Origin of the sequence: Paenibacillus sp. FSL K6-1566, from assembly GCF_038050475.1 — a bacterium.
Classification (GTDB): domain Bacteria; phylum Bacillota; class Bacilli; order Paenibacillales; family Paenibacillaceae; genus Paenibacillus_AQ; species Paenibacillus_AQ lactis.
In genome coordinates this window covers 4,257,201-4,314,871 of record NZ_JBBOSR010000001.1, presented here as the reverse complement: position 1 = coordinate 4,314,871, position 57,671 = coordinate 4,257,201, and the positions used below count along the sequence as shown (strand labels likewise).

The following is a 57,671-nucleotide window of genomic DNA, read 5'->3' as shown; positions in this document are numbered from 1 at the left end:
GTATGGAAGTATCGGGCGCCTCGGTGTTACTATCCGCTTTCCTGTGCATGCTGATGTTCGGCGGTTACATGAGAGACCATACGGTCCGGCTGTTTACGGACGTATACCTTAACCGGCTCTCCATGGACGTAACGAATGAGAATGTCATGCAGCTCTTGGGCGAGTATGCCATTCAAATATTGCTGCTGCTCGCACCGCTGTTTGTTGCTGTGTTTGTGATCTCACTGGTCGTAAATTATATTCAGGTCGGTTTTCTCCTGACAGGAGAGCCCTTGAAAATGAAGCTCAGCAAGATCGATCCGATCAAAGGATTTAAAAATATTTTTTCCATGAGGTCCTTGATCGAATTTTTTAAATCCATATTTAAATTAACGATCATTGGCTACCTCGTATACACCACTCTTTGGGGAGCCAGAGGGGAATTCTCCTCCTTGTCGACGAAGAGTCCGGATACTATTTTTCAATTTGTAGCGAATGTTACGATGTCGCTTGGCTTTAAGATCGGGGCTGGCCTGCTGATCCTGTCCGTCCTGGACTATTTGTACCAGAAGTACGAATACGAAAAAAACATCCGCATGTCAAAGCAGGACATTAAGGATGAGTTTAAGAAAATGGAAGGCGATCCGCTGATCAAAGGAAAAATCAGGGAACGCCAGCGCCGGATGGCGCTGCAACGAATGATGCAGGAAGTACCGAACGCAGACGTCATTATTACGAACCCGACCCACTTTGCGGTTGCGCTCAAATATGACGGTTCTACTATGGAAGCTCCGCAGATCATCGCGAAAGGCCAGGACTATATGGCCCTGCGCATCAAGGAAATTGCCAAGGAACACGGCATTATAACGATGGAAAACAAGCCGCTGGCACGAGCGTTGTACCAACGGTCCGAGATCGGGGATTCCATTCCCGGAGACCTGTTCCAGGCCGTAGCGGAAGTGCTGGCCTATGTATATAAACTTAAAGGTAAAGCGAAATAATTAGGGACCGGAGGCCTAAGTGCAGTGAAAATAAAAGATCTATCTGTCCTTGCGGGTGTCATTGGCATCGTACTTATGATGATTCTTCCGATCCCGATCTGGCTGCTGGATTTACTGCTTATCATCAATATATCGGTGGCACTGATCATCCTGCTGGTGGCCATGAACACGAAAGAAGCGCTGGACTTTTCGATATTTCCTTCCCTGCTTCTCATCACGACCTTGTTTCGGGTTGCGCTGAACATATCGACAACCAAGCTGATTTTGTCCGAAGCCAATGCGGGTGAGGTTGTCGCTACCTTCGGCAGCTGGATTGCCAATGGCGAAATCGCGGTCGGGTTCATCGTCTTTTTAATTTTGATCGTGGTTCAGTTTATCGTCATAACGAAAGGCTCCGAGCGCGTGGCTGAGGTTGCCGCACGATTTACGCTGGACGCCATGCCCGGTAAGCAGATGAGCATTGATGCCGATTTGAATGCAGGCCTAATCAACGAACAGCAAGCTCGGGAGCGCAGACGGAAAATCGAGCGGGAGGCCGACTTTTACGGTGCGATGGACGGTGCCAGCAAGTTCGTAAAAGGGGATGCCATCGCTTCGATCATCATCCTGCTGATCAACCTGATCGGCGGATTTATTATCGGGATCTCGATTCATGGCATGTCGTTTCCCGAAGCGATGAGCACGTACTCGATCCTGACGATCGGGGATGGACTGGTCAGCCAGATTCCGGCGCTTCTCATATCGACATCGGCAGGTCTTATCGTCACCAGAGCTTCCTCCGAAGGAAATCTGGCCGAGGATCTGACAGGTCAGCTGTTTTCCTATCCACGCTTGCTGTATATCGTATCAGGCACCGTATTGCTGCTGGGATTGTTTACTCCGATTCATTTTATAACGACAGCGCCCATCGCGCTTGTTCTGTTTATAGCAGCAAGGAGAATGCAGAACAATCTGGACCGCAAGCAGGTCGAGGTGGAGCAGATGGAGGAGGAGCAGCAGATCGAAGAGGTTCGCAGTCCGGAAAGTGTCATCAACCTGCTGCAGGTGGATCCGATCGAATTCGAGTTTGGATACGGCTTGATCCCGCTTGCGGATACCCAGCAGGGCGGAGACTTGCTGGATCGGATTATTATGATCCGGAGACAATGCGCGCTTGAACTTGGACTGGTCGTGCCGGTGATCCGAATCCGCGACAATATTCAACTTAAACCGAATGAATATGTCATAAAAATAAAAGGGAATGCTGTCGGCGGCGGGGAATTACTACTAAATCATTACCTCGCCATGAGTCCCGGCTACGAGGACGATTCCGTTACGGGAATCGAAACGACGGAGCCCGCATTCGGGCTGCCGGCCCTCTGGATTGACGAGGCGACGAAAGAACGGGCCGATCTGGCGGGATATACCGTCGTGGATCCGCCTTCCGTCGTAGCTACGCATTTGACAGAGCTGATCAAGCGGCACGCGCATGAGCTGCTGGGGCGCCAGGAGACAAAAGCGCTGGTCGACAACATCAAGGAAAGCTATCCGGTGCTTGTCGACGAGCTGATCCCTTCCGTGCTGACGATCGGGGAGGTACAGAAGGTGCTCGCCAAGCTGCTTCGGGAGAAAATCTCCATTCGCGATATGGTTACGATTCTGGAGACCCTTGCGGATTACGGGCATTATTCGAAGGACCCGGATGTGCTGACAGAGTATGTAAGACAAGCGCTCTCCAGGCAAATCACACAGCAGTTTGCTCAAGACGGAGAGGCCATGAAGGTGATCACCGTCGGACCGCAGCTTGAGAAGAAAATCGCGGAGAGCGTGCAGCAGAGCGAACAGGGGACTTACTTGGCGATGGACCCGGTGTCTACGCAGAATGTATTCCAGAAGCTGAGCGAGCAAGTGAATCGGATTATCCAGATGGGACAACAGCCGGTGCTGCTTACCTCTCCGGCCATCCGCATGTATTTGCGGCAGGTGATTGAACGCGGGATGCAGGATATTCCGGTTCTATCCTACAGCGAGCTTGAGCCGAACGTCGAAATTCAAAGTGTCGGAGTGGTGAACTTATGAGAGTAAAAAGGTATATCGTCGACACGATGCCGGAAGCGATGGCGCAGATCCGATCGGATTTGGGTACGGATGCGGTCATATTGAGCACGAAGGATATTAAGGTAGGCGGCTTTCTAGGGATGTTCTCCCGAAAGAAGATCGAGGTTATCGCCGCGGTTGAGCAGGAGGAGAAATCGAAATCCTCCGTCAAAGCCAAGCCGAAGCCGCCTGCGGCAGTGCCGAAGGCAGCCGTACCGAAGGCATACCAGCGAGCAGCGGAAATCGCGAATCCGACGGCAGCCGATTTGTCAAAGGCTCCTGTCCCTGAAGCGGTGAAGCCGAAGGATGGTGCACAAGAAGCGGATTATGTCCGCTTTGCCGAGATTATGAGCCAAGCCGCAGCAGCCGGGGAGGCGCAGGAGGTCCGGGAGGACAGCCCGCCACCGATACAGACGGGAACGGCTTCGGCCGAAGCCGCTTACCCGAGCCCGAAGGCAGCCGCTGCAGCGCAAGGCAAATTGCACGATCCTCCGGTTGAGCCCTTGAGCTCCCGGCTGGGCATCAGTGAATCAGAGCAGCGAGTGCTCGAGGAACTGAAGGAAATGAAGGAATGGATCGCCAAGCTGTCCAGGCACAATCTTGAAGCCAGACAGCTGCCGGAGCCGCTGGAATCGATAAGGGATCGCCTGCTTAGACAGGACGTTTCCGCGAGGCTCAGTGAGCAGTGGCTTGAGGTTGCTGAAGAAGCGCTGCGGGAGAGCGGGATGCAGCTTGGAAGCGAGCAGCTGCAGGCGATTATGCGCGAGCAGGCGAAGGCTTTTATTGATGAGCGCATCGGCGGGGGCATTCAACCTGACACGCGGATCGTATACATCGCCGGGCCGACGGGTGTCGGCAAGACGACAACGATCGCCAAAATCGCTGCAGAGCAGCTGTTCAGATATCACCGCAAGGTGGGCTTTATAACCTCGGATACGTACCGGATATCGGCGGTAGAGCAGCTTCGGACTTATGCCTCGATTTTGAATGTCCCTATGGAGGTGGTCCAGTCGCCAGGGGATATGCAGCGGGCGCTTCAAACGCTTCAAGACTGTGATCTGATCTTAATGGATACAGCCGGCCGGAATTATCGGAACGAGCTGCTCGTCTCCGAATTGCAGAGCCTCTTTTCCCATTCGGAGCACAGCGAAACCTACCTTGTTCTCAGCCTTACGTCCAAGAGCGGGGATATGATTGAAATCGCGGATCATTTCAGCAAATATGCACTCGATAAAGTCATATTCACCAAGATGGATGAGACCGGAAGCTTCGGTCCGATCTTCAATCTGCTCCATGCGCACAACCTGCGCTTGTCTTACATGACCAATGGTCAAAATGTACCGGACGACCTGCTTTTGGCCAATAGCGAGCAGCTGTGCGATTTGCTGCTGGGAGATACGCGGTCATGACGGATCAAGCCCATTCACTCAGACAGCTCGTATCTGCGCAGCGGAGCGAGAACGTGGGAATGTCTCCTAAGACCTCAGCCGGAAGCGCCAAGATCATAACGGTCACGAGCGGCAAGGGCGGTGTCGGGAAATCCAATTTCTCGCTGAACTTTGCGCTTGCGCTGCAATCGATGGGCAAAAAAGTGCTGGTGTTTGACGCCGATATCGGAATGGCCAATATCGATGTGCTAATGGGCGTGTCGTCCCGTTACAGCCTTTATCATTTGCTGCGGCGGGAGAAGAGCATGGAGGACGTGATCCAGTATGGGCCCGAGCAGCTTGCCTTTATTGCGGGGGGATCCGGACTTGCCGACCTGTTTTCTCTCTCCGATTCGGACATGAATTATTTTCTCGATCAGCTTGAGCGCATATCGTCCGACATGGATTACATCATTTTTGATACAGGCGCAGGCTTGTCAAAAGAAAACATGCGGTTCATTACCTCGGCCGATCATTGTTACGTCGTAACGACGCCCGAGCCGACTTCCATCACGGATGCGTACGCTCTCATCAAAGTCGTGCATGGGACCGGGTCTAGAGTCCCGCTCAGCCTGATCGTCAATCGGGCCGGTGATGAACGGGAGGCTCGTGAAGCAGCGGATAAAATCATGTTAACGGCCCGCCGCTTTCTGGATTTGGACATGCAGCTGCTGGGCTCGATCGCGGATGATCCGCATGTCGGGCAGGCGGTCAAGCGGCAGGTTCCATTCACGGTAGCGTTCCCGAAGTGCGATGCTGCAAGCGACGTCAGACGGATCGCTCTTCGCAGCATGGCATCTCCTGTCCCTGCAGAGCCGGATGCCCCGAAAGGAATCAAGGGATTTATGCATCGCTTGCTCAAACGGACAAAGTGATTCTTACTTCAGGATTTTGCAAAATTTGATTCAAGCCGCTCTCGAGTACAATATAAAGACGAATTCAACCATTTCGCTCTATATATTGCTGACTGATAGTCGCTCTTTGGATTTTTGCATCATCCTTACTTGGATAATTGGAACCGAGGTGGACTGATAGTGGAGCCCTTTCGTGTGCTTGTTGTGGACGATTCCGCATTTATGAGGAAAATATTCTCGGATTTCATCGAGCGAGACGCACTTTTTCAAGTGGTCGGAACGGCTGAGAACGGGCAAGAGGCCATCCGGAAAGTGAAGGAATTGAACCCGGATGCGGTTACCCTGGACGTGGAAATGCCGGAGATGAACGGATTGGACGCTCTGAAATTTATTATGGAGTTAGGGCCTCGTCCGGTGATCATGCTGTCCGGCTTGAATGAAGAGGGGATGAAGGAAACGATTCTGGCCCTAGAGGCCGGCGCATTTGATTTTATACGAAAGCCTTCCATTACGAATGCGCTCGGGATCGAGCAGGTCGGGCAAGAGCTGATGAAGCAGCTGCATGCGGCGATGCAGGCCAAGCAGCGCAGAGCCTTGTGGGAGGAGGAAGAGAGGGCGCGGCAAGCTGCACAGCGTCAAACCTCCTCTTCCCGAGCTTCCAAGCCTCTCGGCAAGCTGGCGGATAAGAAGCCGAGTGCGAAGGAACTGCCTCAGGCCGGTCATATTCGGGCAAATGCTGCTGAGGTCCTTGCACGTCAGGAACCGCCTTCGGTCGGCGAGGAGAAACGGAGGATTCGGGAAGTGCTTCCGGGCACAGATCCTTTACGCCGGAAGCCCGCCGCTCCGGAGAAAAGAAGGAAGCCGGAGTCCCCAAAGCCGTCTTCAGCCGGAGCTGACAGCCGGCCTGCAGACAACGGTCCGTCATCCTTGGCGGCGATTACGGATCTCGTAGCGGTGGGCTGCTCCACTGGGGGGCCTCGGGCGCTGAAGGCTTTTCTGGAGGGGATTCCAAGCGGCTTTCATGCTCCGATCGTTATCGTGCAGCATATGCCGCCCAAGTTTACGAAATCTCTTGCACAGCGCCTGAATTCATTTAGCAGGCTGGAGGTGCTGGAAGCAGCCGACGGAATGCCTTTGGAGCCGGGGAAAGCTTATATCGCTCCAGGTGGAAGCCATATCCGGGTTAGACGCACGGAGAAGAACGGATATGTGATTGCTACAAGCATGGATGAGCCGCGCAACGGCCATCGCCCATCTGTCGATACGCTGTTCGAGTCGCTGCTCCCGCTGACGGAGCTTACGCGTCATGCGGTGCTGATGACCGGCATGGGAAGCGATGGAGCGAGAATGATGAAGAAGCTTTACGATTCGGGCGTTAAATCCACCTTTGCGGAGAGCGAGGAAACCTGTGTTGTATACGGAATGCCTCGCTCGGCTGTCGAACTCGGATGCGTCAATGATGTGTTGCCTCTGCAGGAACTTGCACCCAAAGTGGTTCAAGCTGTAAATAACAGAAAGTGAACTCAGGAGGAGGTGTCTCTCAATGGACATGAATCAATATTTGACAATGTTTATTGATGAGTCAAATGATCATCTGCAATCATTAAATGAAAACATGCTGCAATTAGAAAACAATCCGGACGACTTGGGAATCGTGCAAGTGATTTTCCGGTCGGCGCACACGTTAAAAGGCATGGCCGCAACGATGGGCTTCGAAGATCTCGCCTCGTTAACGCACCAGATGGAAAATGTGCTGGACCTCGTTCGGAATGAAAAGCTTACGATGCAGGATTATATCTTCGACACGCTCTTCAAAAGCTTGGACGCGCTTGAATCGATGGTGCAGGATATTACGTCCGGAGGTGACGGCAAATCGGATGTGTCTTCGATTGTGGCCGCTCTTCAGTCCATCGTCCGGGGAGAGAACCCGGCGCAACAAGCGCAAACCGGAGAGGGTCAAGGCGCTGATCAAGGATCGGCTTCCCAACCCGGAATCACGCTGGACGAGTTTCAGTATTCGGTGCTTGAACAATCCATTTCGGAAGGCCATAAGGTTCTCTATATACAAGTGACCCTGCGCGAGGATTGCCAGCTTAAAGCGGTTCGGGCCTACATGGTATTCGAGGCGCTGGAAAGATCCGGAGAAATCGTAAAGACGCATCCGGACGTTCAAGACATTGAGCAAGGTGAATTCGATCGCGTATTTTCGTTGTACTACATAACACAGCGGGAAGCCGCGGACATTGAGAGCCAAATCCTCGGCGTTTCTGAAATCGAGACAGCCCAGGTTGTCTCACTGGATCATGAAACGCTCCAGCAAATGGTACAACAAGCTGCGGCAGCACTCGAAACCGTCAAGCCGGAAGCGCAGCAGCCTGCTGCGGCAGCTTCGGCACCTTCGGCACCCGAGTCGAAGAGCACCCCTGCAGCCGCCAAGGAAGCGAAGGCTCTTGCCCGAAGCGGCGGGGCGAACCCGTCCCGAACGATCCGCGTGGACATTGAACGGCTGGACGTCCTGATGAACCTGTTCAGCGAGCTGCTTATTGACCGGGTACGGCTTGAGCAATTGGCGAGCGAGGCCCAGAACCAGGAGCTTACCGATACTGTCGAGCATATGAGCCGGGTCAGCAGCGATCTTCAAAATATCGTGCTGAAGCTGCGCATGGTTCCCGTGGATACAGTTTTCAACCGCTTTCCGCGGATGGTCCGGGACCTTGCGAAAACACTGGATAAAAAAATCGATCTCATTATCACCGGGGCCGATACGGAGCTGGATCGGACCGTTATCGACGAAATCGGCGATCCGCTGGTCCACCTGCTGCGCAACTCGGCTGACCATGGCATCGAGCCTGTCGCGGACCGGATAGCCGCCGGCAAGCCGGAAACCGGAACGGTCCATCTGCGGGCCTTCCACAGCGGCAACAACGTATTCATTGAGATTGAGGATGACGGCCGGGGCATTTACCGTGAGAAGATCTTGCAGAATGCGCTCAAGAAGGGTGTGGTTACCGAGTCCGAAGCGGAGTCGATGTCGGATGAAGAAGTGCATCAGCTGCTCTTTGCTCCGGGATTCAGCACGGCGGAGAAAATATCCGACGTATCGGGCCGCGGAGTAGGGCTTGACGTCGTCAAATCCAAGATCGTTTCGCTTGGCGGCAACGTGACCATCTATTCGACCCCTGGGAAAGGAACCAACTTCTCTGTACAGCTTCCGCTGACATTGTCGATCATCGCAGCCATGCTGATCAAGATGGGCTCCGAGAAATATGCGATCCCGCTGTCATCCATCGTGGAAACGGCTGTCATCAAACGCGGCCACGTCAAAAATGTGCACGGCAGCCGCATGGTTCACTTCCGCGATTCGATGATACCGATTATTTCGCTCAGCAAGGTGTTCGAGGTGCCGGATTTCGATGATGAGCAGGAAGAAGAAACCGAAATTGTCGTGATTCGAAAAGGCGATCGTCTAGCCGCGCTCGCGATCGATGATTTTATCGGCCAAAGCGAAATCGTTATTAAAAATCTGGGCAAATACTTGCCGGCGATTCAAGGAATTTCCGGGGCAACGATCCTCGGCGACGGACAAGTTGCTCTTATTATCGATGCGAATGCGTTCATTAAGTAAAACAAGTTTCATTCGTATAGCGGCAGGCCACATAATTTAAAGGAGGATTCAGTCATGGGAGAAGAAATCAAGGTTATCGTCTTTAAGCTCGGCACTGAGGAATACGGCATTGAGGTGGATAAGGTTCAAACGATTGAACGGATGATGCCGATTACGCGCGTACCGAAAACCTACGCTTTTGTAAAAGGTGTGATCAACCTTCGCGGCGTAGTCATCCCGGTTATTGATCTGCGGGGGCGCTTCGGATTGGCTGAGGTGGAGCCGACCGATCAAACCCGGATCATCATCGTTGCGGTCAGCGATATGCAGGTCGGCTTTATCGTCGATTCCGCCAGCGACGTCATCGACCTTAATACCGACGACATCGATTCACCGCCAGAAGTTGTCGGCGGGATTAAAGCGAAATATCTTCGCGGCGTCGCGCGGGTAGGAGAGGAGCGCCTTCTGGTCATGCTGAATCTGTCCGAAGTGCTGAACAAGAGCGAAATTATTCAGCTTGAAGGCCTTGAGGATTAATCGTGGAGCTGTTTAAGTATGGCAGGGAAGTCAAGATGGATGTGCTGAAGGAAGTGGGGAACATCGGTGCGGGGAATGCTGCAACGGCATTGTCCCGCTTGCTGGACAAGCCCATCGATATGGCCGTACCGAAAGTGCAGCTGCTTCCTTTTAAAGAAATCGCGGAAAGCGTGGGCGGCAGCGAGCAAGTGGTGCTGGCCGTCTTCCTGCGGGTGGAAGGCAGCGCACCGGGCAATCTGTTCTTTATCATGAGCCCTGAAGCGGGAAAAAATCTGCTCCAGAACCTGGCGGGCATCGAAGTGTCGGAGGACGAACAATTCTCCGAGATGGAGCTGTCGGCATTGTGCGAAATCGGCAACATCCTGGCCGGTTCCTATCTTTCCTCGCTTGCGGATTTTACCAATTTATCCATGACGCCGACCGTTCCGGGACTGGCCATGGACATGGCGGGCGCCATATTAAGCTACGGACTCCTTCAATTCGGAGAAATGGGAGACGATGCGCTCTTGATCAACACGACGTTTCTAGAGGGACAGAATGAAGTGGAAGGCCAGTTTTTTCTCATACCCGATCCACCTTCGTTCGCGCAAATATTCGAAGCCTTGGGAGTGCCTTTAGAGCATGATTGATGAGCAAAGCATCGTGAAGGTGGCCATGGCGGATCTGAACGTCGCAGGTCCAAACGGCATATTGCGCACGACCGGGCTTGGCTCCTGCGTCGGACTGACCTTGTATGATCCGGTTGCGAAGATCGGGGGGCTGGCCCATATCATGCTTCCGTCCTCCTCGATTGCCAGGGAGGGTCAGCTGAATCTGGCGAAGTATGCGGACACGGCCCTTCCGGTCCTTCTGAACAAAATGAAGGAACTGGGCGCCGTTCAAGCCAGGTTGGTTGCAAAAATGGCCGGCGGCGCGCAAATGTTCTCCTTTGCCGGAGCCGGCGATACCATGCGGATCGGCCCTCGGAATGTCGAATCGTGCAAAGAGGGACTCCAGCAGATGGGCATTGCCCTCATTGCGGAGGATACTGGAGAAAATTACGGAAGAACCGTGGAACTGGACTGTTCGACGGGGAAATTTACCGTGCGAAGTGTACAAAAGGGCATAAAGGAACTGTAGAGATGATGGAAAAACTGCGTTTTTATATCCTATCGGGAATTGCCGGATTTATTTTCACTTTTATTTTTTCCATACGCAACAATCTATGGACAACCAGTATGGCCCGGGCGTTCCTCGCCTTCGTGATCTGGTTTGTGCTGGCGTTCTTATTGAAAGGGCTGCTGGACATCATCGCCGGCCGAAACGGACACAGCCCGAAGGCAGGGAAGAGCGCCGATACCGGAACGGCTCAAGAGGATGAACGAGGGGCCGTCCTTGATCTGGCTACGCCGGACGAAGATGAGGAGCTGATGGATATGATCCACTCCGAAAACGGCAGCAAAGGCAAGGGCGGATTCGTTCCGCTCAACCCGCCCAAGCTGGTCTCAACTAAAGATCCCGAGGAACTGGCCAAGGCCGTTCGTCACCTTGCGGAAAAATAAGGAGGGTGAAGGCAATTGGACGAACGTAAGGCTACAATGCTGAATCATGCGGATTTATGGAGTGCATGGAAGGAAGATGGGGACCCGGAAGCGAAAAAGAAATTAATCGAAAATCATTTGCACATCGTTGACTATGTTTCAAGCCGCTTGGCCATCGGCCTTCCCAAGAACGTCTCGAAGGGAGATCTCGCCAGCAACGGCGTTATGGGGCTGATCGATGCCATCGAGAAATTCGACTACAAGCGCGGTCTGCAGTTCGAAACCTATGCCTCCTGGCGGGTTCGGGGCGCAATCCTTGATTCGCTTCGCCAGGGGGATTGGGTGCCTCGTTCCGTCCGAGAGAAGGCGAAGAAGATCGAAACTGCGTACCAGCAACTTGAACAAAAGTATTTGCGCAGCGTTAGCGATTCGGAGATGAGCAGCTACCTGGAGGTGTCCGAGAAGGAATTTCGGCACATGCTGCAGGAGGTGGCGGTGATGACGCTGACATCGCTGGAGGATCCGATTCGCGAGGAGGAGTCGGAGACACGCATGTCGGTTCTGGTTGATGAGAAAGCAAAAAATCCGGATCATAAGGTGCATGAATTTTACCTGCGGGAAGCGCTGAAGAAAGGGATCAGTAAATTAACCCCAAAGGAAAGAACCGTCGTTTCATTATTATATTATGAGGACTTATCACTTAGTGAAATCGCTGAAGTGATGTCGTTATCACCATCGCGTATTTCACAGCTTCACTCCAAGGCGATAATGAGACTACGGGGCGCGCTTGATAAAGATCGGGATTTGCTGATGCAAAACGATTGACGCTTGCCATTTAGGAAGGGGGTTGGCTGGATTGTCTCTAGATTATGCATTGGATCAGTACATGAGCGTCACGTTTTCGGATGACAAGGTTATCGCCTATATTCAGTTCACGAAATGGGAGGACGGGTTCTCCTGCTCGATTGAAGCGCTGGAGCAGTTCTTGCGAAGTCATGGCATTCGTTACGGGATCCAGCGGGATATCCTGCAGCGCATCGCCGGTCATGCGGAGGAATATCAATACAGCAGAACGCCGATAGCCATCGGAACGGAGCCTGTACACGGACAGAACGGAAGAATTGAATTCACCGTCGATTTCGGAGGGCAGACCCATGTAAAGCCGCTCGAGATTGAGGACGGCAAAGTCGATTATAAAGAAATCATTCGTTTAAATAATGTAAAGAAGGGCCAGCTGCTGGCGACCCGAGTCCCACCGACAAAGGGAGAGCCCGGGACGATGGTCACCGGTGAAGAGATCCCGAGCAAGCCGGGAAAGGAAGCTCATTTCAAGATCGGTAAAAACGTAGTGGTAAACGCGGAGAAAACGGCGATGTATGCGGCGATCGATGGTCTGCTTACAAGGACCGACAAGGGAAAAATCAACGTGTTTCCGGTATACGAAATTAATGGGGACGTCGATTACAGCATCGGCAATATCGACTTTGTCGGAACGGTCGTTGTCCGCGGAAATGTCCTGACCGGATTTCGAATCAAGGCGGCCGGCGATATCCGGGTGACGGGTTTTGTGGAAGGCGCCGAGCTTGATGCAGAGGGCTCGATCGATATTTCCGGCGGCATTATCGGCTATAACAAAGGATACGTCAAGGCCGGCCAGGATGTGAAGAGCTCCTTTATCCAGGACGGAAATGTCATTGCCGGAGCGAACGTGATCGTTTCCCAGAGCATTATGCACTCCAACATCCGCGCGGGTCGGAATATCGAATGCAATGGAACGAAAGGCTTGGTCGTCGGCGGCGTTTTGCAAGCCGGAGAGATGGTCGTCGCACGAACTGTCGGCAATAGCATGTCAACGGCGACCGTCATCGAGGTCGGTGTGCTTCCAGACCTGCGCAACGAATTGGCCGAGCTTCGCGCACAGCTGAAGCAGTTGATCGAAAGTGTGGACAAGACGGATAAAGCGCTTTATTTGCTGAATCAATTGGCGTCGACCGGCCAACTGTCTCCGGACAAGATGGCGATGCGGATCAAGCTGAATGCAACGAGAAAGTCCAATATGGCGGAACAGACGGCAATTAAGGAACGGATGCTGGAAATCGAAAAGACGCTGGAGGATACCGGAAAAGCGAGGGTTAACGTCGTCAAGACCATATACGGCGGAGCCAAAATTGTGATCGGCCGGTATACCCGCTTCATCAAGGATCCCACGCAGCGGGTTTCTTTTTACTATCATGAGGGAGATGTCACGATGGTGCCGTTATTGTAGGAGCTTTTCGCAGAGGAGAGCTGTGCATAAGGCCTATGTAGTTATCGAGCAGATGCATGTGGGAATGATCCTATTATAATGAGGTGATCTTCACTTGAGTTTGAAATCTGTCGAAATGCAAATTGCCGTACCGAGAACGAATGAGGCTGGAAAATTGCATAATGAACTTCAGCAGCGTCCGCAAAATGACCAAAATCTGCTTGCTGGCGAGCAGATCAAGAACAGCCGGGCCGAAGCCAAGCGGAGCGCCGAGGTCAGCGAGTCGTCTGAAACCGCGGTGCGCGATGATGGCAGCCGCCGGTCCCAAGGACAGCAAGGCCAGAGCGCGGACGGCGACGAATCGAAGGAGGCTGCCGAGCATCCGGCTGAGCATCCCTATAAAGGAAGAAACTTGGATATCTCATTATAGTGGGAGTTCGAGGAGTCGGTCTTTTTGAACAGCCTCTTATATTAAGTACACAAAGGAGTTAATCGTTTTGTATCCATGGATATACATCGTTTTGCTGGGCGCAGCGGCCGTACTGTATGCGTTCATGCTGCCTAAACGCCGGGAGGAGAGCGCATCCGGGGAACAGCTGGTGAAGGAAGTCGAGGCTACGCTCGAAGGATACATGGCCGAAATCCAGCAGGAGAACGAGCAGCTGGTAGAGCTGATCCGGAAGATGAAGGAAGAACAGAGCGCCAAGCTGATCGAGCAGCAGGAGCAGGCGGAGCAATGGAGCGCAAGGATCGTGGAATTGGAGAGGAAGGCAGCCGCATCCGAAGACAGGCTCCGCGCTGCGGAGGACCAGCTTGCGAAGGTGCTGTCATCGGTGACGGAAGATCGCCAGGCGGGCGCTGCTTCGAATAGGGAGGCGGAGCCGCATATGCCTTCAATCAAGGAGCGATACGCCGAACTGTTCGAATGGTATGATCAGGGTAAATCGATCGATATGATTGCCAAGGCTTCGGGTATGCAGCGCGGCGAGGTTCAGCTGATTATTCAACTGGCCAGACAGGAGGAATCCGTATGATCAGGAACCGAACCTTCATGATGGGACTGGGCCTCGGCATCGTGGCAGGAGCCGTGCTGCTTCAGCTTATGCTGATCGGCCAAGGGGCACAGCTGACCAAAGCCTCATTGACCGGAGAGCTGACGAAGGAAGAGCTGCAGGTTGCGGCCGAAGCAATGGATATGCAAGTGCTGGACAAATCCGAGGAGCTTATGACCGCTGAGCAGTGGAAGCAGAAGCAGCTTAGCGAGGAAACGTCTGAGGGCGGGGAGCAGCCTAAGGCTGATGAACAAGACAAGCCTTCGGAACCGGCTGACAATACCGGGACGGATAAGCGAAAGACGCCGAAGCAGCCTAAACAGCCGGATCAGCCTGAAGCCGCAAAGACCAAGGAGATGCAGCAAGCAGCAGCACCTTCGGAGCCCAAGGCGCCGGCTAAAGCCAATGCTCCGATAACCGTCCGCGTGCCTGCCGGCAACAACCTCAGCGATGTGGCCGACAGTCTGCTTGCAGCCGGGGTGATCAAGGACAGGCAGGGATTCATCGACAAAGCAACCGAGAAGAGGATTAACCGCTTTATCCAGAGCGGAACGTACACGTTCACGGCGGGCGAGGATTACGGCTCGATCATAACGAAAATAACGGCAAAACCGTCCAACTAGACTTCTGGTTGCGAACGGTTTTTTTTGAAGTCATAACCGGGCCTTATTTAGGGGTGAAATGGGCCGTTTAGGACATGCACAAAAGACATTGCAACCTGCCTTCGGTTATGTTATAGTAATTGACGGTGTTAAAACACACGCCAGAGTGATTCCGTAAAGGGTGCTTCTGCGAAGAGCGGGAGTCTTGACGGGAAATGATCTTGGCGGAGGGACACACAAAAACCAAATTTAGGAGGTGCGTGAAGATGGCAGTAATCTCCATGAAGCAGCTTTTGGAAGCTGGCGTTCACTTCGGTCACCAGACTCGTCGCTGGAACCCGAAAATGGATAAATATATCTTCACTGAAAGAAACGGTATCTACATTATCGACCTGCAAAAAACGGTCAAGAAAGTTGAAGAAGCATTCAACTTTGTGAAAAGCATTGCTGCTGAGAACGGAACCATCCTGTTCGTCGGCACGAAGAAGCAAGCTCAAGATTCCGTTAAGGAAGAAGCAGAGCGTTGCGGTATGTACTACATCAACCAACGCTGGCTCGGCGGAACGCTGACAAACTTCGAAACGATCCAGAAGCGTATCAACCGCTTGAAGCAGCTCGAATCTTGGGAAGAAGACGGCACGTTCCAAGTGCTGCCTAAGAAAGAAGTTATCCTTCTCCGCAAAGAGAAAGATCGTCTTGAGAAATTCCTGGGCGGCATCAAGAACATGAAGGGTCTTCCAAGCGCATTGTTCGTAATCGACCCTCGCAAAGAGCGCATCGCTGTTGCGGAAGCCCGCAAATTGGGTATCCCAATCGTAGGCATCGTGGATACGAACTGTGATCCGGATGAAATCGACTACGTAATCCCAGGTAACGATGACGCGATCCGTGCGGTTAAATTGCTGACTGGCAAAATGGCCGACGCTGTTGTTGAAGCTCACCAAGGCGAAGAAACAACCGCTTAATCGGGATTAAACGTATAACCATGAATTAAATGAAAAGGGTGGTTGGTAGGTGGATAACCTCTCACCGCCCTTTTTTTAAGATGTCAGTACATAAGAGTCTGATATCTAAAGATGATTTTGCAAATGATGAATACTTAGAAGGCGAAGCGGCCTTTGGGGTTGGACCTCGCCGTTTCCGGCGAATAAAACCTTGACCGAGGCTACCGCTTCATCAATACCAATTTGGAGGGAATTGAAATGGCAGTAACAGCTAGTGCGGTAAAAGAACTTCGCGAAAGAACAGGCGCAGGCATGCTGGATTGCAAAAAAGCGCTGGACGAAACAAACGGTGATATCGATAAAGCGATCGCGGTTCTTCGCGAAAAAGGTTTGGCGGCAGCTGCGAATAAAGCAGGTCGTATCGCAACTGAAGGTGTTGTAGAATCCTACATCCACGGCGGCGGACGCATCGGCGTTCTCGTTGAAATCAACTGCGAAACCGACTTCGTCGGCAAGACCGATCAATTCAAAGAGTTTGCCCGCGATATCGCAATGCACATCGCTGCAGCAAACCCTAAATATGTTCGACGCGAGGAAGTTCCTGCTGAGGAGCTTGAGAAAGAGAAGGAAATTCTCAAGAACCAAGCGCTGAACGAAGGCAAGCCTGAGAAAATCGTTGAAAAAATGGTTGAAGGCCGCATCAACAAATACTATGAAGAGAACTGCTTGATGGAGCAGGCATTCATTAAGGATCCGGACAAAACCATCAATACGCTGCTGAACGAGAAAATCAGCACGATCGGCGAGAACATCTCGATCCGTCGTTTTGCTCGCTTCGAGCTGGGCGAAGGCCTTGAGAAGAAACAAGAAAACTTCGCAGAAGAAGTTATGGCTCAGGTGAATAATTAATTCGAATGAGCTAATATAAGTAAGAGGAAAGAGTGGAACACACCCGTGTTCCTTCTTTTTTAAAGAGAGATAAGAATGCGATGCAGCCCGGAGTAGAGACTACCCTTATCTCGTTAGAGAGAACCGACTATAGTCTGATTAGACGACCAGGATGTTTCTACTTGAGACGGATGTGTTTACCCGATTTTTTTAACCGTCAAGCAGTGCCGGTGTGTCTGTCTGTCGTTTTTCAAACGGGCGTCTGTACAACGAGGCGCCGTCTTAAAGTGGAGGGTTATCATTTGGAACAGCCTGTATATAAACGAGTCATATTGAAAGTTAGCGGGGAATCCCTTGCAGGTCAGAACGGATATGGAATTGATGCGGATACGATCGGTTCAATCGCAGAGCAGGTTCGCGATGTCGTAGAGCTTGGTGTGGAAGTGGCCATCGTCTGCGGCGGCGGAAACATCTGGCGCGGCATTGCCGGCAGCGCGAACGGGATCGACCGAGCGACTGCGGATTATATGGGGATGCTCGCAACCGTGATGAATTCCCTGGCGCTTCAGGATGCATTGGAGCAAATCGGAGTGCCGACCCGTGTGCAAACATCCATCTCCATGCAGCAAATTGCAGAACCGTATATTCGTCGCAGAGCGATAAGACATCTGGAAAAAGGCCGTGTCGTTATTTTCGCGGCGGGAACGGGTAACCCATACTTCTCCACCGATACGACTGCAGCGCTTCGCGCAGCGGAAATCGAAGCAGAAGTGATTTTGATGGCTAAGAACAAAGTGGACGGAGTGTATTCCGCTGATCCATTTAAGGATGAAACTGCTGAGAAATACGAGCAGCTTACGTATCTTGATGTATTGAACAAAAACCTTGGGGTAATGGACTCTACAGCTTCATCGTTATGTATGGACAACAACATTCCGCTCATCGTATTCGCCATAACGGAGCAAGGCAATATCAAGCGTGTCGTTCTGGGTGAGAAAATCGGAACGATTGTCAAAGGGAGTGTAGATTAATGCCGCAATCAGTGAAAAAGAACGCAGAAGAACGCATGGAAAAAGCGATTTTGGCTTTGAGACGCGATCTGGCTACGCTGCGCGCAGGACGGGCAGCGCCAGCCCTTCTCGACCGGATTACGGTTGAGTACTACGGAGCGCCTACGCCGATCAACCAACTGGCAAACATCAGCACGCCGGATTCCCGGACACTGATGATTCAGCCTTGGGATAAGTCGTCTTTGGCAGATATCGAAAAGGCGATCATGAAATCGGATCTCGGATTGACGCCGGCGAACGACGGCATGCAAATCCGCCTGGTGATTCCTGCACTCACGGAAGAGCGCAGAAGCGAATTGGTCAAAATGACCAAGAAATTCGGCGAGGAAGCGAAAGTGGCCATCCGCAACATTCGCCGTGATGCCAACGATGACATCAAAAAGATGGAGAAAACGGATATTTCCGAGGACGAGTCCCGGAGACATCAGGAAGATATCCAGAAAACGACGGATAAATTTATCGCGGAAGTCGACAAAGTCCTCGTTGCCAAAGAAAAAGAGATTATGGAAGTGTAAGAGACTTGCGGCCCCTCCGGTTATGGTGGGGTTTGTCTCTTTTTTGCAGAAAGAAGCCTGGAGGAAATGGAATGATCAAACGGGTTCGATCGTGGTTGAATCAGGAGGACAGTCAGCAGACGCATCAGCTCTCTCCGGACAACATCCCTCATCATGTGGCAATTATTATGGACGGTAACGGACGCTGGGCTAAACGGCGCGGCATGCCGCGAATCGTCGGTCACCAGAACGGCATGAAGGCTGTCAAAAGAGCGGCCATCGCCGCCGATGATTTAGGGATCAAAATATTGACGATGTATGCTTTTTCGACGGAAAACTGGACTCGGCCGAAGGAGGAAGTGGATTTTCTTATGAAGCTTCCCCAGGAGTTCCTGGCCATTGAGCTGGAAGAGCTCATTGAGAAGAATGTCCAGGTCAGAATGATGGGGCATCCGGAGGACCTGCCGTCCCATACGGTGTCCGCGATGGAAGAGGCCGTTGCCAGAACGGCGGACAACACGGGGCTTGTGCTGAATTTTGCGCTTAATTACGGCAGCCGGAAAGAGATCACCGAGAGTTTTAAAGCGCTCGGGCAGGAAGTGCGTGACGGAATTCTTCGTCCTGAAGATATAACCGAGGAACTGATCGGTCAGCGGCTCCTCACAGGCGATTTGCCGGATCCGGATCTGCTTATTCGGACGAGCGGGGAATTGCGTTTGAGCAATTTCATGCTTTGGCAGCTTGCTTATAGCGAATTATGGTTTACCGACATTTATTGGCCGGAGTTTACCAAAGAACATTTGGTCGCGGCAGTTGCCGATTATCAACATAGAACACGGCGCTACGGTGGACTGTCGTAGCCGATGGAGGATGGGTCATATTGAAGCAGCGATTGATTACCGGAATTATAGCGGGCACGGTCTTTTTGGGATTATGTTTCATCGGTGGACTGTCGTACCATCTTCTTATCCTGGCCATGGCACTCATCGGATACTATGAGTTTGTGAAAATGACGAAAACGGCGCCGTTCGGTGGAACGGCGTGGATCGGTTATGCAGGAGTGCTGCTGCTGGTGTTCCCGTGGAATTTGCTGAATATCGATGTTCAGCTCCCTTGGGAACACGCGATATGGCTCCTGCTTCTGCTGTTCCTGCTGGCAACGGTGACCACGAAGAATGCCATTGATATTCAGCGGGTCGCTTTGCTGTTCCTGGGTGCAGTCTATGTCGGCATCGGCTTCTCCTTCATCGCCGAGTCGCGGCATGCGGAGGACGGTCACGGCATCTTTTGGACGTTCCTCCTGCTGGGCTCCATCTGGGCGAGCGATGCCGGGGCCTATTTTGTCGGGAAGGCGGCAGGGCGGCATAAGCTGTGGCCTTCCATCAGTCCGAACAAAACGATCGAGGGTGCACTTGGCGGTGTCGTCATCGCTGTGTTCACATCCCTGATCTTTTCCTTTTTCTCGAATGGATTATTATCGGCCGGACAAGCCGTTCTGATCGGTCTGTCCTGTACCGTCATCGGTCAGCTGGGAGATCTGGTGCAGTCCGCCTACAAGAGGGTGTACGGCATCAAGGATTCAGGCAGCCTGCTGCCCGGGCACGGCGGAATACTGGATCGCTGCGACAGCTGGATCGTCGTATTCCCGTTCGTACATATGCTTGGCCTTCTGCCTTACTGATGGAAAGGAAAGATGTATTTATGAAGAAAATCAGCGTTCTCGGGTCTACCGGCTCGATCGGTACACAGACTTTGGATGTCGCCAGGATGCATCGGGACCAGTTTCAGATCGAAGGTTTGGCTGCTGGGAGCAACGTGGAGCTGCTGCTTCAGCAGGCGAAGGAATTTGGGCCGCGTAAAGTTTCGGTCGCAACCAAGGAGCTCGCGGACCTGGTGAAGCATTCCCTGCCTGCCGGAACGGAAGTGTTCTATGGGCGGGAAGGCTTGATCGAGATCGCCGCCGGAACGGATGCCGAGCTGGTGGTCACGGCGGTCGTGGGAAGCATGGGACTCCCATCCACCCTGGCGGCCATCGAAGCGGGGAAGAACATCGGGCTTGCGAATAAGGAGACGCTGGTAACGGCAGGGCATCTGGTGACTGCGGCGGCAGCGGCGAAAGGGGTCAAGCTTCTCCCCATCGACAGCGAGCATTCGGCCATATTCCAGTGCTTGAACGGGGAACGGTACGAGGATATCGAGCGGATCACGTTAACGGCATCCGGCGGATCCTTTCGCGACTACACGCGGGAGCAGCTGGTGAACGTAACGGTTGAGGACGCATTGAAGCATCCGAATTGGTCCATGGGGGCCAAGATCACGATTGATTCGGCAACGATGGTCAACAAGGGGCTTGAGGTGATCGAAGCCCATTGGCTGTATGGACTTCCCTACGAGCAGATTTCCGTATTGCTTCATCCGGAGAGCATTATTCATTCCTTCGTCGAGTTTCGGGATTCCAGCATTATCGCGCAGTTAGGCAACCCGGACATGAGAGTGCCAATCCAGTATGCCCTGACGTATCCGGAACGCTGGAATTCTCCGGCACCAAGGCTCTCGTTGGCGGAAGCGGGCAGGCTGAATTTTCGAGAAATGGATTTTGAACGCTTTCCGTGTTTAAGGCTTGCCTATGAATGTGGTAAAATGGGAGGGACGGCGCCAACCGTATTCAATGCTGCCAACGAGGTGGCGGTGGCCCGGTTCCTGCGCAAGGAAATCTCCTTCCTTCGGATCGAAGAGATCATCGAGCAAGTGCTTGAGCAGCACGAGATCCATTTGGAGCCGACGCTCGAAACGATCGAAGCGAGCGATCAATCCGCGCGCGAGCTTGCTTCCAGACTATAGGATCAGATGTCACATCATAATCTCCCTTGAAAAAAGCTGACAGCTTGTGATTCTCTTGTGGACGACAGGAGAATAATGATAATCTATAGGGACATACTGCGTTCTCAGAGGAAAAGGGGGATGTACGGATTTGGAAATGCTGCGGATCGTTTTTTTAACGGTGCTCATGTTTTTTGTCATTGTCACAGTGCATGAATGGGGGCACTATTACTTTGCCCGGCGTGCGGGGATCTTGGTACGGGAATTTGCGATCGGCTTTGGACCGAAGCTGTTCTCTTATAAACGCAACGAAACGCAGTTTACGCTTCGCCTGCTGCCTTTCGGCGGATATGCGCGCATGGCGGGCGAAGACCCTGAACTGGTTGAAATTCATCCAGGTCAGACGATTGCGGTCCGATTGAATTCGGACAATCAGGTAAAGAAGATTTATTTAGACCAGCTCGACAACCGGAAGAACGTGATCCGCGGAGAGGTCGAATTCATGGATATGGTGGATCAGCTGTCGGTGCGGCTGGATGTGGACGGCGAGCATCAGCAGTACCAGATTCACCCGCAGGCGATGACCGTGGCCAAAGGCATTGAGACCCAGATCGCGCCAAGAGACCGCCAGTTCGGCAGCAAGACGGTCGGACAGAGAGCCTTGGCCATCTTTGCCGGGCCGGTGATGAACTTTATTCTGGCTTTTGTTCTGTTCGCGCTGCATATTCAGATGGCGGGCATTCCGGTCGAGAATCCGACTTATGTGCAGATCGGAGAGATTACAAAAGGCATGCCGGCCGATGAGGCGAACCTGAAGAAGGGTGACATCATCGAGAGCATTAACGGTGTTGCCATCGGCTCGGATTATCAGAAAATGATCGAATTGATCGCGGCATCCAAGGACAAGCCGATGGATTGGACCGTCCGCCGCGGCGACGAATCCTTCGAGCTGACACTGACGCCGCGCACGATGGAAGGCCAGGAAGGCGGCAAGGTCGGGATCGTTCCTGAGCTTCCGACCAGATCGGCAGGCATCGGTGAGACGATTACGGGCGCGGGTACCGCGATGGTAGACACGACAAGCATTATTTTCCAAGGGTTCAGGCAATTGATCCAGCAATTCTCGATGGATGATCTTGGAGGCCCGGTCCGCACATTCGAAGTGACCGGACAGATCGCGAAGCAAGGAATTGAACAGCTGACCTATTGGGCGGCCATATTGAGCTTGTATCTCGGCATCTTCAATCTGCTGCCGATTCCGGCGCTTGACGGCAGCCGGCTCGTGTTCCTCGGCATAGAGGCATTGCGCGGGAAGCCGATTGATCCGAACCGGGAAGGCATGGTGCATTTTATCGGCTTTGCGATGCTGTTTCTGCTGATGATTGCCGTGACGTACAATGACATACTTCGCTTAATCAACGGATAAAACATCCAGCGGGGTGTACCCGTGCAGCGATCAGCCGTAAGCTCTCTTTGCATAGGAGCGGCTTTACGCTGAAGCTCTCGGATCTTTAGCCTCCTGGGGTTTTCCGTTACCGGCAGGCCTCTTCCCGAATGCACGAGTGATACGAACCGTCATTCGCAGGGCCTGCTTACACATATCGCCAATAGCGCCGCATTCGGAAGCAGGCTTACAGCACAATCGCCCGAAGAAGCGTTTTAATAATGGGAGGAACAGGATTTTTATGTCGAAGGAATCGAAGGATAAACAATTCGTGACGGAGATCACGCCGCAAGGAGAGGACTTCTCCCGCTGGTATATCGATGTCATCAAAAAAGCGGACCTGATGGATTATTCGCCGGTCCGGGGCTGCATCGTGTTCAAGCCGGACGGCTATGAAATTTGGGAGCATATCCAGGAGGAGCTGGATCGCCGTTTCAAGGAAACGGGGCACCGCAATGCGTACTTCCCGCTGTTCATTCCGGAAAGCTTCTTCCAGAAAGAGAAAGAGCATGTAGAAGGCTTCAATCCGGAGCTGCCATGGGTAACCGAGGCGGCAGGAGAAAAGCTGGAGGAACGTCTGGCGATTCGGCCGACGTCCGAAACGATGTTCGGGCATATGTACTCCAAATGGATTCAATCCTATCGCGATCTTCCGGTGAAGATCAACCAGTGGGCGAACGTGGTACGTTGGGAGAAGCGAACGCTGCCGTTCCTCCGTACAAGCGAATTCCTGTGGCAGGAGGGCCACACGGCTCATGAAACCGAAGCCGAGGCTCGGGAAGAAACGATGCAAATGCTGGACATCTACCAGGATTTTGTTGAGAACTATTTGGCTATTCCGGTGATTAAAGGACAGAAGACGCCATCGGAGAAATTCGCCGGAGCCGTCGACACGTTCTCCATCGAAGCTATGATGAAGGACGGACGAGCTGTCCAGGCAGGGACATCCCATTATATGGGCACCAATTTTGCGGAGGCCTTCGAGATTCAGTATTTGAACCGCGAAAATACGCTGGAGTATGCCCACACCACATCTTGGGGCGTCAGCACGCGTCTGATCGGCTCCTTGATCATGGTTCACGGGGATGACCGAGGATTGGTGCTCCCGCCGAAGGTTGCGCCGACTCAGGTCATTATGATTCCGATCGGTCCTCCGAAGACTCGTGATGCCGTGGTTGGCCGTACGGATGAGCTCTACCGTGAATTGAAAGCGGCCGGTATCCGGGTTCGTGTGGACGATAATCCGGATGTGCGCCCGGGCTGGAAGTTTAATGAGTATGAAATGCGCGGCGTTCCGGTGCGACTGGAGATCGGACCTCGTGATATGGAAAACGGGGTTTGCGTGCTGGTATCCCGAATCACCGGCGAGAAGAAAGTCGTCGAGCAGGCCAATCTGGTCCAAGAGGTTCAGAGCATGCTGGAGCAGGTGCATCAAGAAATGTATAACCGCGCGAAGCAGTTCCGCGAGGATCATTTCTATTCGGTGGATACACTGGACGAGATGAAGGCGAGCATGGAAGAGAAGCGCGGATTTACCCTGGCGGGTTGGTGCGGCTCCGAGGCTTGCGAGGATACCGTAAAGCAGGAGACCGGGGCGACCAGCCGGAACATACCTTTTGAGCCGGGCGAGACGAAGACGAAATGTCTCGTTTGCGGTGATGATGCGAAGCATACCGTACTGTTTGCCAGAGCGTATTAATATACCGATAATTTGATATTCCGGGTAGAGGGAGGAGGGCTGCAGATTGCTTCTTCGTTCTCCTGTACCCGGAATATGTGCGTCTGGAGTAAGCTTCCGGATGGCAGTAGACCCATCGCTCTGTTTCGAGGCAGGACGTGTGGATGCTGCCGGCGGAAGCTTCTACTGTTTTTATAAGCAATTCGCGTGAAAACTTAGGGGGAGGGAACCATGGGCACAGCAGAAGATAAAAGGAAACGGCTTGAACTGCTGATGAAGCAGGGCGAAGTTCCGGCCAATCTGGTGGAACCCTATTTCTTGGACGGTATCATCGAGCAGGTGGAGACGAGCCGGGCGAGCAAGGAGTGGAAGATTACGATCCTGAAGGAGACGCTCGTTCCCGCCGAGGTGTATCGGACCTTCTGCCTGAGAATACAGGAGAAGATGAATCATATTGCCCGCATCGTATTTGTATTCCGGTATCAGGGCAATGTGCAGGCTGCCGACATTGTGCAGGAGTACTGGAATTTGTTCCTGGAGTGGGTACACCGTGAGATTCCATCCGTTAACGGCTGGATGACCCGAGCCCGGCACGAGGTGGAGGACGGGCAGCTGCTGCTGACGATGTCGGACGGCATGTCGCTCGAGCTTGCCCGGAAGAAGCAAATCGATACGGCCATCACCCGCTTCTTCAGCCATTACTTCGATCTGCAGCTCCGCGTTAAAATGCAGGTCGGCGATAATGGGCAGGCTGCCTATGAGGAATTTGAGCAGCGCAAGCGGCAGGAAGAGCGGGAGGTTATCGAGCAGCTCATGAGCAGCCTGGAAGCCGAGATGGATGCCGGTGACGAGGATGAGGCTCCGGACCGGCTGCAGGTCGGCTACGACATAAAGGACCAGCCGGTATCTATCCAGGATATCCAGGACGAGGAGAAGAAGATTACGATCCAAGGTACAATCTTTGGCTTGGACCGAAAGGAACTGCGAAACGGCAGCACGCTGTTCACCTTCAATTTGACCGATTTCAGCGATTCCTTGCAGATGAAGATGTTTGCCAAGACGAAGGATGATCTGAAAGTGTTGAGCCTGCTTGCCGACGGCAAATGGGTTAAGGCCAGAGGCCGGGTGGAATATGACCGGTTCATGCAGGTGCCGGAGCTGGTCATGATTCCTACGGATTTGTCCGAGGTGAAAGCTCCGCCATCGCGGAAGGATAATGCGCCTGAAAAGCGGGTCGAATTCCATCTCCACACGACCATGAGCACGATGGATGCCGTTACGCCGATCGACCGCTATATCAAAACGGCGGCGAGCTGGGGACATAAGGCGATTGCCGTCAGCGATCATGGCGGTGTACAGTGCTATCCCGACGCGGCGAAGCATGCGAAGAAGAACGGGATCAAGATGATTTACGGACTCGAGGCGAACGTCGTTAACGATGCGGTGAATATCGTGGAGCAGGCGAAGCCGATCGAGCTGAGCAGCGCAACCTACGTCGTCTTCGATATCGAGACAACGGGTCTGTCGATAACCGCGAACAAAATTATCGAGCTGGCCGCCGTCAAAATGCATGAGGGCAAGGAAATCGACCGGTACGCGACATTCGTCAATCCGCATGAGCGGATACCGTACCATATTCAGCAATTGACAAACATCAACGATGATATGGTAAGGGACGCGCCGGAGCTTGAACCGGTTCTGAAGGAGTTCGTCGAATTCGTTGGGGACGCGGTGCTTGTCGCGCACAATGCAAGGTTCGACGTGGGCTTCATTCAGGCATCGCTGCAAAATGCCGGCATGGACACACTGGACAACCCGTATCTGGATACCCTGGAGCTTGCGCGGCTTTTGCATCCGGGGATGAAAAACCACCGGCTCAACACGCTTGCCGATAAATACAAGGTTGCGCTCGAAAGCCATCACCGTGCGATCGATGATACCGTTGCACTCGCGGGCATCCTGAACGGACTGCTTGCGGACGCGGACAAAATGAAGGGGATCAAGATGCTGGACCGGCTGAACGACTACGTCGGCATGGACCTGTCCAATGCGCGTCCGTTCCACTGCGGCATTTATGCCTTGAACATGACGGGCAAGAAGAATCTGTACAAGCTGGTGTCGATGTCGCATACGGAGTATTTTAAGCGCGTGCCTTGCATACCGAAATCCAAGCTTCAGGAGATGCGCGAAGGCTTGCTTGTATTGTCCGGTTGCGAAAAGGGCGAGTTTTTCGAGACGGTGCTCAACAAGACCGAGGAAGAAGCGGAAGAAATTGCGGCCTTCTATGATGTGCTGGAGATCCAGCCGCTGACGATGTATATGCATTTGGTGGATAAAGGCCTGGTCGGCAGTCCCGAAGAAATCAAGACGGCCATATCCAAAGTGGTGCGGATCGGCGAGAAGCTGAACAAGCCGGTGATCGCCACAGGTAACGTGCACTATCTGGAACCGCGGGACAAGCTGTTCAGGGACATTACGATCCATGGTATTACCGGATTCAGTCCGCTGAAGGATATGCGCAAGCCTGATGCGCATTTCCGGACAACGGAGGAGATGCTGGAGGAATTCGAGTTCTTGGGCGAGGATAAGGCTTATGAAGTCGTCGTAACCAATACGTCGGAGCTGGCAGACCGGTTCGAAGAGCTGGAGCTGTTCCCGGATAAGCTGTTCACTCCGATCCTGGAAGGAGCGGACGAAGAGATCCGCAACACCTGCTATGAGACAGCACGGTCGATTTACGGGGACGATCTGCCGGAGGTTGTCGTAGCCCGGCTGGAGAAGGAGCTTGAGCCGATTATCAAATACGGCTTCTCCGCGAACTATCTGATCTCCGAGCGCCTGGTAAAAAAATCGAACCGCGACGGATACTTGGTCGGCTCACGGGGATCCGTCGGCTCTTCGGTCGTTGCCACCTTCCTCGGCATTTCCGAGGTTAACCCGCTGCCGGCGCATTACATCTGCCTGAACAAAGAGTGCAAGCACAGCGAGTGGTTCCTCGACGGCAGCGTGCCGAGCGGCTTCGACTTGCCGGACAAGGCTTGCCCGAACTGCGGCAACATGATGAAAGGCGAAGGACAGGATATTCCGTTTGAGACGTTCCTCGGCTTCAAAGGGGACAAGGTTCCCGATATCGACTTGAACTTCTCGGGGGAATATCAGCCGCATGCCCATAACTTTACGAAGGAAATGTTCGGCGAGAAGAGCGTGTTTCGGGCGGGGACGATCGGTACCGTCGCCGAGAAGACGGCGTTTGGCTTTGCGAAGAAATATGAGGAGCATCATAACAAGCGTTGGCGTGGTGCGGAGCTGAACCGGCTAGCCGCTGGCTGTACCGGCGTGAAACGAAGCACCGGTCAGCATCCCGGCGGTATCGTCGTTGTCCCGGACTATATCGAGGTGGAGGATATCACCCCGGTTCAGTATCCGGCCGACGATGTCAACGCCGAATGGAAGACCACGCATTTCGATTACCACGCCTTTGATGCGAACCTGCTGAAGCTTGATATTCTGGGACACGATGATCCGACGATGATGAGGATGCTGCAGGATCTGACCGGCGTCGATCCGACGACGATTCCGATGAATGATCCGAAGGTAATGAGCATGTTCAACTCCACGGAAGCGCTCGGGGTAACCCCGGAGCAAATCCGTTCTCCGGTGGCGACCTACGGCGTTCCGGAAATGGGAACCAAGTTCGTACGGCAGATGCTTGTGGAATCCCAGCCGTCCAGCTTTGCCGACCTGCTGCAAATTTCCGGCCTCTCACACGGTACCGGCGTATGGCTCGGCAATGCGCAGGAGCTTATCAAGAACGGCACATGCAACATCAAGACGGTTATCGGCTGTCGTGACGATATCATGCTGTTCCTGATCTACAAGGCCGGGATGGATGCAAGCCTCGCCTTCAAGATTACGGAGAGCGTGCGGAAGGGTAAGGGGCTTACCCAGGAATGGATCGACGAGATGAAGCGATGCAAGGTGCCTCAGTGGTACATTGACTCCTGTCTCAAAATCCAGTACATGTTCCCGAAAGCCCACGCGGCTGCATATGTTATCTCGGCAGTGCGTACCGCGTATTTCAAGCTGTATTATCCGATCGAATACTATGCGACGTACTTCTCGGTCCGCGCCGAGGATATTGATATTGAGCTGTGCTGTCAAGGATATGAGGCGATTTACCGCCGAATCGAGGAGATCGAGCAGCTCGGCTTCGGAGCCAGCGCGAAGGAGAAAGGCATGCTGCCGATCCTGGAAATGGCGCTGGAAATGACGGCCAGAGGCTTTACCTTCAAGAGCATCGATCTTTATCGTTCGGATGCAACGAAATTTACGGTTGACGGAAATTCGCTCATCCCGCCGTTCTCGGCCTTGGCCGGTATCGGCGAAAACGCCGCCCGCAACATTGCGGCCGCGCGCGAATTCGGCGAGTTTTTATCGATAGAAGATTTCCAGCAGAAGTCCAAGGCGAGTAAGACGGCGGTGGAACTTCTGACCCAGATGGGCTGCTTCCGCGGTTTGCCGGAGAGCAATCAGCTCTCATTATTCTGATTTCTTCATATCTCTCAGGGCGGGCCCGTTGCTGCTCAGGAGGCTTCCTTGACAGTCAAGGAGTCATACTTGTCACTATTACCAGACTATGTTATAATTTTTTTGGTAATCATGGAGATAAAACCGTTGTGTAAAGAGTGGGGCAACCCACTCTTTACTCTTTGGTATATAGGAAATCAACTTGGAGGTTATGTTCTTTGAGCACATCAAAGATTAAAACGACTGTGGAAGAAATGGTGCAGCCGTATCTGGATGAACACGGCTTCGAACTGGTCGATGTGGAATACGTAAAGGAAGGAAGCAGCTGGTTCCTGCGTGTGTTTGTAGATAAAGAAGGCGGCATTGATATTGACGATTGCGGAGTAATCAGCGAATATCTGAGCCAGAAGCTGGATGAGAACGATCCGATTCCGACCGCTTATTTTCTCGAGGTTTCCTCTCCGGGCGCCGAACGTCCGCTTAAGAAGAAGGAGGACGTCGCCAAGGCTGTCGGCAAGAACGTATTCGTTACGGTATACGAGCCGGTCGACGGGCTGAAGGAATTCGAGGGCAAGCTGGAGTCCTTCGAGCAAGAAGAGCTTGTTATTCAAACGGGCAAGAAACAGCACGTTATTCCATATGCAAAAGTAGCCAGCGCCAGATTGGCCATCATTTTTTAGACGGAAGTTTTGAAAGGGGGAACCGATTTTCAATGAGTATGGATTTTATTGAAGCGATGAACGAGCTGGAGAGAGAGAAGGGCATCAGCAAAGATGTGTTGTTTGAAGCCATCGAGGCTGCGCTGATCTCGAGTTACAAGCGTAACTTCAACACTGCGCAAAATGTCCGTGTGGACATGAACCGCAATACCGGCGTCATCAAAGTGTTTGCACGGAAGCTGATCGTTGAAGAGGTTCTGGATCCGCGGACGGAAATTTCGCTGCATGCGGCACGCGAAATCAATCCGCATTTCCAGCTCGAGGATATCGCCGAGATCGAGGTAACGCCTCGCGATTTCGGTCGAATCGCGGCTCAGACGGCGAAGCAGGTCGTTACGCAGCGCATTCGGGAAGCCGAGCGCGGCTTGATCTACAGCGCGTTTATCGACAAGGAAGACGATATCGTCACCGGTACGCTGCAGCGCCAGGACCTTAGAAACATCTACATCGACCTCGGGAAGATCGAAGCCGCGCTTCCGCTTACGGAGCTGATGCCGAACGAGAAGTTCAAGCATGGCGATCGGATCAAGGCGTATATCACGAAGGTCGAGAACACTACGAAAGGTCCGCAAATCATGCTCTCCCGCACGCATCCGGGGCTGCTCAAGCGCCTGTTTGAGCTGGAGGTTCCGGAAATTTTCGACGGCGTCGTCGAGATCCGTTCGGTTGCGCGTGAAGCGGGCTACCGCTCCAAGATTGCGGTTTACTCTCGTAATGAAGAGGTCGATCCGGTAGGCTCCTGCGTTGGCCCGAAAGGGATGCGCGTTCAGACGATCGTGAATGAGCTCCGCGGGGAGAAGATCGACATCGTCCGCTATTCCGATTCGGTTGAGGAGTACGTGGCCAACGCCCTCAGTCCTTCGAAAGTGCTTGAGGTTCAAGTGTTCGAGGATGAGAAGATGGCCCGCGTCATTGTTCCCGACTACCAGCTCTCACTGGCCATTGGCATCAAGGGCCAGAATGCGCGCCTTGCAGCTAAATTGACAGGCTGGAAGATCGATATTAAGAGCGAAAGCCAGGCGGAGCAGGAATTTGGCAGACCAAAATCCCAATCCGGTGAAATGCACCAGGATTCCGTCTCCGTGGATTAATTCCGAAACAAGCGGGGGGTAAGCGTCTTGAAACAGAGAAAGATACCGCTGCGTAAATGTGTGGCATGTCAGGAAATGATGCCGAAGAAAGAGCTGATCCGGATTGTCAGAACGCCCGACGAGGCGGTCATGATTGATCTGACCGGCAAAAAGTCGGGCCGCGGCGCTTATCTATGCGGCAAAGTTTCCTGCTTCAAGCTTGCACACAAAAATAAAGCTTTGGATCGAGCGTTGAAGCAGCAAGTGAAACCTGAGATCTATGAACAATTGGCCCAGGATTTCATCAAGGTTGAGGATGAATTCCTGGCTGCTAAAGAGCGTGCAGCCGATGATGAATAGGGCGCTTTCTCAGCTCGGCCTGGCCATGCGGGCCGGCAAGGTGGTTACGGGTGATGAGATCGTGCTCAAAGCCATCCGGTCTTCAGAAGCAAAGTTGGTTATTCTTGCGGGTGACGCCTCAGATAATACTAAAAAAAAGTTCCGCGACAAATGCGGTTCTTATAACATCCCTCTGGTAATCGGATTTGACCGGGAAAGTCTGGGCACAAGTGTAGGTAAACCCGAGCGGGTTGTGCTGGCCGTTACGGATCAAGGATTCGCAGAAATGATCTCCAGAACAATGGAGACAATGTCGGAGGTGGAGTATATTGAGTAAACAAGAAAACAAAGACAATAAACTTCGCGTATATGAATACGCGAAATCGCTGAATATGAGCAGTAAAGAAATTATAACGATCCTTAAGCGTTTGAACATTCCGGTTAACAACCACATGAGCGTCATGGAGAACGATACGGTATCCAAAGTTGAGCAGTTCTTTAAGGATATCAAATCGAATGCGGCAGCCAAGCGTGACGGTGCGGACGCTTCCCGCGGCGAGAGCCGCAAGCCGCCCGTGTCGGTTGCTTCCAACTCTTCCGCTGCTGATGCGAAAGTAAGCAGCGGGCAAGACGGCTCTCGAAATGCAGGTCAGCGCGGTCAAGGTCAAGGTCAAGGTCAACCCAAAAAACAACAGGAAAAGCAGGTAGGTATGAATAGTAGAAATCATCAAAATAACCAGAACACATCCGGTTCCCAGCGTCCACAAGGACAGGGACAGGATTCTCGCAGAAACCAATCAGGCCCGGCTCAAGGAAGCCAGAACCAAAATCGCAGCAACCAGGCACCAAGACAAGGTGGAACAGCAACTGGCTCCCGTCCGCAAGGCGGTACAGCAACCGGCTCCCGTCCGCAAGGCGGAGGTCAAGGCGGTGCTCGTCCGCAGAACAACGGCGCTCAAGGCGCTTCGCGTCCGCAAGGCAGAACGGGACGCAATGACTCCGGCAGCCAGAACAACAGCAACGGTCAAAACAACCGGGGCGGAAGAAACAATAACAACAACAATTCCAAGCGGTTTGATGATAACAACCGCCAGGGCGGTTTCCGCGGCAACAATCGCGGTGGGAAGAATAACCGCGGACGGAACCAGAACAACCAGCAGCCGCCTCGTGAGAAAATCGACAACACGCCGAAGAAAATTATCGTCCGTGGCGACATGACCGTCGGTGAAACGGCGAAGCTGCTTCATAAGGACGCTTCCGAAGTCATCAAGAAGCTGATTTTCCTCGGCGTGATGGCCACGATCAACCAGGAGCTGGACATCGAGACGATTCAGCTGCTTGCAGGGGAGTTCGGTGTCGAGGTTGAAGTGAAGATTCCGGTGGAAGAAGACCGGTTCGAGACAGTCGAAGAGAATGACGCGCCTGAAGATCTGAGGGAGCGCCCTCCGGTCGTTACCATCATGGGTCACGTCGACCACGGTAAAACGACGCTGCTGGATGCGATCCGTTCCACGAACGTGAGCGGCGGCGAAGCCGGCGGCATCACGCAGCACATCGGTGCTTATCAAGTTGAAATCAACGGCAAGAAGATCACCTTCCTGGATACACCGGGCCACGAAGCGTTTACCGCTATGCGTGCACGCGGTGCGCAGGTTACGGATATGACGATTATTGTTGTCGCAGCCGATGACGGCGTGATGCCGCAGACGGTAGAAGCGATCAACCATGCGAAGGCGGCAGGATTGCCGATCATCGTGGCCGTGAACAAAATCGACAAACCGTCTGCCAACCCGGATAAGGTGAAGCAGGAGTTGACCGAATACGAGCTTGTGCCGGAGGAATGGGGCGGAGATACGATCTTCGTTAACGTTTCGGCAAAACAGCGCATGGGTCTCGAGGATCTGCTCGAAATGATTCTGCTTGTTGCCGAAGTGAATGAATACAAAGCCAATCCGGATAAGCGTGCCCGCGGTACGGTTATTGAGGCGGAGCTGGATAAGGGAAGAGGCCCGGTTGCACGTATCCTCGTTCAGCACGGAACGCTGAAAGTCGGCGATGCGTTTGTAGCGGGCAACTGCTTCGGCCGCATCCGGGCGATGGTGAATGATAAAGGGCGCCGCCTGAAAGAAGCCGGTCCATCCACGCCGGTTGAAATTACCGGTCTTACGGAAGTGCCGGGCGCAGGCGATCCGTTCATGGTGTTCGAGGACGAGCGCAAGGCGCGTTCGATCGCCGAGAAGCGTGCGGTCACGCAGCGTCAGTCTGAGCTTAACACGAATACCCGCGTAACCCTCGACGACTTGTTCAAGCATATCAAGGACGGCGAGATCAAGGATCTGAACGTGATCATTAAGGGTGACGTACAGGGCTCGGTTGAAGCCTTGAAGAGCTCGCTTAACAAGATCGAAGTGGAAGGCGTACGCGTAAAAATCATCCACAGCGGCGTCGGAGCGATCACGGAATCCGATATTATTTTGGCGGCTGCTTCCAATGCGATCGTCATCGGCTTTAACGTCCGTCCGGATGTTCAAGCAAAACAGACATCGGAGCAGGAGAAGGTTGACGTGCGTCTGCACCGTGTCATCTATAATGTAATCGAGGAAATTGAGCAAGCTATGAAGGGGATGCTCGATCCGGAATATAAAGAAACCGTGATCGGACATGCGGAAGTCCGCAACACCTTTAAAGTGAGCAAGATTGGTACGATTGCAGGCTGTATGGTTACTTCCGGAAAAATCTCGCGCAATGCCGAAGCCCGCTTGATCCGCGACGGCATCGTCATTCATGAGGGCAAGATCGATTCCCTCAAGCGTTTCAAGGACGACGCGAAGGAAGTGGCACAAGGCTACGAGTGCGGTATTACGTTGGCCAGCTACAGCGATGTGAAAGAAGGAGACGTCATCGAAGCCTTTATCATGGAGACGGTAGAGCGCTAATAAACGAGGTGATCAACGATGGCAAAAATCAGAACAGGGCGCGTAGGCGAGCAGATTAAGAAAGAGCTCAGCCAACTGATTCAGACTGAAATCAAAGATCCGAGAATCGGCTTCATTACCGTGACCGGCGTTGATGTGACGAATGACTTGTCACAAGCCAAGGTGTACTTGAGCGTGCTCGGTGACGAAGAACAGAAGGCAGCTTCCTTGAAAGGTCTGGAAAAGGCCACCGGCTTCCTCCGTTCCGAGCTTGGCAAACGGATCCGTCTCCGGCATGTTCCGGAGCTGATCTTCAAGTTTGACGAATCCATTGCCTATGGCAGCCGGATCGAGAAGCTGCTCAACGAAATCGGAGAGCGCGAAGAGAAATAATGCAAGTTCGTAAATAAAGGAGAGGGCGAATGCAGACCTATGAGCAAGAGCTGCAGCAGGTAAAGTCGTTTCTGCTGGAGCACGATGACTATTTGGTTGTGTCGCATGTTCAGCCCGATGGAGATGCAGTCAGTTCCACCCTTGCGGTGGGCTGGCTTCTCTCATGTCTGGGCAAGAAATTCACGATGATCAATGAAGGGCCGATCCCGAAACGAATGAACATGCTGTGGCATGCCGAGGATATTATCAACGGGTCGGAAGAGCTGCCGGATCGGACGTTTACGTATGTGATCTGCGTGGATTGCGCGGATTTTGCCCGGGTAGGGCACATCCGGACGTTGTTTGCCGAGAATGCCAGAATCGTGAACATCGACCACCACCCTACCAATGACCGGTACGGCTCCGTTAACCTGGTGCTGCCTCAAGCCGCCGCGACGGCAGAAATTCTGTATGACCTGTTGAATGTATGCGGGATCACCTGGGATGCCGAGATTGCTACGTCCGTCTATACGGGGCTTCTTACAGATACCGGAGGTTTCCGTTATACGAACACGTCGCCTAAAGTGATGAGCATTGCCTCAGAGCTGCTAGGTCATGGCGTTAACGGGCCGGAGCTCGCGGAGATCCTGCTGGAAGAGATGACTCTTCCCCAGATGAAAGTGCTTGTTGAAGCGCTGAATACGCTCCAGGTGTCGGAGGATGGAAAAATCGCATGGGTGCACGTTACCCCTGACCATATGGACCGCTGCGGTGCAGCCAGCGAGGATCTGGAGGGGATTGTCAATTATCCCCGCAATATTCAAGGCGTCGAGGTCGGAATCTTGTTTAAGCTTCTGAAATCCGGTATCGTGAAGGTTAGCCTTCGCTCCGCCGGAAAAGTCGACGTTGCCGCCCTTGCCCAAGGGTTCGGAGGCGGAGGCCATGTCCGGGCTGCCGGCTGCAGTCTGGAGGGGCCTTTGGAGGATGTTATCCCCCGCGTTGTGGAGCAGGTGAGACTACGGTTATGACAGAGTTGGAAGGTATTTTGGCCGTGCATAAGCCCGCCGGCTGGACATCGCATGATGTGGTAGCCAAAGTAAGAGGAATTGTCCGCATGAAACGGATTGGCCATACGGGTACGCTTGATCCGGAGGTTACGGGAGTGCTGCCGCTGTGTTTGGGCAGAGCGACGCGAGTCGTGGAGTATATGCAGGAACTGCCGAAGGAATATGAGGCTGTTCTGCGTCTTGGGTATGCTACGGATACGGAGGATGCCACGGGTACGGTCATTGAAGAGGCAGACAGCGTGCTGGTAACGAGGGAGGAAGCGGAGGAAGCGCTGAGTTCGTTTGTGGGTGAAATCTCCCAGGTTCCCCCGATGTATTCCGCCGTCAAGGTAAACGGCAAGCGTCTGTATGAGCTTGCGCGGGAAGGGAAGACCGTTGAACGCAAAAGCCGGACCGTCACCATTCATGAGATTGAGATGACCGGCTTTGACGCCAGCGGCGCCTATCCCGAAATATCGTTTCGGGTGCTGTGCTCCAAAGGTACATATATCCGCACATTGTGCGTTGATATCGGCCGCAAGCTCGGCGTTCCTTCCGTCATGGTTCGGCTTGTACGCACGATCTCGGCCGGCATTCCGGCAGCCGACTGCCTGACCCTTGAAACCATTGAACAGCTTATGAAGGAAGGACAGCTTCAGAATAAGCTGATTCCGGTCGACCGGGCGGTCTCCCATCTTCCGGCTCATACCGTATCGGATGAGAAAGCGGAAGCTGCCCTGCAAGGACAGCGCTTGTCCGCCAGAGCCGTGGAGCCTCTGGTTGAAGGCGACGAGCCGATCCGGCTCTATGACAGCCAAGGAAGCTTTCTTGGAATCTACAAGCGGCAAGCCGAATCAGGCGCGATCGTGCCAGTGAAGGTATTTTCAAGATAGTGCTTGTTCTAGTTGAATGGAGGTGAGAAACATGAGGATTGTATCGTTGTCCTACCCCATAAATCCGGAGAACGTATTGGAAGCCGGCGTGCCGAAGGTCGCGGCCATCGGACAATTTGACGGTCTGCATCTGGGTCATGAGAGCGTGATTACGACGGCCGTCGGAATTGCGCGGGAGCAAGGGCTTCCTGCCGCTCTCATCACCTTTTATCCCCATCCCAAAGATGTGATCGGCAAAGGAAATTATGAGGGCTACCTTACTCCCCAAGCTGATAAGGAAAAGCTGCTGCAGGAGATGGGAATTGATATCCTGTACGTTGTGGAGTTCAACAAGGCGTTCTCTGAAGTCAGTCCGGACGCGTTCGTATCGGACATGCTGCTCCCGCTCTCGCTGCAGACGGCCGTGGTCGGATTCGATTTCCGTTTTGGTCATAAGGGAGCGGGAGATGCCGTCAAGCTTCAGGCATTAAGCGAAGGGGCGATGTCTGTCGTCACCGTTCCGCCATTCTTAGTGGATGGAGAGAAGGTAGGCAGCTCTTCTATCCGGATTGCCCTGCAGACCGGACAGCTCGCGGATGCTAACCGGTGGCTCGGCAGAAATTACAGCATTCGGGGAACCGTAATCCACGGCGAGAAGCGCGGAAGGCAGATCGGCTTTCCGACGGCGAATCTCGAGCTGACGGATCCGTACGTCATCCCGGCCCTGGGCGTGTACGCCGTGCGTGCCCGTTCGGATCAGGAGGGGGGCTGGATTGCCGGGGTCATGAACGTCGGTGTCAAGCCAACGTTCCATGAAGGCATCACGAAGCCGATCTTCGAGGTGCATCTTTTCGACTACAGCGGCGATTTATACGGTCAGGTCATGACGGTGGAGATGGTTCAATATATTCGGAAAGAGCATAAATTCGAATCGGTGCAGGAGCTTGTCGAGTGGATTCACCGGGATGCGGTCGAAGCCCGCAGGATTCTCAAGGACATGGAATAGGGCAGCACGCTTTTTCGATAAATTAGCGGATCGGATTTTCTTTTTTCGGAAAAGTATGCTATACTCTTAGAGGTTGCCCGGGATTCGGGCAATTTAACCTTGGCTTGGATGTTTGATCTCACCGTCGGTATCTGGGCCAACGGCGATTATGACGAAGGAGGTGAACAGGATGGCATTGACTCAGGAACGTAAACAACAACTGATTGACGAGCACAAAACTCACGAGTCCGATACAGGATCTCCAGAGGTGCAGATCGCTATCCTAACGGAAAACATTACGAACTTGACTGACCACTTGCGTACGCACAAGAAGGATCATCATTCCCGCCGTGGATTGCTGAAAATGGTCGGCCAACGCCGTAAGTTGCTTGCATACTTGAAAAACAAGGATGTAAAACGTTACAGTGCTTTGATCGAGAAGCTTGGATTGCGTCGCTAATCATCCATAGGATTTACCGAAAACAGCCTGGTTGTCCACTGTCCTTCTTGGAACGACAGCGGCACAACCGGGCTCTTTTCTAAGTATTATGGAAATTGCTTTCGTTTGCCCGCTTTCCTGTAAAGCCATGCTGTTATTCATAAGCCGAGGCTTTGCAGCGAAAGATATTCACATAGATATTGATATACCCGATTCGCCTTCCACAAGCTTTAAGCTTCTGCCGGCGTTTCCCGCTTTCGTCATCGAGTGTTCCAAGATGAGTTCGTTGTTTGTCGTACATAAGCTCGAGCAATAGAATCCAGTGAAACACTCCGATCGATCAAACGGGCGGCATTATTAAAGATGATGCTGTTTTTAGGCAATACTGAAAGCTAGAAGACGACAAAAAAATTTATCCCTATGAGGAGGGAATACATGGAAACTAGTGTTGAAATGCAGCTTGGCGGAAGACCTCTCGTACTCGAAACCGGTCGGCTGGCCAAGCAGGCAAATGCGGCTGTTATGGTCCGTTACGGCGACACGGCGGTTCTCTGTACGGTGACGGCTTCAAGTGAGCCGAAGGATTTGGATTTCTTCCCGTTAACGGTGAACTATGAGGAAAGATTGTATGCGGTTGGTAAAATCCCGGGGGGATTCATTAAGCGGGAGGGCAGACCGAGCGAGAAAGCAATCCTTGCAAGCCGCTTGACTGACCGTCCGATCCGGCCGCTGTTCCCGGAAGGCTTCCGCAACGATGTTCAGGTCCTTAATCTCGTCATGAGCGTGGATCAGGACTGCGAGCCGGAAATTGCCGCGATGATCGGTACCTCTGCAGCCCTCAGCATTTCCGATGTTCCGTTCAACGGACCGATCGGCGGCGTGGCGGTAGGACGAGTTAACGGCAATTTTGTCGTGAACCCTACAATTGCAGAGCAGGAAGCCAGTGACATTTATCTCGTCGTTGCAGGTACGAAAGACGCGATCATGATGGTTGAGGCCGAAGCGAATGAGGTTCCGGAAGAAGTGATGCTGGAAGCGATCATGTTCGGTCATGAGGAAATCAAGAAGATTGTGGCGAAGATCGAGGAATTGGTGGCCGTTGCCGGCAAGGAAAAGATGGAAGTGAAGCTCCATGCCGTAGACGAAAACGTCAATCGCGAGGTTCGCGAGTTTGCGGAGGCCCGCCTTGTCGAAGCCGTTCGCATTGAAGAGAAGCATGCCCGTCAGGATGCCATCGATGCGATTAATGAAGAGACTTATACCGTATTTGAGGAAAAGTATATTGAAACGCCGGAACTTTTGAAGGATGTTAAAGAGGTTCTTCACGACATCGTGAAGGAGGAAGTCCGTCGTCTCATTACGCATGACAAGGTTCGTCCGGACGGACGCGGCCTGTCCGAGATTCGTCCGATCGAATGCGACACGGGTCTGCTTCCAAGAACCCACGGCTCCGGCTTGTTCACGCGCGGTCAAACGCAAGCGCTCAGCGTATGTACTTTGGGTGCCCTCGGCGATGTGCAGATTCTTGACGGCATCGACCTGGAAGAGACCAAGCGCTTCATGCACCACTATAACTTCCCGCCGTTCAGCGTAGGTGAGGCTCGTCCCCTCCGCGCGCCGGGTCGCCGGGAGATCGGACATGGTGCTTTGGGTGAGCGTGCACTGAGCAAGGTTATTCCTAATGAAGCCGAGTTCCCGTACACGATCCGCCTGGTATCGGAAGTGCTTGAATCGAACGGATCGACTTCCCAGGCGAGCATTTGCGCAAGCACGCTGGCGATGATGGATGCCGGTGTACCGATCAAAGCGCCTGTAGCAGGTGTAGCCATGGGCTTGATTAAGGACGGAGAGCATGTATCCATTCTGACGGACATCCAGGGAATGGAGGACCATCTCGGCGATATGGACTTCAAAGTTGCCGGAACGCCGGATGGGGTTACCGCCATTCAGATGGATATCAAAATCGACGGCATTGACCGCGCGATTTTGCAGGAAGCACTCCAGCAAGCAAAGGAAGGACGCATGCATATCCTCGGCAAAATGATGGAGGTCATCAAAGAACCGAGAGCAAGCTTGTCCCAATATGCGCCTAAGATCATCACGATGCAGATCAATCCGGACAAAATCCGCGATGTCATCGGAGCCGGCGGCAAAATTATCAACAAAATCATTGAGGAAACCGGCGTGAAGATCGATATCGAACAGGATGGACGCGTATTTATCGCTTCTCCGAATGAAGAGATGAACCGCAAAGCCCTTACGATTATCGAAGGCATTGTGAAGGAAGTCGCGGTCGGCGAAATTTATACCGGTACCGTCAAACGGATCGAGAAGTTCGGCGCGTTCGTGGAAATTTTGCCTAATAAAGACGGGCTGGTTCACATTTCCCAGCTGTCGACCGAGCGGGTGGCGAAGGTGGAGGATGTTGTTGCCATTGGTGACGTCATCACCGTTAAGGTCACGGAAATCGATCAGCAAGGACGCATTAACCTGTCGCGCAAAGCGGTATTGACTGCGGAAGCGAAGTAAGCGCGGGCCATGGCCTGAGCGTCCGAAATAGCAAATGAAGAAAGAGGCAGAACCTGATTCTGGCTCTTTTTTTGCGTCTAGCTCGCCATACACCCTCATACCGAGGCCGCAGCTCTACTTTTGGCTCATAATTCCGGAGCCCGGCACATAAAATGGGACAAAGCTGCCTGAGGGGGAGTGGGAGAGCCCATGAAAGATAAGAAAATCGCCGTGCTCCTGACCGGTACCGCATTGGTATCGGCTGCCGCCGTGTTCAGCGGCGCGTGGGGTTATGTGTCCGGACTTGAGCCCGCGGCAAATACAAAGCTCGTGAACAGCAGCAGTCTTACGGGAGCGGTAGTCGACGTGGAGCTGCTCAATCAGATTGAGGCTGCGGCTGCCAAGGAAAGAGTAGAGCCTGTTGACGCGAGAGTGGACAGAGTATGGGAGGCAATCCCCGGCTATAACGGACTTGAGGTCGATGTGGAGGCTACATATAATCTGGCCGTGAAGAACCGGGGGAAGGGAGAGGCCCTCCCGCTCGTATATCGTGAAATTCCGGCCAAAGTAACGCTAAACGACCTGGATCTTGCATCTCACCCGATCTATCGGGGGAACCCGAATAAACCGATGGTGTCGCTCATGATTAATGTTGCCTGGGGCAACGAATTTCTGGAGCCCATGCTGAATACGCTCGATGAGGAAAATATCAAGACCACCTTCTTCCTCGACGGCAGCTGGCTCAAGAAAAATCCGGAGCTTGCAGGCGAGATTGTAAAGCGGGGCCATGAAGTCGAGAATCATGCTTTCACCCATCCCAACATGAGCCGTCTAAGCAGGGAACGCGCCGATCTGGAAATTGCGAAAACGCAGGAGCTGCTTAAGACCAGTTTAGGGGTGGAAAATAAATGGTTTGCGCCCCCTTCCGGCGATTTCAACAAGCAGACGGTAGCGATCGCCCATGCCCGGGGGCTGAAAACGGTGCTGTGGACGCTTGACACCGTGGACTGGCAGCATCCTGCGCCGGAAGCGGTCGTTCAGAAAATAAGCAGTAAAGTCGAACCAGGCTTCCTCATTCTCATGCATCCAACAGACTCCTCCTCGAAAGCGTTGAAGGGCATGATTGACGGGATACGGGCCAAGGGTCTATCGATCGGCACGGTCAGCCAGACGCTTTCGCCTGACCGGATCATGCCGGGTGGAACCTAGAAGTCCAGGGTGTTGTGGCACATGGTAAAGTTTGATAGAATGAATGGATGGCATGAGGCTGTTGGTCAGCTGAAATGAACCTGGATGGACAGTTAGGGGGGCCTTGCGTGAAAAAAATACAATTGTCAAACGGCCTGCGTGTGGTTATGGAGAGCATCCCCACAAGTCGTTCGGTATCCTTCGGCATCTGGGTGAAGACCGGATCCCGCAATGAGACGCCGGAGATCAATGGGATTACGCATTTTATAGAGCATATGATGTTCAAAGGGACGGAGCGGTTTGACGCCCGTGCGATTGCCGAGCAGTTCGATGCGATCGGTGGAAACGTCAACGCGTTCACGGCTAAAGAGTATACCTGCTATTATGCTAAGGTATTGGATGAGCATTTTCCGATTGCTGTCGATGTTCTCTCCGATATGTTCTTCAACTCCAAGCTGGATGCGGAAGAGCTGGCCAAGGAGAAGAATGTAATTCTGGAAGAGATCGCCATGTATGAGGATACGCCGGATGATCTGGTGCACGACCTGATGTCAACGGCCGTTTATGGCGATCACCCGCTGGCATTTCCGATCCTTGGTACGAAGGAACGGCTGGAAGCGATGGACTCCGATGCGCTGCGCGCTTACATGGAACATCACTATACGATCGAGAATACGGTCATTGCGCTTGCCGGAAATATCAATGAAGGAACGATCGAGCTGCTGGAGCGGCACTTCGGCGGATTTTCCAATCGCCGTGCGCCCCAAGCCCTTGAGGTGCCGTCATTTCTGGATGGCGTCCAGTTCCGGAAGAAGAAGACCGAGCAGAATCATATCTGCATGTCGTTCCCGGGCTGCTCGATCGGCGAGGATCTGCAATATGCAATGGTGCTTCTGAACAATGCCATCGGCGGTGGAATGAGCTCGCGGCTGTTCCAGGAAATCCGGGAGAAGCGGGGGCTCGCTTACTCGGTATATTCCTATCACAGCTCCCATGCGGACAGCGGCATGTTCACCATCTATGCGGGCACGGCGCCCAAGCAGACGAAGGACGTGCTGGATTTGACGATCGAGATGCTGCATGATCTGGCAACGAACGGAATGACGGAGCAGGAGCTCAAGAAGGGGAAGGAGCAGCTGAAGGGAAGCCTCATCCTTAGTCTGGAGAGCACCAGCAGCCGCATGAACCGGCTTGGCAAGAACGAGCTGATGCTGGGCCGGCATCACACCCTTGATGAGCTGATCAAGCGCATTGAGCAAGTAAGCATGGAGGATGTGAATGCCGTCCTCGACCGAATGTTTAATACTCCATATGCACTCGCGATGGTTGGAACCTCAGACAAAGCATTGAATGGACTTAGGAGGAATGAATTTGTTGCACTACGTTCAAATCCATAGATTACCCGGTAATGAAGATGTGAAGCTGCCTGTGAAAATGTCCGAGCTCGCTGCAGGCTTCGACCTGCATGCCGCTGTACCGGAGCCGGTCGTTCTGCAGCCCGGCGAGCGCAAGCTGATCCCGGCTGGCTTTGCAATGGCCATGCCGGCAGAGCTGGAGGCCCAAATCCGCCCTCGCAGCGGACTGGCGTTCAAGCACGGGATTACCTGCTTGAATTCGCCGGGCACCATCGATGCCGACTATCGCGGCGAAGTGAAGGTGCTGCTCATCAATTTGGGACAAGAGCCATTTACGATCGAGCGGAACGAGCGGATAGCGCAAATGGTATTTCAGACCGTGCCTGCAGTCGCCTTTGCCGAGGTGGAAGAGCTGTCCGAAACCGTTCGCGGTACGGGCGGATTTGGACACACGGGGAAATAGGCTCGCGTTTACGAGTTCTACACATCGAATTGGAAAGGTCGTTTTGGCTGATTAGCCAAGGCGGCCTTTTTTGACGTTGCCAAGGACATCCCCGGTTTGTCGCGTCTTCCGTGCGACGATGACCAATAGGGCCGAAACCTCGCTTCCCGCAGCGTAAGGGGCTATCCAACGCGTTACATGGATAATTCGCTCACCACCTTATGGGCCGCAGCATAAGATGGTCTATACATTGGTTAGAAAGAAAGGAGCGACGCCTTCCATGCTGACTGGAGTCCGGACCGTCTTCGTTGGAGGAGACGCAAGGCAAATTGAAGTGATCCGCAAGTGCGCCGAGATGGATGCTTCCGTCATGATCGCGGGCTTTGAGAAGCTGCAGGATTCATTCCAAGGGGTTACGCGCGAGACGCTTTCCACCGAGCTGATGGCGGATGCCGATGCCCTGATTTTGCCGGTAGTGGGCTGTGATGATGAAGGACGTGTCAGCGCATTGTTTTCGGAAGGTCCATTACGGCTGCAGGAGGATCATATTGCCGCTATGCCGAAGCACGGAGTCGTTTATACCGGCATGGCCAAACCTTATTTACGATCGCTGTGCGACAAATATAACATCAAGCTGGTGGAAATATTTGAGCGGGACGATGTAGCGATCTACAACTCCATCCCGACGGCAGAAGGAGCGCTGATGATGGCGATCCAAAATACCGATTTTACGATTCATGGATCCACGAGCATGGTGCTCGGCATGGGCCGGACGGGATTTACGATGGCGCGGAGCCTGCAGGGGCTCGGTGCGAATGTCATGATGGGCGTACGGAAATCGGAGCATTATGCCAGAGCGGAGGAAATGGGCTGGAAGCCTTTTCTCATAAAGGATTTGGGGACTCACGTAGCCGGCATTGACTTGCTTTTTAACACGATTCCAACTATGATAGTCACAGCACAAATCATCTCGAAAATGCCTCGGGAGGCCGTTATCATCGATCTCGCCTCCGCACCCGGCGGATGCGATTTTCGCTATGCCGAAAAACGGGGTATCAAAGCCATGCTCGCACCCGGACTACCCGGAATCGTGGCTCCTAAGACAGCCGGCATCATTATCGCCAATGCGCTGGTGGAGCTGATTTCTGAAGAAATCAAGATTCGGGGGGATGCGAAATGAATTGGAATGGAAAAACGGTGGGCTATGCCCTGACGGGGTCCCACTGCACGCTGGAAGAAGTGATGCCGCAGATCGAGCGTTTCAAATCGGGCGGAGCGAATGTGATTCCGATTGTATCGAGCACCATCATGACGACGGATACCCGATTTGGGACATCGGAAAATTGGCAGAAACAGTTGAAAGATATAACCGGGAATGATATTATTTCTACGATTGTTGAGGCGGAGCCGCTTGGACCTTCCAAGCTTCTTGATGTGCTGGTCATTGCACCTTGCACAGGGAATACGACCAGCAAGCTGGCGAACGCGATGACGGATAGCCCTGTTCTGATGGCTGCCAAGGCGCAGATGAGAAACTGCAGACCGCTCGTGCTTGCCATTTCAACGAACGATGGACTGGGACTGAATGCAGCCAATATCGCCAAACTATTGGTTACGAAGAATATATATTTCGTTCCGTTCGGCCAGGATAACCCGCAGCAGAAGCCGAACTCGCTCGTGGCGAGAATGGACCTGATACCGGAAGCCTGCTACGCGGCGTTGGAAGGAAAACAGCTGCAGCCGATGCTCGTGGAATACGCTCATTAATACGATAGGCATCATTTAGAACCTTAACATTCGAAAAACAGCAGACCATGGAGTTTTGCTGAAATCAACCTGCACGAACCGAAGCGGCCAGGCTAAATAGCCGGCCGTTTCAGTCGGTCGGCCCCGAGTTTTCACGCTCCCGGGCATAGATAAACGGAGGAATATGCATGCGCATCTTAGTTCAAAAATTCGGAGGCACTTCGTTGTCCACACCGCAAGCGAGAACCCATGTTATCGGACACATCCGGCGCGAGTTGGACAATCAGTATCGATTGGTTGTCGTGGTGTCCGCGATGGGACGACGTGGGGAACCCTACGCAACAGACACCCTGCTTGATTGGATCGAGCATAACGGAAATGCACTACCAAGCAGGGAAAGGGACATGCTGCTGGGCTGTGGAGAAGTGATATCGGCGACAACCCTGTGCAGCCTGCTCCACCATGAGGGCATTACCGCTACGGTTCTGACGGGCGCCCAAGCCGGATTTCTAACCGACAATCATTTCGGCAATGCACGCATCAAGGATGTGAAGCCTGACCGGGTGTTGAAGGAGCTGGAGCAATATCAGGTCGTGATCGTGACGGGCTTTCAGGGGCAGACCGAGTCGGGTGATTTAACGACGCTCGGCAGAGGAGGCAGTGACACCTCCGCAACAGCACTGGGTGCGGCGCTTCGCGCTGAAATGGTGGATATCTATACCGATGTCAACGGCATTTTGACGGCAGATCCCCGGATTGTAGAGGATGCCAAGCCGTTAAGCTATGTAAGCTACACGGAGATTTGCAACATGGCCCATCAGGGGGCCAAGGTCATTCATCCGAGAGCGGTGGAGATCGCGATGCAGTCCCAAATTCCGGTTCGCGTCCGTTCGACCTTCTCGGATAGCGAAGGAACGCTTGTGACCCAGCCTGAAGGATTCAGGGATATCCAATCCGGTATTGTAGACCGTTATGTGACCGGCGTTGCTTATGTGAGCAACATTACCCAAATTTCGGTCGAGTGCGATCGGACCGAAGGCTTGCAGCTGAAGGTATTCAAATCCATGGCTGAGCATTCGATCAGCGTAGACTTTATTAATGTTACCCCGACGGGGGTTGTTTATACCGTATTCGACAGCGATTCGGAAAAAGCGATCGAGGTTCTGCAGAACCTTGGATTGAAGCCAAGAAGCTTATCCGGGTGCGCGAAGGTATCGGTAATCGGAGGCGGCATTAACGGTGTGCCTGGCATTATGGCGAAAATTGTCGAATCGCTGAGCGAGCACGATATTTCGATTTTGCAATCGGCTGACTCCAATACAACGATTTGGGTGCTTGTCAAAAAAGAAGATATGGCTCAGGCGCTGCGCGCGCTGCACAGCAAATTTGAGCTTCATCGATAGATCCGTGTCGTTTTTCCAGGTTTGTGTGACATCATCGTTTATCAATTTATCGGTACGGGATTAAGGTATGGGTAATGCAGATTGCCCTGATTTAGGATATGCTATGTAGAGAATGAAGCAGGTTTTCCCGTATACGGGAAAAAGCTAAGGAGGAATCATTGTGGATTTCGGAAGATTGATTACGGCTATGGTAACCCCGTTCGATCGCAGCGGCGAGATCAATTGGGACGAGACGGCAAGATTAATTGAGCATTTGATTGCGGATCAAAAATCAGACTCCCTCGTGATCGCCGGCACAACCGGCGAGTCTCCCACGCTGAGCGAATCGGAAAAGCTCGAATTGTTCGCATTCGCTGTGAAGCAGGCGGCCGGAAGATGCAAAATTATCGCAGGCACAGGCAGCAACAATACCGCACATTCGGTCGAATTGACGAAGAAAGCGGAAGCTTGCGGGGTCGACGGCATTTTGCTGGTTGCTCCTTATTACAATAAACCGAATCAAGAAGGTCTGTATAAGCATTTTGAGGCAATCGCAGCAGCAACCTCGCTGCCTGTTATGCTATATAACGTGCCGGGACGCACGGGAGTCAGCTTGAGCACCGCCACGACGTTGCGGTTGGCGCAATTGCCGAATATCGTTGCCACGAAGGAATGCGCCTCGATCGATCAGGTGACTGCGATCGCTGCAGGCGCACCGGAAGGATTTATCGTCTATTCCGGCGATGACTCTGCAGCGCTGCCGGCTCTGGCGGTAGGCGCTTATGGTATCGTGAGTGTTGCAAGTCATATTGCCGGTGCACGGATGAAGGATATGATCGATGCATATGTTGCCGGGAATGTGCAGGAAGCTGCAAAGCTTCACCAATCGTTATTCCCGCTGTTCAAGGGACTGTTCGAGTGTCCGGACCCGCTTCCGAACCCGTCCGCCGTTAAGTTCGCCCTGAATGAAAGAGGCTATCAGGTAGGAGATGTCCGTCTGCCGCTCGTCTCGCCGAGTGAAAGCGAAGCATCGTTCATCCGTTCGATGCTGGCGTCATTGTAATATACCTGCTTCAAAACCGAGTAAACGTACAGCCGCTGCCTGAACAAGGCAGCGGCTTCTTTCGTTTTAAACCGCAGCGTTTCGGGCATCCTATGGGACACGTAGGCGGCTGACTTGTGTTTTCACTTTTTCATCATGTATAATGAATTCAAGTGACTGGGTGCGGTATTTTTTTGAAATTTAAATATAACAATGGTACGACGTCCAAAACTATAGGAGGGTTAGATACATTTGTCTAAGAAAATAAGCAGCGATAAACTATCGATTTTTGCCTTGGGCGGCGTCGGTGAGATCGGGAAAAACATGTATGTCATCCAATATGCCAATGACATCGTAGTCGTGGATGCTGGGCTGAAGTTCCCAGAAGAAGATATGCTTGGAATTGATATCGTTATTCCTGATATTAGCTATTTAACGGAAAATCGCGACAAGGTGAGAGGGATTTTGCTGACTCACGGTCACGAGGACCATATCGGCGGACTCCCGTACGTGTTGAAGCACTTGAATGTTCCGGTGTACGGAACGAAATTGACGCTCGGATTGGTGGAGAATAAGCTCAGGGAAGCGAATCTGCTGGGCGAAACGAAACGGATTCTGATTCATGCCGATTCAGAAGTCAAGCTCGGAAACACCATGAAAGCGACCTTCTTCAAGACCAACCACAGTATCCCGGATTCGGTCGGCATCTGCATCGAGACGCCTGAAGGCAATGTGGTGCATACAGGGGACTTTAAATTCGACCATACGCCGGTCAATGACCAATATGCGGATTTGCAGCGGATGGCTGAAATCGGAAGCAAGGGCGTTCTCGCCCTTCTGTCCGACAGCACCAATGCGGAAAGACCCGGCTTTACGCCATCGGAGAAAAATGTGGGCATCGTTCTTGAAGATATTTTCCGCAAGGCCGAGCAGCGTGTGGTGGTGGCTACATTCGCATCGAATGTGCACCGGATCCAGCAAGTGGTGAATGCTGCCGAATCAACCGGCCGCAAGGTTACGGTAATCGGAAGAAGCATGGTGAACGTCGTCTCGATCGCAGCCGAGCTTGGATATCTTCATATCCCGGACGGCATGCTGATCGAGCCGGAAGAGGTTAACAAGATGGCAGCCGACCGCGTGGTCGTATTGTGTACAGGCAGTCAGGGAGAGCCGATGTCTGCGCTTACGCGCATGGCGCGCTCGACCCACCGCAAGGTGGATATTTTGCCTGGCGATACGGTTATCATTGCGGCAACTCCGGTTCCTGGCAATGAGAAGTACGTCGGCCGCACGATCGACGAGCTGTTCCGACTCGGTGCCGATGTGATTTACAGCGGTTCCAATTCCGGTGTGCACGTTTCGGGACACGGAAGCCAGGAAGAGCTGAAGCTGATGCTGAACCTGATGAAACCGCAATTTTTCATCCCTGTTCACGGGGAATACCGGATGCAGCGCCGTCACGCTCTGCTTGCAGAGTCCGTCGGCGTCGACCCGGACAACATCTTCATTACCGATATCGGGGAGATCGTAGAGATTCAAGGCGGTGCCGCCCGCAAGGCCGGCAAGGTAACCGCAGGCAACGTTCTGATTGACGGGCTCGGTGTAGGCGACGTAGGCAACATCGTGCTGCGTGACCGGAAGCTGTTGTCCCAAGACGGCATCCTCGTTGTTGTCGTTACCTTGAGCAAGCAGAACGGCTCCATCGTATCCGGTCCGGATATCATTTCTCGCGGATTCGTTTATGTCCGTGAATCTGAAGGTCTCCTGGATGAGGCCAACCGTATCGTTTCCAGCACGCTTCAGAAGCTGATGAGTGAGAACGTAAACGAGTGGGCGTCACTGAAAACAAGCGTCAAGGACGCTCTCGGACGCTTCTTGTACGAGCAGACGCGCCGCAGACCGATGATCCTGCCGATCATCATGGAAGTGTAATTGTCGTTTTAGCATAACGACCTCAAAAATAATCAGGCACACAGTCGCCTCTCTTTCGCAGGTAATAATTGGACGGTTTCCGCGAAAGAGGGGCTTTTTATGTTGTCTTACAAACCGCAGGGATTCCTTCGACCTACAAGCGAAAATCCAGTTCGTGGCGGATTGACCATCGATCATGTTATCGGAGGGTTTGCCGGGAGAAGGTACTGTCGAGGACCCAGTTGGTGCCGGAATCGGCCGCCTCATGCACGAGGATAACTTGAAACAATATGAAGACTTGCACGCCGATCCCTGCGGTAAGCATAAAACTATGCCGTCGCTTGCCATACTAAGGGTCAGCTATGGATATAGCTGCAGCCCAAGAATAAGCGAAAAGGCAGGGATGGCGTTATGCAAAATGAGCTAGAGTTTACCGGCAGAAAGGGAGCCGGCATTACCGGGGAAACCGAAGCGCCGGCGGCTCCGGCCGAAGAGGGCAAGAAGAGTGCCGTAACAGAAGCGATCACCCAGCTTGGCCAAACCGGAGTGCCGGTCGGCAATGAATCCAATGTATTCTGCATGACTATAATCGGCCAAATCGAGGGGCATTTCGTGCTGCCTCCGCAAAATAAAACAACGAAATACGAGCACATGATCCCGCAGCTCGTGGCAGCCGAGCAGAATCCGAAAATTGAAGGACTTCTCATTATTCTTAATACGGTAGGCGGAGACGTAGAGGCCGGCCTGGCCATCGCCGAGATGATCGCATCGCTGACCAAACCGACCGTCACGGTGGTTATCGGAGGCGGGCACAGCATCGGAGTGCCGATAGCCGTTGCAGCCGATCATTCGTTCATCGCGGAAAGCGCGACAATGACGATCCATCCGATTCGGATGAGCGGCCTTGTGATCGGTGTACCGCAAACGTTCGAGTATATGGAGAAGATGCAGGAGCGAGTCGTCCGGTTTGTCACGAGTCACTCCCGGATCACAGAGGAGCAGTTTAAGGATCTCATGTTCAAGACCGGCGAGCTAAACCGGGACATCGGTACGGCGGTATCGGGCTCCGATGCGGTCGAATACGGGCTGATGGATGAAGTCGGAGGAATAGGTCAAGCACTGCATCGGCTGAATCACATGATTGCCGAGCGTAAAGCAGTCAGCCCGGGGGGGATCACGCAATGAGCTGGTACAGCATTATTCCACTTGAGCGGAGCCTGGCTCCAGGTGCGGACGATATAGAGCCGGGCAGTCGCTTCAGAGAGGTCCGAATCGGGAGCGTCCTGATGGAAGTCGAACCGATGGGAGAGGAGCAGGCCCGGATCGTCCGTCTCCTGGATTGCGGGCTCGAGCATTACTTGAATTCCAGCTATGCTCCGGGCAGTATCATTCGCTATATTCCGACGATCGCAGCCGATGAAAATGAGGCTAAAGGCTGAAAACAGAACATAGGTACGCCACCGAATTTATGCTATAATATGGTTTCGGGGGTGAGACTTTTTGGCGAAGCGCAGAAAAAAGAAGAAGGCTGCCTTTGCAGCCGTACTGAAGTATGAAATCTACGGGATCGTGCTCATGACCCTCTCGGTGATTGCGTTATCCGGAGAGGCGCCGGTCGGACGTTCCCTGGCCAAGATGTCGGGATATTTGCTTGGCAAATATTATTTCATCATCCCCCTGATCGGTATCTATTACGGATTAATGGTGATGATTCACCGTAAATGGCCGCGTCGTTGGAACAGCAGACGAACCGGCGTTCTTCTTCTGGTCTTAGCGCTCACATTGATGAGCAGCATCGCAGGCTTGGGGTCCAAGCTGGCTCCCATCGGGCAGTTGACTGCTTCGAATGTGATGAGCCAGATACATAGCGATTTGCAAGGAGAGCTTCTGCATGGTGAGGTTCGCAGCGATCAACACCCCGTTATGGGCAGAGATATCAGCGGAGGATATGTCGGAGCCTTGCAGTTTGCGCTGTTGATCATGCTGTTTGGCAGCCTTGGCGCAAGACTTATTGTCATCGTCATGCTGTTTATCAGCTTTATGCTGATTACGAACTTGTCTTATGTGGATTTGATGCGAATGTTCCGCGTAAGAGTCGTCAAGGCGGGAGAACGGCTGCAGAAGAAGATGAACAGTCGGCAGACGAAGGCCAAAGCCGCTGCCAAAACAGCCGCGAAGGAAGAGCGGACGCCGCTGCCGGACGATTTTGATGATGATTTGGACGATATGGAGGAGCTGCGGCTGCCGCGTCGTAAAGCCCCGCAGTTTTTCCAGCTGTTTGGCGGCAAGGGTCAGAAAACGGCTCAGGCAGCGCCCGATTTCAACGATGATCATGATGATGACCAAGCACCGGTATTTACGGCCGGGAACGGAGTTCATGATGAAGACGAGAAGGTTCTGTACCGGAATGACGATGAGCCGCATTTGTCACCGGAAGCAGCCGAACATTCAGGCGCTCCTTCCTCGCCGATTATCCGTGATTTCTTCGAGCAGGTGAAGCAGGAAGGCAGCCTGCACGAGGAGGCTGATGATTCGGACGGCTCAATCGGCGAACAGGGAATGGACGTATCGCTGCAGCATTCGGAAGGTGCGGTCAATGATGGCCAAGCCGAAGCAGAGGGAGAAGGCGCAGCAGCAGGCGCAAACAGCTTGGATGGTGCCAGCAATGGAGCCGAAGAATCCATCCCTGCCGCACCTCCCGCGCCACCTCCTAAGCCCTATAAGCTGCCTCCTTTCCGTTTGCTGTCCAAACCGAAGAATGGCGGAAAAGGCGGGGATCAGAGCGATTACATGCAGACGGCCCGCAAGCTGGAAGCTACGCTGGAAAGCTTCGGAGTCCGCGCCAAGGTGCTGGAGGTCGTAAGAGGGCCTTCGGTGACCCGCTATGAAATCCAGCCGGATATCGGCGTAAAGGTCAGCCGAATCGTCAACCTGACGGATGACATCGCCCTTGCGCTGGCTGCCAAGGATATTCGGATGGAGGCACCGATTCCGGGCAAATCCGCCATCGGCATCGAAGTGCCGAATAATGAGGTATCCATTGTAACCATGCGTGAGGTTATGGAGACACCGATCTTCCAGGAGGCCGAATCGAAGCTGTCGATCGCCTTTGGCCGGGATATTTCGGGCCAGACGATCGTCGGCAACCTGGCACGGATGCCCCATTTGCTCGTCGCAGGTGCGACAGGGTCGGGTAAATCGGTCTGTATCAACGGGATCATTACGAGCATTCTGTATAAAGCCAAGCCGGATGAGGTCAAGTTCCTGATGGTCGATCCGAAGATGGTCGAGCTCAATGTTTATAACGGGATTCCGCATTTGATGGCACCGGTCGTGACCGATCCGAAGCGGGCGTCGCTCGCCTTGAAGAAAATCGTGGTCGAAATGGAGAAGCGCTACGATCTCTTCTCCAAGTCAGGCACCCGCAATATCGAAGGTTATAACAATCTAATGAATGATAATCCGGCGGCGGTTTTGCCATATATCGTCGTTATCGTGGACGAGCTCGCAGACTTGATGATGGTAGCGGCTAACGACGTGGAGGATGCTATTACCCGTCTCGCGCAGATGGCCCGTGCCGCGGGCATCCATCTGATCATAGCAACGCAGCGGCCGTCGGTCGATGTCATTACGGGCGTTATCAAAGCGAATATCCCTTCACGGATCGCCTTTGGCGTTTCCTCTCAGGTCGACTCACGGACCATACTCGATATGGCCGGTGCGGAGAAGCTCCTTGGCCGTGGCGACATGCTGTTTATGCCAATGGGGTCATCCAAACCGATTCGCGTACAGGGAGCTTTTATGAGCGACCAGGAGGTTGAGAATATCGTCTCCTTCGTGCGCGATCAGGGGCAGGCGGAATATGACGAATCGCTTGTTCCGGAGATTGAGGAGTCCGGGCAATCCGAGGATGAGGAGCTCGATGAGCTGTACGATCAGGCAGTCACCATCGTCCTTGAAGCGAAGCAGGCCTCCGTTTCCTTGCTGCAGCGGAGAATGCGCGTCGGCTATACCCGAGCGGCGCGGCTCATCGATTCCATGGAAGCCCGCGGGGTTATAGGTCCCTATGAGGGCAGCAAGCCACGCGAAGTGCTGATGTCGATGGAGCAGTATCAGCAGCAGCAAAACCGAATAAGCTGATGAAGTTTAAGCCGATCAGGTCCGGAAAGGGCGTTTCTTATGGATGAAGAAACGCCCTTTCCGGTTTTTTATATATATGGGATGAACGAAAAAAGCGGGTAATAAGCAAGTCGGGGATGGTTTATGAGTTAGCTCCTGATATCATCGCCATCAACTGTGGCCAGGATGAGCTGCCCGTCATGAGTGTTTATACTTGGCTATTCAACTTCCGGTATCGGCTTGCGGTCATGCTGGTCATTTTTTTGAATGTGCGGTCAAAATGGGTCAGGCTTTCAAATCCGACGGTCTCCGCAATATCGACGATCCGCAGGTCGGTGCTGACCAGCAGCCGCTGGGCCTCCCGGATCCGCGTCAGCTGAATATAATTGACGATCGTAAAGCCGGTGATTTCCTTGAATATGCGGCTGAGGTAGAACGGACTGATGTAAAAGGTATCGGAGAGCTGCTTGAGCGTGATTTTGAGCGGATAATGGCTGTTGATAAACTGGACGACATCCGTAATTTTCTGATGCAGCGGGTTCAAGGACGGTGACGCAGGCTTTATGGCGGAAGCGGACAAGCGGTTCGCCTTGATCAGCAGTTCTGTCAGCAGCAGGCGGAGCATATGCTCGAAGGCTGAAGGCCGGTTCAAAATTTCGGCAGCCATGCTGTCGAGAATTTGCATGACGCTGCTCTGCTCGGAAGGACTCAGCCGCAGTACGGGCTGGTCCAGCTCGAACATCGTCAGCAAGCTGGCGGGCAGGAACGGATGACCGCTGCCCAGGAAGGAGTCGCTGAAATTAATGACAATGCGCTCATGCTCGGGATCGCCTTGGCCGGATGTTTTATGAACATCGAATTTGTTGATCAGGATCAGATCTCCGGCTTGGATCGAATATAGCTTTTCTTTAATGAAATAACTGCGTTCACCGGAGATCAGATAATAGATCTCGTACGTTCCGTGATAATGGTTATTCCGCTCGAAGGGCCGCGTTCGATGAATGCGATGATAGTAAAATTCCTCTTCTTCGTTGCCAAAAGAGACAATGTGATGATCGACTGGCATATCGCTGTGCCCTCCTATTGAATATCCGGTCAGTTTTTGGGTTTCATCATCTTAATTCTAATTCTATCAGGCGGGCCGGGAATAAAAAAGCAAGATATGTTGATTTTTAAACGAAGTAAGCAATAAACGTGAAGAAATACAACCGATGATGCCGTATGATTAGAAGTAATCTAAAGAGATGGCAGGTGAACCCATTGAAGGCATTTATGGATGAGCATTTTTTGTTGAACAGCGAGACAGCCCAGAACTTATACCATAATTATGCGAAGAACATGCCGATCATCGACTACCACTGTCACTTAAATCCGCAAATGATTTACGACAACCACAGGTTCGGCAATTTGACCGAGGCATGGATCAACGGAGACCACTACAAATGGCGGGCCATGCGGGCCAATGGCATAGATGAGGCCCATATCACCGGAGGAGAAGGCGTTCAGGACTATGACCGATTCCTTGCCTGGTCGAAAACGGTTCCCAAAACCCTCGGCAATCCGTTATTCCATTGGTCCCATCTGGAGCTGCGGCGGTTGTTCGGGATTCAGGAGATCATCAATGAGCAAAATGCGCCGCGTATATGGGAAGCGGCCAATGCGCGTTTAATGGAGGATGATTTCACGACACGGGGGCTCATCGCTTCAAGTGGGGTGAAAGTGGTGTGCACGACGGATGATCCGGCGGATTCCCTGGAATACCATATCAAGCTAGCGCAAGAAGGGGAAAGCCGGTTTCAGATGCTGCCTTCCTTCCGGCCGGACAAGGCGCTTGAAATCAACCGTCCGACCTTCACGGGCTGGGTGAAGCAGCTGTCGGAGCGGTGCGGGAAGGACATTGGAAGCTACACCGAATTTTTGGAGGCGTTGTCGGATCGGGTACAATTTTTCCATTCGGTTGGGGGACGGGTTTCGGATCATGCCCTCGACTTTGTGCCGTACCGCGAAGCAACGGAGCGTCAAGTCGCAGACATCTTTTTGAAAGCGCTTGAAGGGCGTCCGGTTTCCCGTGAAGAAGAAGAGCAGTTCAAGACCGCAACACTGCTTGAGCTGGGTCGGATGTACGCAAAGCTGGGATGGGCGATGCAATTTCATATTAACGCTCATCGGAACAATAACACCCGGATGTTCCGGCAGCTTGGTCCGGATACCGGTTATGATTCGATACACGACGGCTTGATTGCCGAGCCGCTGGTCCGTTTATTGGACCGCCTGGATCAAGAACAAGCGCTTCCGAGAACGATTCTGTATTCATTGAACCCTAGAGACAACGACATTCTTGCTGCGCTCATCGGAAGCTTCCAGGGAGATGGAATTGCGGGGAAAATCCAGTTCGGATCGGCCTGGTGGTTCAACGATACGAAAGACGGCATGATGGATCAGATGAGCAAGCTCGGAAATATGGGGCTGCTCAGCCGCTTTGTCGGCATGCTGACCGATTCCAGAAGCTTTCTGTCCTATACGCGTCATGAATACTTCCGGCGGGTGCTGTGCGATCTCATCGGAGACTGGGTCACGAAAGGGGAAGCCCCGGCAGATCTGCCATGGCTGGGCGGAATTGTCCAGGATATTTGCTATTACAATGCAGAAGCCTACTTCCGATTCGGACAGTCGAGAGAAGGAGCATGACGATGGATACGATGCGTGAAGATACGCTTCCGCTGCTTAACCGCCATACGCTGGAGCAGCGGGAGGCAGGGAAGCTAAAGCCGGAGACGGATGCCCGCAGTTATCCCGTAAGAGCATTGCAGATTGGAGAAGGCAATTTTTTGAGAGGGTTTATCGATTGGATGCTGTTTGAGTGCAACCGTCAGGGATTGTTCCGGGGCAGCGTGGCCGTCAGCCAGCCGAGGCCGGGTGGTAAATATAAGCTGGACCAGCTACGCGATCAGGACGGAATTTATGGGCTGCTGATCAAAGGAATTCAAAACGGACATGAAATCGAAGAACGGCAGCTGATTTCCATATTTTCAAGATTTATCGATCCTTATTCGGAGTGGGAGACATTCCTGTCGATGGCTGAAAACCCAGAGCTTGATCTCATTGTGTCCAATACGACCGAGGCCGGAATTTGTTATGAGGAGATCCCTTGGACTCCTTCCGAGCCGCCGGCCACTTATCCCGGGAAGCTGACTATGCTTCTGAATCGACGGTTCGAGCATTTCCGGGGAGATCCCGGCAAAGGCCTGATGATCATGCCGTGCGAGCTGCTGGAGCGGAACGGAGACGCCTTGAAGGCGATTGTGCTCCGGCATGCGGACGATTGGGGACTGTCTGACGCATTCAGGAAATGGTTAGACGAATGCAATATGTTTCTGAATTCACTGGTCGATCGAATCGTGACCGGATATCCCGACAATGCGCCGGAATATTTTCGCGAATGGGGCTTTGAGGACCGACTGCTGAATACGGCAGAGCCTTATTACTTCTGGGCGATTGAAGGGGATCCTTCTCTGGACGGGAGGCTGCCGCTGAAAGCAGCTGGACTGCAGGTGGAATGGGTTCCGGATCTGTCTCCCTATCAGATCCGCAAGGTGCGGATTCTGAACGGGACCCATACATTAATGGCGCTGATCGGCCTGCTACACGGTGTAAGCGAGGTCAGGGAGGCAGCTGAGCACCCGATGTGGGGAGCGCGGATTCGAGAAGCCATGCTGAACGAAATCGTCCCGTTGGTCCCGCTGCCTCCAGAATCCGCAAAGCTGTACGCCGATGCGGTTTGGGAGCGGTTCCTTAACCCTTTTATCCGGCATAAGCTGGGCGACATCGCCATGAACAGCGTTTCCAAATTCAGAGTGCGGCTGCTCCCCGGCCTGAAGGGCTATGCGGATCAGTACGGCAAGCTCCCTGACGTAATCACACTGGCGCTGTCGTCGCTAATCAGGCTCTATGAGCCGCATCAGATCGATAATCAGTGGCACGGGACCCGTCTGGATGGCGAACCGGTGCTGCTCCGGGACGATCCGGACGCATTAGCGTTTCTCCATGACGTGTGGCAGAAGGAGCTCCGCGGGGAATGGAGCCGGCTCGAGCGGGTGAATGCCATCTTGGGCTCGGAGCTGCTGTGGGGCGAGAAGCTGAACGATATTCCGGGGCTGGTCCAGAGCGTACACCGAAATCTTCAGGAAATGGAGCGTAAGCAATCATGACCGATTTAATTATCCTTCACCCTAAAGATGATGTAGGGGTTGCGCTCCGTCCTTTAACGGCGGGTGCACATGCCGTAGTCACCATCAATGGGAAAGAGCATGCTATCGAGTTAGCCGAGGATGTGCCGAAGGGACATAAAGTGGCGCTTCGGGTCATCGAGAAGGACCGCTCGGTGTTGAAGTACGGCTATTCCATCGGCAAGGCATCGCAGCTTATTTTACCCGGGGCGTGGGTCCATACGCATAATTTA

51 protein-coding genes (2 of these 51 cut by a window edge) are annotated in these 57,671 nt (G+C 53.1%); 50 read left to right on the top strand and 1 reads right to left on the bottom strand.

The window, feature by feature from the left end; translation table 11 throughout:
• From flhB to NST08_RS18710, 47 genes are all read left to right on the top strand, one after another.
• A protein-coding gene (gene flhB, locus NST08_RS18940; protein WP_007128739.1) for a flagellar biosynthesis protein FlhB crosses the window boundary here: on the top strand, nucleotides 1-980 show its 3' portion. It extends 121 nt beyond the left edge of the window; the window shows 980 of its 1,101 coding nt (coding positions 122-1,101); its start codon lies beyond the left edge, outside the window; the stop codon is at nucleotides 978-980.
• A 24-nt stretch (nucleotides 981-1,004) separates the two neighbouring features.
• Nucleotides 1,005-3,038 carry a flagellar biosynthesis protein FlhA gene (gene flhA / locus NST08_RS18935; RefSeq protein WP_007128738.1) on the top strand — a complete coding sequence of 678 codons (2,034 nt, stop codon included), beginning with the start codon at nucleotides 1,005-1,007 and terminating at the stop codon, nucleotides 3,036-3,038.
• Nucleotides 3,035-4,465 carry a flagellar biosynthesis protein FlhF gene (gene flhF / locus NST08_RS18930; RefSeq protein ID WP_341342162.1) on the top strand — a complete coding sequence of 477 codons (1,431 nt, stop codon included), beginning with the start codon at nucleotides 3,035-3,037 and terminating at the stop codon, nucleotides 4,463-4,465. The genes flhA and flhF overlap by 4 nt, the downstream gene beginning before the upstream one ends.
• Nucleotides 4,462-5,358, top strand: a complete 897-nt coding sequence (locus NST08_RS18925) for a MinD/ParA family protein (protein WP_007128736.1) — start codon at nucleotides 4,462-4,464, stop codon at nucleotides 5,356-5,358. The genes flhF and NST08_RS18925 overlap by 4 nt, the downstream gene beginning before the upstream one ends.
• 159 nt (nucleotides 5,359-5,517) lie before the next feature.
• On the top strand, nucleotides 5,518-6,858 hold the full coding sequence (locus NST08_RS18920) for a protein-glutamate methylesterase/protein-glutamine glutaminase (RefSeq protein ID WP_341342161.1): 1,341 nt from the start codon (nucleotides 5,518-5,520) through the stop codon (nucleotides 6,856-6,858).
• A 22-nt stretch (nucleotides 6,859-6,880) separates the two neighbouring features.
• A complete protein-coding gene (locus NST08_RS18915) occupies nucleotides 6,881-8,962 on the top strand; it encodes a chemotaxis protein CheA (protein ID WP_341342160.1) in 2,082 nt (693 codons plus the stop codon).
• A gap of 54 nt (nucleotides 8,963-9,016) precedes the next feature.
• The gene (locus NST08_RS18910) at nucleotides 9,017-9,478 is read left to right on the top strand and encodes a chemotaxis protein CheW (RefSeq protein ID WP_007128733.1); all 462 of its coding nucleotides are present in this window, start codon (nucleotides 9,017-9,019) and stop codon (nucleotides 9,476-9,478) included.
• A 2-nt stretch (nucleotides 9,479-9,480) separates the two neighbouring features.
• Entirely contained in the window at nucleotides 9,481-10,107 is a 627-nt protein-coding gene (locus tag NST08_RS18905) for a chemotaxis protein CheC (RefSeq protein ID WP_007128732.1), read from the top strand.
• Nucleotides 10,100-10,597 carry a chemotaxis protein CheD gene (locus NST08_RS18900; RefSeq protein WP_028405671.1) on the top strand — a complete coding sequence of 166 codons (498 nt, stop codon included), beginning with the start codon at nucleotides 10,100-10,102 and terminating at the stop codon, nucleotides 10,595-10,597. The genes NST08_RS18905 and NST08_RS18900 overlap by 8 nt, the downstream gene beginning before the upstream one ends.
• Nucleotides 10,598-10,599: 2 nt before the next feature.
• Nucleotides 10,600-11,019, top strand: coding sequence for a hypothetical protein (locus NST08_RS18895; RefSeq protein WP_251537183.1), 420 nt, complete (start codon nucleotides 10,600-10,602; stop codon nucleotides 11,017-11,019).
• A gap of 15 nt (nucleotides 11,020-11,034) precedes the next feature.
• Complete coding sequence (locus NST08_RS18890) at nucleotides 11,035-11,823, top strand: FliA/WhiG family RNA polymerase sigma factor (RefSeq protein ID WP_007128729.1); 789 nt, start codon at nucleotides 11,035-11,037, stop codon at nucleotides 11,821-11,823.
• A gap of 31 nt (nucleotides 11,824-11,854) precedes the next feature.
• Nucleotides 11,855-13,264, top strand: a complete 1,410-nt coding sequence (locus tag NST08_RS18885; RefSeq protein ID WP_341342159.1) for a DUF342 domain-containing protein — start codon at nucleotides 11,855-11,857, stop codon at nucleotides 13,262-13,264.
• Nucleotides 13,265-13,358: 94 nt separating this feature from the next.
• Nucleotides 13,359-13,673 (top strand): hypothetical protein, encoded by a 315-nt coding sequence (locus NST08_RS18880; RefSeq protein ID WP_007128727.1) that lies wholly within the window; start codon nucleotides 13,359-13,361, stop codon nucleotides 13,671-13,673.
• Between the two features lie 67 nt (nucleotides 13,674-13,740).
• A complete protein-coding gene (locus NST08_RS18875) occupies nucleotides 13,741-14,277 on the top strand; it encodes a DUF6115 domain-containing protein (protein WP_007128726.1) in 537 nt (178 codons plus the stop codon).
• Nucleotides 14,274-14,918, top strand: a complete 645-nt coding sequence (locus NST08_RS18870) for a hypothetical protein (RefSeq protein WP_341342158.1) — start codon at nucleotides 14,274-14,276, stop codon at nucleotides 14,916-14,918. The genes NST08_RS18875 and NST08_RS18870 overlap by 4 nt, the downstream gene beginning before the upstream one ends.
• A 245-nt stretch (nucleotides 14,919-15,163) precedes the next feature.
• Nucleotides 15,164-15,862, top strand: a complete 699-nt coding sequence (gene rpsB, locus NST08_RS18865; RefSeq protein WP_007128724.1) for a 30S ribosomal protein S2 — start codon at nucleotides 15,164-15,166, stop codon at nucleotides 15,860-15,862.
• Nucleotides 15,863-16,099: 237 nt separating this feature from the next.
• Complete coding sequence (tsf, locus tag NST08_RS18860; protein ID WP_007128723.1) at nucleotides 16,100-16,750, top strand: translation elongation factor Ts; 651 nt, start codon at nucleotides 16,100-16,102, stop codon at nucleotides 16,748-16,750.
• A 281-nt stretch (nucleotides 16,751-17,031) separates the two neighbouring features.
• Nucleotides 17,032-17,760, top strand: coding sequence for a UMP kinase (gene pyrH / locus NST08_RS18855; RefSeq protein ID WP_028405670.1), 729 nt, complete (start codon nucleotides 17,032-17,034; stop codon nucleotides 17,758-17,760).
• Nucleotides 17,760-18,314, top strand: a complete 555-nt coding sequence (gene frr, locus NST08_RS18850) for a ribosome recycling factor (RefSeq protein ID WP_007128721.1) — start codon at nucleotides 17,760-17,762, stop codon at nucleotides 18,312-18,314. Before pyrH ends, frr begins: the two co-directional genes overlap by 1 nt.
• Before the next feature lie 71 nt (nucleotides 18,315-18,385).
• Entirely contained in the window at nucleotides 18,386-19,153 is a 768-nt protein-coding gene (locus NST08_RS18845) for an isoprenyl transferase (RefSeq protein ID WP_007128720.1), read from the top strand.
• 20 nt (nucleotides 19,154-19,173) lie between these two features.
• The gene (locus NST08_RS18840) at nucleotides 19,174-19,974 is read left to right on the top strand and encodes a phosphatidate cytidylyltransferase (protein WP_341342157.1); all 801 of its coding nucleotides are present in this window, start codon (nucleotides 19,174-19,176) and stop codon (nucleotides 19,972-19,974) included.
• A gap of 20 nt (nucleotides 19,975-19,994) precedes the next feature.
• Nucleotides 19,995-21,134, top strand: coding sequence for a 1-deoxy-D-xylulose-5-phosphate reductoisomerase (locus NST08_RS18835; RefSeq protein WP_341342156.1), 1,140 nt, complete (start codon nucleotides 19,995-19,997; stop codon nucleotides 21,132-21,134).
• Between the two features lie 130 nt (nucleotides 21,135-21,264).
• Complete coding sequence (rseP, locus tag NST08_RS18830; RefSeq protein WP_341342155.1) at nucleotides 21,265-22,539, top strand: RIP metalloprotease RseP; 1,275 nt, start codon at nucleotides 21,265-21,267, stop codon at nucleotides 22,537-22,539.
• A gap of 259 nt (nucleotides 22,540-22,798) precedes the next feature.
• On the top strand, nucleotides 22,799-24,256 hold the full coding sequence (proS, locus tag NST08_RS18825) for a proline--tRNA ligase (RefSeq protein ID WP_007128716.1): 1,458 nt from the start codon (nucleotides 22,799-22,801) through the stop codon (nucleotides 24,254-24,256).
• A 210-nt stretch (nucleotides 24,257-24,466) separates the two neighbouring features.
• The gene (locus NST08_RS18820; protein WP_341342154.1) at nucleotides 24,467-28,783 is read left to right on the top strand and encodes a PolC-type DNA polymerase III; all 4,317 of its coding nucleotides are present in this window, start codon (nucleotides 24,467-24,469) and stop codon (nucleotides 28,781-28,783) included.
• Nucleotides 28,784-28,980: 197 nt separating this feature from the next.
• Entirely contained in the window at nucleotides 28,981-29,442 is a 462-nt protein-coding gene (rimP, locus tag NST08_RS18815) for a ribosome maturation factor RimP (RefSeq protein ID WP_213616422.1), read from the top strand.
• 32 nt (nucleotides 29,443-29,474) lie between these two features.
• A complete protein-coding gene (gene nusA / locus NST08_RS18810) occupies nucleotides 29,475-30,572 on the top strand; it encodes a transcription termination factor NusA (RefSeq protein WP_007128713.1) in 1,098 nt (365 codons plus the stop codon).
• A gap of 27 nt (nucleotides 30,573-30,599) precedes the next feature.
• Nucleotides 30,600-30,911: an RNase P modulator RnpM gene (gene rnpM, locus NST08_RS18805; RefSeq protein ID WP_028405665.1), complete on the top strand. Its 312-nt coding sequence runs from the start codon at nucleotides 30,600-30,602 to the stop codon at nucleotides 30,909-30,911.
• Entirely contained in the window at nucleotides 30,904-31,227 is a 324-nt protein-coding gene (locus NST08_RS18800; protein WP_028405664.1) for a YlxQ family RNA-binding protein, read from the top strand. Before rnpM ends, NST08_RS18800 begins: the two co-directional genes overlap by 8 nt.
• Nucleotides 31,220-33,826, top strand: a complete 2,607-nt coding sequence (gene infB, locus NST08_RS18795) for a translation initiation factor IF-2 (RefSeq protein ID WP_341342153.1) — start codon at nucleotides 31,220-31,222, stop codon at nucleotides 33,824-33,826. The genes NST08_RS18800 and infB overlap by 8 nt, the downstream gene beginning before the upstream one ends.
• Nucleotides 33,827-33,844: 18 nt before the next feature.
• Nucleotides 33,845-34,198 carry a 30S ribosome-binding factor RbfA gene (gene rbfA, locus NST08_RS18790; protein WP_007128709.1) on the top strand — a complete coding sequence of 118 codons (354 nt, stop codon included), beginning with the start codon at nucleotides 33,845-33,847 and terminating at the stop codon, nucleotides 34,196-34,198.
• Nucleotides 34,199-34,227: 29 nt separating this feature from the next.
• A complete protein-coding gene (locus NST08_RS18785) occupies nucleotides 34,228-35,205 on the top strand; it encodes a DHH family phosphoesterase (RefSeq protein WP_341342152.1) in 978 nt (325 codons plus the stop codon).
• Nucleotides 35,202-36,116, top strand: coding sequence for a tRNA pseudouridine(55) synthase TruB (truB, locus tag NST08_RS18780; RefSeq protein WP_028405661.1), 915 nt, complete (start codon nucleotides 35,202-35,204; stop codon nucleotides 36,114-36,116). The genes NST08_RS18785 and truB overlap by 4 nt, the downstream gene beginning before the upstream one ends.
• 31 nt (nucleotides 36,117-36,147) lie before the next feature.
• Nucleotides 36,148-37,101 (top strand): bifunctional riboflavin kinase/FAD synthetase, encoded by a 954-nt coding sequence (locus NST08_RS18775; RefSeq protein ID WP_007128706.1) that lies wholly within the window; start codon nucleotides 36,148-36,150, stop codon nucleotides 37,099-37,101.
• A 169-nt stretch (nucleotides 37,102-37,270) separates the two neighbouring features.
• A complete protein-coding gene (gene rpsO, locus NST08_RS18770) occupies nucleotides 37,271-37,540 on the top strand; it encodes a 30S ribosomal protein S15 (protein WP_006211281.1) in 270 nt (89 codons plus the stop codon).
• A 414-nt stretch (nucleotides 37,541-37,954) separates the two neighbouring features.
• The gene (gene pnp, locus NST08_RS18765; protein ID WP_341342151.1) at nucleotides 37,955-40,048 is read left to right on the top strand and encodes a polyribonucleotide nucleotidyltransferase; all 2,094 of its coding nucleotides are present in this window, start codon (nucleotides 37,955-37,957) and stop codon (nucleotides 40,046-40,048) included.
• A 189-nt stretch (nucleotides 40,049-40,237) separates the two neighbouring features.
• On the top strand, nucleotides 40,238-41,236 hold the full coding sequence (locus NST08_RS18760) for a polysaccharide deacetylase family protein (RefSeq protein ID WP_028405658.1): 999 nt from the start codon (nucleotides 40,238-40,240) through the stop codon (nucleotides 41,234-41,236).
• Between the two features lie 107 nt (nucleotides 41,237-41,343).
• Entirely contained in the window at nucleotides 41,344-42,612 is a 1,269-nt protein-coding gene (locus tag NST08_RS18755) for a M16 family metallopeptidase (RefSeq protein ID WP_007128703.1), read from the top strand.
• Complete coding sequence (gene dut, locus NST08_RS18750; RefSeq protein WP_208604280.1) at nucleotides 42,587-43,033, top strand: dUTP diphosphatase; 447 nt, start codon at nucleotides 42,587-42,589, stop codon at nucleotides 43,031-43,033. The genes NST08_RS18755 and dut overlap by 26 nt, the downstream gene beginning before the upstream one ends.
• A gap of 259 nt (nucleotides 43,034-43,292) precedes the next feature.
• Nucleotides 43,293-44,192, top strand: coding sequence for a dipicolinate synthase subunit DpsA (gene dpsA, locus NST08_RS18745; RefSeq protein WP_007128701.1), 900 nt, complete (start codon nucleotides 43,293-43,295; stop codon nucleotides 44,190-44,192).
• Nucleotides 44,189-44,779 carry a dipicolinate synthase subunit B gene (locus NST08_RS18740; protein ID WP_007128700.1) on the top strand — a complete coding sequence of 197 codons (591 nt, stop codon included), beginning with the start codon at nucleotides 44,189-44,191 and terminating at the stop codon, nucleotides 44,777-44,779. Before dpsA ends, NST08_RS18740 begins: the two co-directional genes overlap by 4 nt.
• A 167-nt stretch (nucleotides 44,780-44,946) precedes the next feature.
• The gene (dapG, locus tag NST08_RS18735; RefSeq protein ID WP_007128699.1) at nucleotides 44,947-46,161 is read left to right on the top strand and encodes an aspartate kinase; all 1,215 of its coding nucleotides are present in this window, start codon (nucleotides 44,947-44,949) and stop codon (nucleotides 46,159-46,161) included.
• Nucleotides 46,162-46,321: 160 nt separating this feature from the next.
• Nucleotides 46,322-47,203: a 4-hydroxy-tetrahydrodipicolinate synthase gene (gene dapA, locus NST08_RS18730; RefSeq protein ID WP_210095128.1), complete on the top strand. Its 882-nt coding sequence runs from the start codon at nucleotides 46,322-46,324 to the stop codon at nucleotides 47,201-47,203.
• Between the two features lie 231 nt (nucleotides 47,204-47,434).
• The gene (locus tag NST08_RS18725) at nucleotides 47,435-49,114 is read left to right on the top strand and encodes a ribonuclease J (protein ID WP_007128697.1); all 1,680 of its coding nucleotides are present in this window, start codon (nucleotides 47,435-47,437) and stop codon (nucleotides 49,112-49,114) included.
• Between the two features lie 390 nt (nucleotides 49,115-49,504).
• On the top strand, nucleotides 49,505-50,278 hold the full coding sequence (locus NST08_RS18720) for a ClpP family protease (protein ID WP_007128696.1): 774 nt from the start codon (nucleotides 49,505-49,507) through the stop codon (nucleotides 50,276-50,278).
• Nucleotides 50,275-50,532, top strand: coding sequence for a YlzJ-like family protein (locus tag NST08_RS18715; protein WP_341342150.1), 258 nt, complete (start codon nucleotides 50,275-50,277; stop codon nucleotides 50,530-50,532). Before NST08_RS18720 ends, NST08_RS18715 begins: the two co-directional genes overlap by 4 nt.
• A gap of 61 nt (nucleotides 50,533-50,593) precedes the next feature.
• Complete coding sequence (locus NST08_RS18710) at nucleotides 50,594-53,233, top strand: FtsK/SpoIIIE family DNA translocase (RefSeq protein WP_341342149.1); 2,640 nt, start codon at nucleotides 50,594-50,596, stop codon at nucleotides 53,231-53,233.
• 187 nt (nucleotides 53,234-53,420) lie between these two features.
• Here the strand turns inward: NST08_RS18710 and NST08_RS18705 are convergent, their stop codons facing one another.
• Nucleotides 53,421-54,278: an AraC family transcriptional regulator gene (locus tag NST08_RS18705; protein WP_210095126.1), complete on the bottom strand. Its 858-nt coding sequence runs from the start codon at nucleotides 54,276-54,278 to the stop codon at nucleotides 53,421-53,423.
• 194 nt (nucleotides 54,279-54,472) lie between these two features.
• Between NST08_RS18705 and uxaC the strand changes: the two genes are divergently transcribed.
• The 3 genes in view from uxaC to NST08_RS18690 are tightly spaced (at most 2 nt apart) and all read left to right on the top strand, a layout consistent with a single transcriptional unit that may run on beyond the window.
• A complete protein-coding gene (gene uxaC, locus NST08_RS18700) occupies nucleotides 54,473-55,900 on the top strand; it encodes a glucuronate isomerase (RefSeq protein WP_210095135.1) in 1,428 nt (475 codons plus the stop codon).
• 2 nt (nucleotides 55,901-55,902) lie between these two features.
• On the top strand, nucleotides 55,903-57,420 hold the full coding sequence (locus tag NST08_RS18695) for a tagaturonate reductase (RefSeq protein ID WP_210095125.1): 1,518 nt from the start codon (nucleotides 55,903-55,905) through the stop codon (nucleotides 57,418-57,420).
• Nucleotides 57,417-57,671: the 5' portion of a UxaA family hydrolase gene (locus NST08_RS18690; RefSeq protein ID WP_210095124.1), read on the top strand. The gene runs 1,269 nt beyond the window's last position; only the first 255 of its 1,524 coding nucleotides appear in the window; its start codon is at nucleotides 57,417-57,419; the stop codon falls past the right edge of the window. The genes NST08_RS18695 and NST08_RS18690 overlap by 4 nt, the downstream gene beginning before the upstream one ends.

Excerpts from the sequence above, each read along its gene's own strand:
- NST08_RS18910 (WP_007128733.1), top strand. The coding sequence starts at position 9,017 with ATGGGAGAAGAAATCAAGGTTATCGTCTTTAAGCTCGGCACTGAGGAA.
- NST08_RS18900 (WP_028405671.1), top strand. The coding sequence starts at position 10,100 with ATGATTGATGAGCAAAGCATCGTGAAGGTGGCCATGGCGGATCTGAAC.
- dpsA (WP_007128701.1), top strand. The coding sequence starts at position 43,293 with ATGCTGACTGGAGTCCGGACCGTCTTCGTTGGAGGAGACGCAAGGCAA.
- pnp (WP_341342151.1), top strand. The coding sequence starts at position 37,955 with ATGGAAACTAGTGTTGAAATGCAGCTTGGCGGAAGACCTCTCGTACTC.
- dapG (WP_007128699.1), top strand. The coding sequence starts at position 44,947 with ATGCGCATCTTAGTTCAAAAATTCGGAGGCACTTCGTTGTCCACACCG.
- NST08_RS18915 (WP_341342160.1), top strand. The coding sequence starts at position 6,881 with ATGGACATGAATCAATATTTGACAATGTTTATTGATGAGTCAAATGAT.
- nusA (WP_007128713.1), top strand. The coding sequence starts at position 29,475 with ATGAGTATGGATTTTATTGAAGCGATGAACGAGCTGGAGAGAGAGAAG.
- rpsO (WP_006211281.1), top strand. The coding sequence starts at position 37,271 with ATGGCATTGACTCAGGAACGTAAACAACAACTGATTGACGAGCACAAA.
- NST08_RS18740 (WP_007128700.1), top strand. The coding sequence starts at position 44,189 with ATGAATTGGAATGGAAAAACGGTGGGCTATGCCCTGACGGGGTCCCAC.
- NST08_RS18820 (WP_341342154.1), top strand. The coding sequence starts at position 24,467 with ATGGGCACAGCAGAAGATAAAAGGAAACGGCTTGAACTGCTGATGAAG.
- rbfA (WP_007128709.1), top strand. The coding sequence starts at position 33,845 with ATGGCAAAAATCAGAACAGGGCGCGTAGGCGAGCAGATTAAGAAAGAG.
- NST08_RS18785 (WP_341342152.1), top strand. The coding sequence starts at position 34,228 with ATGCAGACCTATGAGCAAGAGCTGCAGCAGGTAAAGTCGTTTCTGCTG.
- NST08_RS18845 (WP_007128720.1), top strand. The coding sequence starts at position 18,386 with ATGATCAAACGGGTTCGATCGTGGTTGAATCAGGAGGACAGTCAGCAG.
- NST08_RS18870 (WP_341342158.1), top strand. The coding sequence starts at position 14,274 with ATGATCAGGAACCGAACCTTCATGATGGGACTGGGCCTCGGCATCGTG.
- NST08_RS18695 (WP_210095125.1), top strand. The coding sequence starts at position 55,903 with ATGGATACGATGCGTGAAGATACGCTTCCGCTGCTTAACCGCCATACG.
- NST08_RS18925 (WP_007128736.1), top strand. The coding sequence starts at position 4,462 with ATGACGGATCAAGCCCATTCACTCAGACAGCTCGTATCTGCGCAGCGG.
- rpsB (WP_007128724.1), top strand. The coding sequence starts at position 15,164 with ATGGCAGTAATCTCCATGAAGCAGCTTTTGGAAGCTGGCGTTCACTTC.
- frr (WP_007128721.1), top strand. The coding sequence starts at position 17,760 with ATGCCGCAATCAGTGAAAAAGAACGCAGAAGAACGCATGGAAAAAGCG.
- NST08_RS18775 (WP_007128706.1), top strand. The coding sequence starts at position 36,148 with ATGAGGATTGTATCGTTGTCCTACCCCATAAATCCGGAGAACGTATTG.
- NST08_RS18720 (WP_007128696.1), top strand. The coding sequence starts at position 49,505 with ATGCAAAATGAGCTAGAGTTTACCGGCAGAAAGGGAGCCGGCATTACC.
- NST08_RS18835 (WP_341342156.1), top strand. The coding sequence starts at position 19,995 with ATGAAGAAAATCAGCGTTCTCGGGTCTACCGGCTCGATCGGTACACAG.
- NST08_RS18760 (WP_028405658.1), top strand. The coding sequence starts at position 40,238 with ATGAAAGATAAGAAAATCGCCGTGCTCCTGACCGGTACCGCATTGGTA.
- NST08_RS18895 (WP_251537183.1), top strand. The coding sequence starts at position 10,600 with ATGATGGAAAAACTGCGTTTTTATATCCTATCGGGAATTGCCGGATTT.
- NST08_RS18715 (WP_341342150.1), top strand. The coding sequence starts at position 50,275 with ATGAGCTGGTACAGCATTATTCCACTTGAGCGGAGCCTGGCTCCAGGT.
- truB (WP_028405661.1), top strand. The coding sequence starts at position 35,202 with ATGACAGAGTTGGAAGGTATTTTGGCCGTGCATAAGCCCGCCGGCTGG.
- flhF (WP_341342162.1), top strand. The coding sequence starts at position 3,035 with ATGAGAGTAAAAAGGTATATCGTCGACACGATGCCGGAAGCGATGGCG.
- NST08_RS18800 (WP_028405664.1), top strand. The coding sequence starts at position 30,904 with ATGAATAGGGCGCTTTCTCAGCTCGGCCTGGCCATGCGGGCCGGCAAG.
- NST08_RS18705 (WP_210095126.1), bottom strand. The coding sequence starts at position 54,278 with ATGCCAGTCGATCATCACATTGTCTCTTTTGGCAACGAAGAAGAGGAA.
- tsf (WP_007128723.1), top strand. The coding sequence starts at position 16,100 with ATGGCAGTAACAGCTAGTGCGGTAAAAGAACTTCGCGAAAGAACAGGC.
- proS (WP_007128716.1), top strand. The coding sequence starts at position 22,799 with ATGTCGAAGGAATCGAAGGATAAACAATTCGTGACGGAGATCACGCCG.